This window comes from Methanobrevibacter sp. TMH8 (assembly GCF_020148105.1).
In the GTDB taxonomy this organism is placed as follows: Archaea; Methanobacteriota; Methanobacteria; order Methanobacteriales; family Methanobacteriaceae; genus Methanobinarius.
On record NZ_JAHLZE010000022.1, the window covers coordinates 1 to 57,671 of the forward strand.

Consider the following 57,671-nt stretch of genomic DNA (forward strand, 5'->3'; position numbering starts at 1 on the left):
AATTTACTTCGTTTAACTTCAATTAAACGAAGTTAATTTTTTGGAGTGAATATATTTACTCTTCTTAATGTAAAGAGTTTTTTCAAAATTAATTGTGTATAAAGGGAATGTTTTATTAGATTTTTTTTAGTTATGATGTATCTTTTATATAATGATGAAAAAGTTATCAATAAAATTATTATATTATTTTTTTGAGTAGCTTTTTCATGATTATATAAGATTAGATAGAGCTATTATACAATGATATTTGGGTAAATGCTCTTTTTTAATGTAAAATTATAATAGGTATGATAACTTTTATGGAGAGCTATTATAATTTATGCATTAATTCTGGTTTTATTAATCAAAAAATTTGTAAATGTGATTATTAAAAAGGATAAATGAGATCTTATTAAGAATTTTTCATGATATTATCACCCCTTTTTAAATTCTTTTTTAGGGACTATTTTATTCTTTTTTATTCACATTTTAGAATTTAAAATATATATTTAATCCCATTAAAATGGGGAGGTGAATAAAATTTTAAAAAACAAAAAGATAATAATTCACATGTTAATTATAGCAAGTATTATTTTATCAGCTGTAATTAGTTTGCAAACTGGATTTGCAGCTACTACAAACATTAATAACACAACCAGTGGTGGAATAAGTGGTGCATTAAGTATTTCAAGCTCTGGTGACATAATAGAACTTGACGAAGGAATATACAAAGGTAATAACAATACTAATATAACGATTAACAAAAACATCACAATTCAAGGAAAAACCAAAGACAAAGTCATACTCGATGCACAAGGACTATCAAGAATATTCAGGGTAAATAGTAATCAAAATATTACTTTTATAAATATAACATTTATCAATGGTAGAAATTCATTGGGAGGAGCTATTTACGGAGGACCCTCAAGTAACGCTCTAATATTAACATTTGTTGATTGTGCATTCACAAACAATTCAGCAACTAACACAACTGCTATAGATGGTAATGGTGGTGTAATTTGTACTGATACAAATTCCACAATAATTCTGATTGGATGTGAATTTAATAATAATAGTGCTACAAAAGATGGTGGTGTAATTTACACCTACTATGGTAATGTGGATATATTTGATTCTAATTTCATTAATAACACTGCAAATAGGGGTGGTGCAATTTTTATATTAGGTGGTAATACTACTGTTATTGAATCAAATTTTTCATATAATACTGCAACTGATTCTGCTGGTGCACTTGCTGTTCTTTACAATAAAGCGATTATAATTGACTCTAATTTTACTAACAATACTGCAACAAGTCGTGGCGGTGCAGTCATCTTAAGTGGTAGTTCTAGGTCTATTATTAAAGATAGTAATTTCATTAATAACACTGCGGGATCTACTGGTGGTGTGTTATATATTGGCACTAGTCATCATGTTATTGTATCTAGCTCTAATTTTATTAACAATAATGCTGGTGCTGGTGGTGCGATATTTAATGATTGTGGTGATAATTTCACTGTAAATAATTCAAATTTCACAGAGAATAAAGCTACTATTGGTGGTGCAATTTATCAAAATTATGGTAATGATATGAATGTGTTTGATTCTATTTTCACTAATAATATTGCAAATAATTCCATAATTTTTATTTCTGAGGGTAGTAATGGAACTATTACTGGTAGTAATGTTTCAAATAATGCTGGTAATGGGATTATTATTAATGGAGGTAACTTTACTATAACTGATAATGTTATTAATGATAATGATGGTGATGGTATAATTAATAAGGGTAATGTTACTGTTGAGAATAATAATGTTTCTGGTAATTTTGGAGGAGATATTGTTAATGCTGGTGATATTAATGGTTTAGGAAGTGTTAATAATATTCAGTTAGATTTAGCTATTAATATTAGTGTTTTATATAATAAAGTTACTATAATGGTCAAAGCTACTGATAAATGGGGTAATGTTATTGTTGGAAGACTTATTAGTTTCTATGTTAATGGAAAATTAGTAGGATCTTCAATAACCAATAGTGAAGGTATTGCTGAGTTTGTCTATACTGCTTCAGCTTCAGGAACATACAATATTCTCTCCACAATGAATGAATCTGATGAATCTGATACTTTTATTACAAGAATCTATTCAGCAAATACCAGTACAATAGCTAAGGTAGTATTAGAAAAAGATACTGTTATAACAGTTTCTGCTCCAACTATTAATGAAGGTAAGAAAACTAACATAAAAGTAACCTTAAAAGACATAAATGGAAATATTCTCAAAGGCAAAAAAGTTTCATTGAAAATCAATGGAAAAACATACACTGCAACAACTAACAATAAAGGAATAGCTGTATTTAAGATAGTTGGTTTAAAAGGTGGAAAATATAATTTAATAGCTAAATTTGGAGGAGACAACAATTACAAATCTTCAACAACTAAAGTGGTGCAGAAAGTCAATGCTAAATCTAATTTAGGAATTGTATCAATTAAAGAATTATCTGTTAATAAAAGATTATCTACTTGTAAGGTCATAATAGCTAATAAAGGGAGTTTAAAATCTAAATCTACTGTTTTAGCTCTTTTCCATATGAGAAACGGAGTTAAAATCAAAACCAAATACATCAAAATCAAATCAATAGCTCCAGGAAAGAAAATATCAATAATCGTCAGCTACTTCCCAGACAGAGCAAATCACAGATACTGCATAGCCCACTTCCAAATCGATCCCAAAAACAAAAATAAAGAAATATTATTAGCTAACAACAAAAAATCAATTAGCCTAAAACACTAAAAAACAAAACAATTAAAGGATAAATTAACCCTTTATCCTTTTTTATTTATTTTTAATATTTTCAATATTTTTATTATTTTCATAATTATTCTTTTTATTTTTTATTATTTTTAATTCCAAAACTTTTAATTTTCTATTTTAATAGAATTTGAATTAGGAAGTATTATTTCCATTGTTGATTTGAATTCTGTAACAGTTCCAACTACTTTAACTTTATTATTCTCAAAACTTTTCAAATCAATTCCTGCTTCTTGAAACTCAGCTATTGTAGATTCAAATATCATTATAGTTATTCGACCTGTTCCATCATTTAGTGTCATGAAATAGCTTTTTCCAGTAGAAGATTTTTTTACACTTTCAATTACTCCATTAATAGTTACATCTTCGTCTATCATGCCTCTATCAATATCTTTTACTAATGCTTCTTTAGGTGATATATCTCCTGCAAATATAATCATTCCAACTAGTCCTATAAGTGTTGTTATTAAAGCTATTTTGAATATTTTTCCATCTGTAATTTCCATTTAAAGACCTTTTTTCTTAATCATTTTTTATTTTTATTTATTATTCTTATTTTTGTTCTTATTGTTCTTATTATCTAATGTTTTAGTTTTTATATATATTTTTATATATAAATTTTCCTTATTTTTCAATATAAAATTTATTTTAGTCTTTAAAATTGTTTTAAGATGATTATATTATGTTGATTATGTAAAATTATCATATAATTCAATAATTGATTATTTACTTAAATATTGATTTATAAAAAAATAGTGTAAAAATAATTTATAAAAGTTATAAAAAGCTGAATTTGATAATTATAATTGATTATAATTGATTATAATTGGTTATAATTGATAATATTTGATAATAATTTTTAAAATAAATTATAAAATAAATAAAGATATTTAATTTAGTAAATGAAGAAAAAGTAAATTAATAAAAAAATAAATATAATAAATATATTATAGTTTAAAGGAAAAAACAGTTTTAACCTTTAAACATAGATTTCAAACGATCAACAGTGTCTATATCTCTTAGACCTTTGTCTTCTCGGATTCTTTTTACCACTGGGAAACGGAGTGAATATCCAGCTTCGTATTCTGGGCTTTTCACGATTTCACTATAAGCTATCTCAAGGATTATTCGTGGTTCAACTTCTATTTTAGTTCCTTTTGATACAATCTTATATTTGTTCATCAGTTCTGTTAATTCAGCTAATGTTTCGTCATCTAATCCAGTAGCTACATGTGCTACTGTTTTTAATTGTTCATTATCATCTTGTAGTGCTACTTTATAAGATCCAATAAAGTTAGCTCTTTTACCAACACCATAAGTACCACCGACTACAACAACATCAAGTGTTTCAGGTTCTGCTTTAAACTTCAACATCTTTTTCCCTCGGATGCCTGGTATGTATGGTTCTTTTGGATTTTTTATCATTATTCCTTCATGACCTTCAGCTATTGATTCATTGAACAAATCTTCAGCATCTTGAATATTTTCTGGTCTAGCTTTAAGCATTGTAGAGAGATTAATTTGCTCACTACTTGTATCAACAATTTCTTCAAGAGCTTTTCTTCTCATGGCTAATGGTTCATCAATCATTGGTTTTTTAAAGTAAAGAAGATCAAAAAGATAGAGTTTAAGTGGAACATCTTCTATAGCTTTTTCAATATTATATTTCCTTCTTACTCTTTGTAGCATATATTGGAATGAAATTGGCTTATTGTCTTTTGTAGCTATTATTTCTCCCTCTGCAATGAAATCTTCATCTGGAAATGCGTTTCTAATATAATTTATCATTTCTGGAATAGCTTTACTGATGTTTTCAAGCCGTCTGGTAAATAAATTTATTTCATCTCCTTTTTTATGGATTTGAGTTCTTATTCCATCATATTTTGTTTCACAAATCGCTTCACCCATTTCTTCTATACTTACTTCTATTCCATCTGAAAGTTGAGCTAACATTGGTTTTACAGGTTTGCCTGGTGAAAGGTTAAGTTTTTTAAGACCTTCTTCACCTTCTTCTTTAGCTACTCGAGCTACTAATCCTAAATCATTTGTTAGCATATGGGCACGATCAGCTATAGATTTTTCTACATCAAAAGCTTGTGAAATAGCATCTCTAACTATTCCTTCACCAACACCAATTCTAAGCTCTTCAATAATCGTCCTAGCTATATATTTAGCTTCAGTACCTGTTGCTGATGATAAAAGTTCCAAGACAATGGCGATTTTACGAGAAGTGGATCTGTCTCCAGATATTTTAGCTAACTTTCTAAGATTTGTAAAGACAAAATCAATTTCAAGGGGTTTTGAAAAGAAAGTTGTTTGGGCTTTTTTGTTGTATAATTTTTCAGCAGCCCCTCCTATATCTCCTTGTTCCCTTACCTGATCTTCTACATTACTTACTGATACTCCTACAACATTAGCTATTGCTTTCATAAGTAATTTATCTGCAAGACCTTGTTCTTCTTCACTCCAAGGAGGGAATACTGTACCAAGTGACATTAAAACAACTTCAGGAAGTGTTTCTTCATCTACTTCTTTAAAAAATTCAGCTAAGATAGCTGTTTTTTCTAATCTTTTGGTTGTTGCAGCTATTGCTTCGTATACATCAACTAGTTTTTGATATTTCATTGTATCATTCTTATTAAAGGTTTAATTAAAGGTTTAATTAATAATTTTTTAATAGCTTAAACATTTATACTAATAAAATATTGTTTTATTCAATATTTATTTATTTCCAAAATATCTATTTATTTCTAATATATCTGAAATTTATTTAAAAATAATAGGAATATTAGAAATATCAGAAATATTAAGAATATTAAGAATTGGGAATATGGGAATTATTAAAAATTATTAAAAAATATTAAAAATAATAAAGATACTAAAATATCTAAAATATCTAAAATATCTAAAATATTTAAAATATTTAAAATATCAGATTTATATGTTTATTATATACTAGTGTTGTTATTCTTTAAAATAAAAAGAAAAAATTAGTGGTCTTTTAGGTTTAGAACGTTTATTCTAGATTGTTTGTTCGGGTAAGGTTTATATAGGGGCATATATAAATTAAATCTGTTCATGTATTAAATATTTATAATAAAACAATGTATTAACATTTTTTAGAATAATATATGAGCATTTTTTAAAATTAAAAATTTATTAAGGTGAAGAAATGGAAGAAAAAAGCGTCGTTGACATAGAAGATCCCAATCTATTGGGTAATTTAAAAAATGTCAAGTTTAATTCTTGTTTTTCAAGCTTAGTCTTCATTTCTTTGAATTACCCAATTGAAACAGTTAAATAAATTTACAATTGTCTATTTAATTTTTCTATTCTATTTTATATAAGACTAATTTAGTTTATTTTAGATTTTTAGATTAATTAATGTAATTTTTTATATAAAAATCAATAATAAAACCAATATAAAGTCAATATAAGGTCAATATAAAGTTAATATAAAATCAATATAAAAATCATATGGGAATAATATAGAAATAATAAAATGTTTGTATAATTTATCTTTTTTTAGATCTAAATTATATAAATCTAAATTATATAATATTATTTTATATTATTAATTTATACTATTAGTTTATACTATTAGTTTATATTATTAGTTTATATTATTAATTAATTTGTAATATTGATTTATATCTATAGTAAATAGCTAATTTACATTGTTTTTTTAACTGTTATTTTCTATGTCTGATTCTTTAGTTTTGAATTAAAAGAGGTCGGACAATGAAAAAAATAACAAAATCAAATAAAAAAATAAAAAATGAACAAAGTGAGGCCGCAGTAAGAAGACTTATGCGAGCATCTAAATCTAACACAGAAGATGTATTAAAGAAATATAAAACTACCTCTTCTGGCTATGATAAAGCAATGGTCGAAAAGATGAGAAAAAGATATGGTGAAAATACCATATCACACCAAGAAGGAGATTCATTAATAAAAAGAATTTTTAAATCTTTTATAAATCCTTTTACTTTAATACTTATATCTTTGGCAATTATATCCTTCTTTACAGATTTTTTGATAGTTAGTCCAGCAGATAGAGATCTTACTGCAGTTATAATTGTACTTACAATGGTTGTAATTAGTGGAACATTAAGGTTTGTACAAGAAACAAGGTCTAATAATTCTGCAAAAGAACTTGCATCTATGGTTAAAATTACAACTGCAATTGAAAGAAAAGGTTGTGGAAAAATAGAGCTTCCTCTTGAAGAAGTTGTAGTTGGAGATATTATTCATTTAGCTGCAGGAGATATGATTCCTGCTGATGTAAGAATTATCTCCTCAAAAGATTTATTTCTAAGTCAATCATCATTAACTGGTGAAAGTGAACCTATTGAAAAATTGGTTGAAGATGATAACTTAGGAAAAGAGGGAAAAACATTATTTGACACTCAAAATTTAGCTTTCATGGGTAGTACTGTAGAAAGTGGTACTGCCAAATGTATTGTCATTGCAGTTGGTAATGAAACTAATTTTGGATCAATGGCACAAACCGTCACTGTTAAAAAAGATAAAACAAGTTTTGATAAAGGACTTAACTCTGTTTCATGGTTACTTATTCGTTTCATGGCAGTTATGGTTCCAGTTATATTTTTTATAAATGGATTTACTAAAGGGGACTGGTTAGAAGCACTTCTATTCGGAATCTCAATTGCTGTAGGGTTGACTCCTGAAATGTTACCAATGATAGTTACAACTAACCTTGCAAAAGGTGCTGTTAAGATGGCAAAAAATAATGTCATTGTAAAGAGCTTGAATACAATACAAAACTTTGGTGCGATGGATGTATTATGTACTGACAAAACAGGTACATTAACTCAAGATAAAGTTGTTTTAGAGCTTTATTTGGATATTCATGGTAATGAAGATGATAGAATATTAAGACATGCCTTTTTAAATAGCTATTATCAAACAGGTCTTAAAAATCTAATGGATGCTGCAATATTAGACCATGTTGGTGAGGAAGAAATAAGTCCACTAACAACAAAATATACTAAAGTCGATGAAATACCATTTGATTTTAATCGTAGACGTATGAGTGTTGTTATTAAGGATAAAAGTGAAAAAACTCAGATGATAACAAAAGGAGCAGTTGAAGAAATGTTAGATATTTCTTCAGTTGTTGAATATAAAGATAAAATAGAACCATTAACTGATGAAATAAGAAATGAAATTTTAGACACTGTAACAGAACTAAATAATAAAGGAATGAGAGTTATTGCTGTAGCTCAAAAAAATCACCCCTCTGAAGTAGGTATTTTCTCAGTTGCTGATGAATCTGAAATGTGTTTAATGGGATATCTCGCATTTTTAGATCCTCCTAAAGAAAGTGCAAAAGAAGCATTAGAAACTTTAAAAGATAATGGGGTAGATGTTAAGATTTTAAGTGGTGATAATGAAGCAGTGACTAGATCTATTTGTAATCAAGTAGGAATCGAACATGAAAATGTTATAAGTGGTGTTGACCTTGAAAAAATGAGTGATGAGGAAGTATCATTTGTAGCTACTAACAATAATATCTTTGCTAAGCTTTCACCAAATCAAAAAACAATGTTAGTGTCACATTTACGTGAACAAGATCATGTAGTTGGATTTTTAGGAGATGGAATAAATGATGCCGGAGCAATTAATGAATCTGATGTAGGAATTTCTGTTGATACTGCGGTTGATATATCTAAAGAATCAGCAGACATTATATTACTTCAAAAAGATCTAATGGTATTAGAACAAGGTGTTATTGAAGGTAGAAGGACTTTTGGAAATATAATAAAGTATATTAAGATGACTGCAAGTTCAAACTTTGGTAATATGTTTTCAGTATTGGTAGCTAGTATATTCTTACCATTCTTACCTATGCTTCCTTTACAAATATTAATGCTAAATCTAATATATGATATTTCTTGTGTTTCATTGCCTTGGGATAGAGTAGATGAAGAATATCTCAAAAAACCAAGAAAATGGGATGCATCATCAATAGGGAAATTCATGATATACATTGGACCAACAAGCTCAGTCTTTGATCTCACTACTTATGCATTGATGTTTTTCATCATTTGTCCAGCTGTTCTCGGTGGAAGCTATGGAACATTAGGTGTTAGTTCTGTTGCATTTATGGCATTATTTAATGCAGGATGGTTTGTAGAATCATTATGGTCTCAAACCCTTGTTATACATGCATTAAGAACTCCAAAACTACCATTTATAGAAAGTAGAGCATCATCAAAGGTAATATTAATCACATGTTTAGGTATTGCCGTAGGAACAATTTTACCATTTACAGGTGTTGGAGCAGTTTTAGGCATGCTTCCACTTCCATGGTTCTATTTCCCTTGGTTAATAGCTACAATGGTTGGATATATGGCTTTAGCTACTGTGATGAAAAAAGTATTTATTAAGAAGTTTGGAGAACTTCATTAAAATATTTATTTTTTATTTCTATTCTATTATTTCTTTTATTTTTTATTTTTATTCTATTATTTTTTATTTTCTTAATTTTTTTTTTTTTTTTTTTTAAATTGATTATTTATAATTTTAATTTCAAAATAAATTAAAATAATATAAAATAAGTCAAAATACATTAAAATAAATCTAAAATACATTTAAAAATAATAATTAGTAATTTTAGTATAAAAATTAATAAAAGATAGAAAAAAATTAATGAAATTTAATAAATTTAATAAATTTAATAAAAATTAGAAAAAATAATAAAATAAAATAGTAAAATATAATAAAAAAAGATAAATATTGTGATACTTGGTATTATAGTATTCTTTCAAATCTATCTCCACTTACTTTACAAATTGGACATTTATCTGGTGGTTTTGGTCTACTACATAAGTATCCACAGGCTTTACATCTCCATACTGGAAATTCTAAATCAATTACCTTACCATTAGAACCAGCACTCTCTGCCTGTTTTTCTGCTTGTTTAGCTTTAGATTCTAATTCTTTTAATCTTCGATCTGGTATGGAACCTAACTTTTGTTTTCCATCAAGAACATCTTGAGTAACATATAATGCACAGAAACATGCTCCATAATCATTTAAATCAGCATCTCTGTAATCACATGGACAGATCAAATCTAAATCTTCTTCTTTGGTTCCTGATGCAAGTCTACAAGGGCATGCTCCATATCCATATCTTTCAGTATTAACATCAATGTTTTCAAGTAGGTTTTCAACAAATTCCACATCTGGGTTGACATTATAACCTGCACTTTCAGCTTCTTTTTTAAATTTTTCGTAAGCTTCGCCCATGAAATCCCTCTTTAATGGATTAGTATTGATTTATTAATCCTTATTATTTTAAGTATTTTCTATTATTTATCTAATTAGATTGTATTCTCTTATTAAGATTTTATTATCCTAACTTTAGGATTATATAGCTTTATAAGATTGTATTCTCTTATTAAGATTGTATTATCCTAATTAGGATTATAGTTTTATAAGATTATATTTTCTTATTAAGATTGTATTATCCTAATTTAGACTTAATTTCTGCTTCTTCAAATCCAACAATTGCGTCTGAATCATTTATAACTATAGTTGGAAATGAAACATCTGGATTGAATTTTTTAACTGCTTCAACAACTTCTTCTCTTTCAGCACCTGATGTTAAATCAACATAAATGTAATCATACTCTACTTTAAGATCTTCGAGTAACATTCTTGTTTTTTTACACCAACCACAAGTACTAAGGGCAAATAAAACTACATTTCCCCTATTTTCACCATCAATATGTTCTAAATTCATAGTTTATTACCTTCTTTAAGTTATTTTTTCATTTAGTCTTTTTTCGACTTTGTTTTTAAATATTCAAATTAATATATTATAAAATTATTTGTTTTTCATACTATATTAAATTTTTTAATTTAAAATAATAATATTATAACAATTTTAAATAATTTTAAATAATATTTTAAACAATTTAAACAAAATTAAATAATATTAAACAATATTTTAAATAATTTTAAATAATGTTATAATCATTGTAATAATATTATAAAAGTATAAAATTAAAATAGTGTAGATAATTTTTATAAATAGGTAAAATAATCTTGATTTTATTTAAAAATCATCTTTAGCTATTCTTATAGCACAATATTCTCCACACATTGAGCACATATCTTCTTCTTCAACTGGATAGCTTTCTCTGTATTTTTTACATTTTTCACCATTGAATGCTAATTCAAATTGTTTTTCCCAGTCAAAATTCTTTCTTGCATTAGCCATTTCTTTTTCTTTTTCCATTGCAGAAGGCAATCCTTTAGCAACATCAGCAGCTTGTGCAGCTATTTTAGAGGCAATTACTCCTTCTCTAACATCATCAAGGTTTGGAATTGAAAGGTGTTCAGCTGGTGTAACATAACATAAGAAGTTAGCTCCTGATTGTGCAGCTATTGCTCCTCCAATTGCAGAGGTGATATGGTCATAACCTGGAGCTAAATCAGTTACAATTGGTCCAAGTACATAAAATGGAGCTCCATAACATAATGTCTTTTGTATTTCCATATTTGTAGCTATTTGATTCATAGGAACATGTCCAGGACCTTCTACCATTGATTGAACCGATTTATCTTGAGCCCTTTTTACAAGAGTTCCAAGATTTACTAATTCTTGTATTTGAGCAATATCAGTAGCATCTTGAAGGCATCCTGGTCGTAAACCGTCTCCTAAACTAAGTGTTATGTCGTATTCATAAGCTATTTCTAGAATATAATCGTAATTTTCAAAAAGAGGATTTTCTTTCTCGTTATGAAGGATCCATGAAGCTAAAAATGTTCCTCCTCTACTGACAATCCCCATTGTTCGTTTAGCTCTTTGTAATTTTTCAACAAGGTCTTTATTTATACCACAATGCAATGTCATGAAGTCTATACCTTCTTTAGCTTGATTTTCAATTGCTTTGAAGATATCTTCCTCTTCCATTTCAATAATTGATTTACCTTTACTCTGAGTAGCTACTCCTGCCTCATAAATTGGAACAGTTCCTATAGGAACATCTACTGCAGAAATTATCTCTTTTCTAAATTTGTTGAGATTTGGACCAGTACTTAAATCCATTACTGCATCAGCACCATATTCAACAGCTACTTTAGCTTTTTGAATTTCAAGAGGCAAATCTTCCATTTTTGATGAAGAACCAAGGTTAGCATTGATTTTTGTTTTCAAACCCTCTCCAATTCCACAAGGCTTTGTATCTCTATTTATATTTTTTGGTATCACAACTTTACCGTTAGCAATTAATCCAATAAGTTTTTCAGGAGATATATTTTCATTTTTAGCTACAATTTTAGCTTCTTCCGTTATATTGCCTTTTTTGGCTTCTTTCATTCGAGTCAATTTCATACCTCTAAGGTTATATTAAATATTTGATTGTTAATATTAAATAAAGATTTCATAAGATAGATTATTCTATCTACTTCATTATTTTTATTATTTATATTCTTTATTTTTTGCTCTCTTTACTATATTTCTTATTTGTTTTTATTATTTTTATTCTTTTTTCTTTATTATTTTCTTCAGTATTTTCATCACTATTTTCTTCATTATTATAAATTATTACAAAGAAAATAAATTATGGGATGATTAAAAATGTTTAATATTATAATATTATAATAATTTTAATATATTAGAAGTAATATAGTATAATTATGATTGAAAAATTATGTGCTAAGGACATAATGTTGAAAGACATTATAGTTTCATCTCCAACTGACTTAGTAGCTGCAGCTAAATTAAAAATGGTGAGGGCAAATATTGGTGCAGTTCCAATAGTTAATGGTAAACATCTTGTAGGACTTATAACTCATAGGGATGTTTTACTTGCTGGTAGTGAAGCTATGGGTCTAAAAGTTGAGGATTTAATGAGTAAAAATCTATCTACTGTTGGTGAAACAACCAGTATAAAAGAAATAAGTGAAATAATGTCTGAAACAGGATATCAAAGGATTCCTGTTGTAGATGGAGATATTTTGCTTGGTTTGATTACTCAAAGTTGTATAATTAGAGCTGTAGCCGATAATTTATAATTAATATTCTTTAAAAATTGTTATTTTTAGTTTTTAAGCTATATTTTTCTTTTGAATATTAATCAATAAAAATAAAAAATATTTTTTAAGCTATTACTTCTTATGAAAATTAATTAATAAAAATAAAAAATATTATACTAATGGATTTGGTGTTTTTGGATCTTTTTTAGGCTTCATTCCACCTATTTTTTCCACACGAAGTTCAAGGAATTCTTTTCCTTTTTCACTAGCTCCATAAATAGGGATTGATTCTCCTACTTTTTTAGTAGCTACTTTTTCTCCGATATTTCTGATAGGTTCTGATGCACAAGCAGTTACAACATCACAGCAATCAAATAGTTCTTGAGCTCCTTTTGTGTCAATACCCGTATTATGGACACTGAAAATGTAGATATTGATATTTTCTCCTTTATACTTATATTCTTTTTCTAATTCTCGGATTTTTTCTCCATCTTCAGGATTAGCTATTGTCACAGCTATATTTTTATATCCTTTAGATATAGCTAATTTGATTCCTTCAATTTGATCGATTTTAGCAGTTTTTTCATCAAGAACATTGTCTTTTCCTACTTTTTCTACAATTTCTGGTATTAATGTTGTTTTAGATAAACCAGAAACTCGACCTCCGATTCCTTGTGCCATTTCACTATCTGTTACAATTACTGTTCCACAACCTTCACAAACCATAATTACACAATCAATGATATTTTCATTTAAGAGGGTAGATATGGTTTCTGAAACTCCAAATGATAAAAAATCTTTCATTTTAACAACACGTTCTGGAGAACACATTCCAAAATCATTGATTCGGAATTCCATATTATTTTTTATAGCTTCTTTATCTAATTTTTCTATTCCTCTATGTTTGTGAAAAAGAGGACAATATTCAATCTTAGGTTCTTCTATATCTATAACTTTTCCATCTTTTATAGTTACTTTAGCTTTTCCCATTGCTTCTATAATATGTTCACCCATTTAAACACCTTTTTCAAAAATACCTTCGTCATGATTTTTAAACTTCTTATCACGTTTTATTAAATAATAATTCACAATTTTAGTAGCTACTAATCCACCAAAAATTCCTATTATAGCACCAGCAATTACATCAAATGGATAATGAACTCCTATATAAACTCGTGAAAATCCAATAAGGATTCCGAGAGGAATTAATAACCAAATTAATTTAATATATTTATTCCCAATTTTTAACTTCCAACTAAGGCCAAAAGCTATAGCTATTGCGAAAATATTTCCAGTATGTCCTGATGGAAATGAATATGGATCATTTTCATTTACAAGTAGATTTACTAAGTCTAATATAGCAAAAGGTCTAGGTTCATTTACTAAAACTTTAAGTATTCCTATTATGCTGGCTGTAATTATAATAGCTATGATTCCAGTAATAGCTAAGTATTTCACGGGCCTATTTTTTGCAATTATTCCATAAATAAATAAAGCAATACAAACAATTGCTAAAAATAAAACACTTCCAATATTAGTTATTTCTGGCATTAAAAAATTGAAAAAATTGTTATGTAAACTATTGTTTATGAAATAAAATATCGCTATGTTTATCTCTATTAATTGGTCATAAATCATAAATAAAACCAAACTTTAATTGATTTTTGATATTTTTAGCTATTTTATTTCATTATCATTTTGTATAACTGTTTATTAGCTATATATATCATTTTCATTTATATGTAAGTATTCTATTAATTATTTAGATATAATTATTTGACAATTATGTATTGAACTATCAATTACTTATATTTTAGTATTAGATGCTATAATTAAAACTAATTGTAATTAAACTAGATTTTAACTAAATTAGAATTTTTGTAATTAAAACTAATTATAACAAAATATGAAGCATTATAAAAATTTATAAAAATTTAAAAATTATATAAAAAAATTCTAAAATAAAAAATATTATAATAAAAATATGATAAAAAGTATTACAATTATTTTAAAAAAAATGAGGGCACTCAAATGAGGCCCCCATTTTTTGGGTTTTTCAACCACAGATCGATTTTAAAGGGTGTTTTTAAAATTTTTTTGAAAATCTGCGATTTTCAACTGAAAATTGTGCAGTAATTAAAAATTATAGCACAAAAAACCAATGTTTTTGTATTTTTCAGATTGTTTAACTTGCAGTATTTTTCGTCTGTTTTTTTCATCGGGAGAATGGTATACACTCTAAAATAACGAAGTTTGGTGATAAAGTCAATGAAATAGTTTTAAATTATATGAGGTAATAAGGAGGTTAGTGGCTAATTAATCTATCAATTAACTAGAACTATCCATTAATTTAATCTTTTTCTTGTCTTAATCTTAGAGGTATTGAACCATATCTCCTTCATCTGAACCCGGTTTAACTTTGTCCATAGCTTTGTTAAAGTATTTCATAGATACTTCTTCAGATTCAATATTGTTTCTTAAAGTTAACATAGCTGCTTCACGACATACTGCTTCAATATCAGCACCAACATAGCCATCAGTTTCTTTAGCTAATTTTTTAAGATTGACATCTTTAGCTAATGGCATATCTTTTGTATGTACTTTAAAGATTGCTAAACGTCCTTCTTCATTTGGATTGTCGACTTTAATATGTCTGTCAAACCTACCAGGTCTCATTAATCCAGGATCAATAATATCTGGTCTGTTTGTAGCTGCTATAATAGCTACATCTTGTAACTCTTCCATACCATCAATTTCAGTAAGTAACTGGTTAACCACCCTTTGAGTTACACCAGAATCACCACTGGAATCTCCTCTAGTACTAGCTATGGAATCAATCTCATCAAAGAATACAACTGTAGGTGCAGTTTGTCTTGCTTTTCTGAAAACTTCTCTTACACCTTTTTCAGATTCTCCTACCCATTTGGATAATAATTCTGGTCCTTTAACTGCTATAAAGTTTGCTTCACTTTCGTTAGCTACTGCTTTAGCTAGTAAAGTTTTACCAGTACCTGGAGATCCATATAGCATTGTTCCTTTAGGTGGTTTAACTCCAAATTTCTTAAAATTATCAGGATACTTTAATGGCCATTCAACTGCTTCTTGTAATTCTTGTTTAGCATTATCAAGTCCTCCAATATCATCCCAACCGATATCGGGAATTTGGACTAGAACTTCTCTAAGTGCAGATGGTTGAATTTCTTTAAGTGCCTTTTTAAAGTCATCCTTAGTAACAATGATCTTTTTAAGAGTTTCTTTTGGTATTTCTTCATCACCTTTTATTTCAGGTAATATTCTTCTTACAACTCTCATAGCTGCTTCTTTACATAAAGATTCTAAATCCGCTCCTACAAATCCATGTGTAGTATCAGCTATATCAGTTAAGTCGACATCTTCGTCTAATGGCATTCCACGTGTGTGAATTTCCATTACTTCTTTCCGTTCCTCACTGTCTGGGACACCTATTTCAATTTCTCTGTCAAACCTTCCAGGTCGACGAAGAGCTTGGTCAAGTGCATCTGGTCTATTTGTAGCGCCTATAACTACAACTTGGCCTCTGGATTTAAGCCCATCCATCAAAGTAAGTAACTGAGCTACAGTTCTTCTTTCGACTTCACCTTGTGTTTCTTCTCTTTTCGGAGCTATTGCATCTAGTTCATCTATAAATATAATAGATGGTGCATTTTCTTCAGCTTCTTCAAAGAATTCTCGAAGGTTCTCTTCAGATCCTCCGACATATTTACTCATTATCTCTGGTCCATTGATTAAGATAAAATGAGCATCACTTTCACTAGCTACTGCTTTAGCAAGTAAAGTTTTACCTGTACCTGGTGGACCATGCATTAAAACTCCTTTTGGAGGAGCTATTCCTAATTTTTCAAATAATTCTGGCCTTTTAAGAGGAATTTCAATCATTTCTCTTACTTTCTTAACTTCTTCTTTAAGACCACCGATGTCTTCGTAACTAACATCAATCACGTTTTTGACTCCTTCTACTTTAGAAAGGTCAACTGGTTCTGTTTGAACTTCTACAGTTGTATTTGGCCCTATTCTAACAATTCCTGAAGGGCTTGTAGAAACAACAGCTAATTTTATTTCACCAAGCGGAGCAACGTCCATCATTTCTCTGAACATGTCGTCAATTAAGCTTCCACCCATATTTGATTGGGGCATACGTTGTTGGCGAACACCTGTGACAACAATATCTCCTTGACTCATAACTTGATTTGCAAAAGCTCCTCGAACATCTCCTCTAATACTTATTTGATGTTCTACAGGTGCTAAAACAACTTTTTTAGCATCTTTAATTTCAGCTTTTCTTATTTTTATTTCTTCACCAATAGAGGCTCCAGCATTTTTTCTTAGAATACCATCGATTCTAATAACACCTAAACCAATATCAGTTTGTGATGATACTGCTTTTGCAGCTGTAATTTTATTTGCTTCTATCTCGATAATATCTCCATCGAGAAGATCTAATTTTTCCATGCATGCAGGATCAATTTTTGCGATCCCTCTGCCTACGTCACTTTGAGCAATTGCTTCAGCGACTTTAAGATTTATTTCGTTTCTTTCCATTCTTAAAAACTCCCTTTATAGTAATTAAAAATAAATGATATTTAAAATAATTTAAAAACCTTCTATGGATTTTTAAATATTTATAATAGTTTAATATTTGTAATAATAAACTACACATTAAAGTGCAATATTGTAATTATAATTTATAAATTCTATATTTTTATTCATACCTATAACTTTTTTTTAGTTCTGAATTTAAATATTGTCTAATGTAAAATTAATAATTTGTAAAATAATAGTTTTATAATGTATTTAGCAAAAAATAATATATTTTTCTAACTGTCATCAATATTTTTCACTAAAAATCTTTTAGTAAGTTTTTGTTACTATAATATAAATTGTCTTTAATAGTATATAAATGTTTGGTTTTTGAAATTTTTTTTAAATTTTATTCTCTTTTAAATAGCTTTAATTTAGATATATATTTTTATTTATTATATATTCAATGAAAAATAAGCTAATTTTTATTTTTTTATTTTTTTAAAAATAATTTATATATTTTTTAATAAATATATGTTAAAATATCATTTATTTTATATTTAAATTATGAATTGATGATATATATGAAAAAAGAACAAATACTGGGGGAGATAATAGATTTAAAATCAGTATTGTTTGTATAATCACAAACAATATAAATATGCTTAAGTTTATATTTAATAATATTGAGAAAATATTAATTTTATAATTTTATAATTTTATAATTTTATAATTTTATAATTTTAAGAATTTTAAATAATTCAATAATTTAATAATTCAATAATTAATAATTTAAATAAATTAGATAATTTTAAAAAATTAATAAATTAATATAGAATAAAATTTAGATAAATTAGATTTATAAATATAATTAGATAAGTTTGATTAAGTTAAATATATAATATAATTATATTAAGTTTAAGTTAGATTAGACATGTTTAGAATATTATTATATTGAATTTTTATCTGATTATTCCACCGAATCCTTTTAAAAGTTTTTCAACAGAGAGTACTGTTAATTTGTCGAAGGATTGGATTTCAAAAGTTAAACTAACAGAATTATCATCAATTTGATGACCAGTATATACATCAGTAACTTTAACATCAATTATATCATATATAACATCTTTTATAGCATTTTTGATAATTTCTTTATCAGAACTTTTTGGAAATATACAGCTAATAGAATGAGTTTTAATAGATTCATTATCTAACTTCCAATTAAGAAGATCTTCATCGTCTAAAATTCGGATGTTAGCTATTTTTAGTGTTTTTTCATTTTTTCCAGTTTGTAATGTAACAAAATCGGGGTTAAGATCTTTCAAAACTCCTATATGGACTTCTTCAGAATATATATGTTGAAGAGCAATTTTTTTCCCAATTGAATTCTTTAAAAAACTTATTTCATGGCTTTGGGAATCAATAGCTTTATCACTTCTACCAAGAGCACATTTAATATCATCCATATTTTTTGTAGCTTCAATAGCTATCTTAACAAAGTTTTCCTCATCATGGTTTGCTAAAACTTCTTTTAATTCTATTACAGAATCAGAAAAAGCTTGCCTTACTTTTTCACCATTTTCATTTTCTATCTGTATTGAGTAAGTAAGAAATGGATTTTGAGAGACTATTCGTGAAATCATATCTACCATAAGGTTATATATTGGACTTGCAAACTTTCTAGTATCTTTGATATTTATTCCAAGTTTTTTAATAGCTGACGCTGTTGAAATATATGAAAAATGAGTTAGTACTTGAACAACAGCCATCATATTATCATGTTCTTCTGGAGTAGATTCGATAACTCTTACTTTGTGATTTTTTAAAAATTCCACCACTTTTGGATACCATTTACCCTCGATTTTTTGTTTTTCTCGAACTGGAGTTAAAACTACAACTTGTCCATTTAAATTTGTGGTTCTTGGACCGAAAACAGGGTGAGTTGGTATAAATTCAACATCTTTGTCTAAAAGTTCATCCATTAATTTACTTGGTTCCATTTTAACAGAAGTAACATCAAGAAGTAATGATCCTGGTTTCATTGATTTAGCTATTTCTTTAATAACTTTATTTGTACTAGCTATGGGAACAGCTACTATAACAATATCTGAGGAAGATGCAGTCTTTTTATTATCACTGGAATAGCTAACTTCAAGCTCTTGACTAACAGTATTTCCAATAGTTTGATCTCTTCCAGTTATTGTTATATCATAACCTTCTTTTTTTAGAAGACTTGTTAATGTCTTACCAAGTCCTCTTGTTCCTCCAATGATTCCAATTTTCATTTTATCTAATTTATGGTTGATTTTAGTGTTATATATTAATATCATAAAAATTTCAAACAATAATATGATTTATGATATATGCTCTTATTTTACTATAACTAAACATTAATTGAATATTAATTAAATATTATTAAAATAATTATTATTAAAATAGATATTAAATTAAATATTATTAAAATAAATATTATAAAAATAGTAATTTTCTAAATCTGAATTATTCTAATAATAATTTTCGAATTCTTCAGGATTTATGCGTTTATAAGCTTTTTCAGCAATAAATCCTCCTATAAATCCTAATATTCCAGCTAATATACAAGTTACTATAAATCCAAGTACAAAATTCATAGGGTCAAATTGTATATTTTCAGCTATATATGTGGGAATATTTGGGGTTAAGATCATTCCTCCAAAGAAATTTAAAATCGCAAATAACAATGCAGCTATAACTCCTATTATGAAGCTTTTACTTTCTTTTTTAACCATGTAAGTTGATATGAATCCTATGAAAGCTATTACAAATATATTATCAAATAGGATGGTCAATAATCCTCCAAGAATTAAACTGATAATTATTGAACTAGTTTCTCCGAATTCCATTTATAATTGCTCCTTAACATGATATTACTAAAACTTAGCTTTTTTATATTTCTTTCAATTAAACATATTTGACTAATTTTATATTATTTATATTAATATTTATATTATTATTCAATTATATTATTATCAAGTATGTTTTTATAAGATATTAATTTTTCCTTTCTAAATTCTTTATAAAATAATAAAATTATAATATATAAAATAAATTTGAAATAAAAATATTAAAATAAATTTGAAATAGAATAGTAAAATAAAGTAGTTAAAATGGAATTTAAATATTAAATTTAAATATAGAATATTAAATATAAAATTAAGATGTAAAAATAAAATTATATTAGATATGTAGTCAATAATTACTATTATATATTTGTAGATTGGATTTAATATTAAAATATATTATAATTGAGATTGAATTTAATATTAGATTTAATATGGATTAATAAGATTAGTTAATTATGTGTTTATTCATTACTTGAATATTAAGTTTAAGTAAAAAATACTTATTATTTGTAGTCTATGCAATAAAACAAAAAAATTAAGAGTTATTTGGTGAATTGATGAAAATTACTTTTCAAGATACAAAACAAGGAATCATGGAAATAGTTCCAGAAACTCTCGATGATTTGTGGCATATTTCTCATATAATCGAAGAAGGAGATGTTCTTTCCTCTAAAACTACTCGTAGAATACAAGATACTACTGGAGATAAGCTTCGAAGTGATAGGGGAGTGAAAAAAACTTTCTTTTTAGGTATTAAAGTAGATTCTGTTAGTTTTCACATGTTCACTGGGAAACTTCGTGCTACTGGATCAATTGTTTCTGGTCCTGAGGATATTGTTCCTCTTGGATCTCATCATACTCTTGAAGTGAAATTAAATATTCCTCTAAGGATAAAAAAAGAACGATGGTCTAGATATGTCTTGAATAGGATAAAACAAGCTGTTGCAGCTTCAAAAAAACTTTCAGCTATTATAGTTTCCATTGAAGATGATGTAGCTGACCTTGGTTTGGTTCGTCAATTTGGAATTGAATATTATGGTCCTATTATAGGAAATATCTCTGGAAAAAGAATCATTGATAAAAATAGGCAGAAAAATGTCGATGAATTTTATCAAAAAGTAGCTGAAGCACTGTTAAAATTTGATGATCTCCAAAATATAGTTATTGCAGGTCCGGGATTTACTAAAAATAGTTTTCATGATTATTTAGAAGATAAACACAAAAATTTAGCTAAAATTTCCATTCTTGAAAGTACTGGTGCTGGTGGAAGAGTTGGAATTCAGGAAATACTAAAAAAAGGTGTTGTTGAAAAACTAAGCTCTGAAAATAGAATAGCTAAAGAAATATCTACTATTAATAATGTTCTTGGTGAAATAGCTAAAGGCAGTAATATGGTTGTTTATGGAAAAGAAGAAACCATTGCTGGGGCAAATGCAGGAGCTATTGAAAAATTATTAATTTTAGATAAATTAGTAAGAATTAGGAATATTGAAAAAGTTATGAACTTAGTTGAAAATATGGGTGGAAAACTCATGGTTATTAGTAGTGAACATGATGGTGGAAAACAGCTAGAATCTTTAGGAGGTTTAGCTGCAATTTTAAGATACCCTATAAAATAATCTTTTATTTTAGTTTTATTTTCATTTCTATTTTTTAGTAATATCTTTTAGTTCTATTTTTAGTTATATTTTTTAATTCTATTTTTTAGTAATATCTTTTAGTTCTATTTTTAGTTATATTTTTTAATTCTATTTTTTAGTAATATCTTTTAGTTCTATTTTTAGTTATATTTTTTAATTCTATTTTTTAGTTTTTAGTTTTATTTTTAGTTTTTCCTTTTTTAATCTAGTTTTTTAACTATTTTTCATTTTTGAACTGTTCAAGATTATTTATTTTGTTTTCAAATTAAATCTTCTTATTTTTTTCTTATATATGATTATTTTTGCAATTGTTTATTCAATTATTTAAGTAATTATTTACCAAATTATTTGTTATATTATAATTATTCGGATTTTTTACAAAAGATTATATATTAGTAAAATCTTATTTTAAATTTGAATCAATTATAAGTTATAATATATAATTATAAATTGTGAATATGATGATTTAATAATTACATTAAATATTATGTTTTAATGTTGATTAGATATGTTATTAGATATGTTATTATAATATCATTTTTATAATATCATTTTTTCATCATAAAATTTTTCATCATAAAATAATTATATATTTATTTTAATAATGGATAATAATTATTAAATAAAAGATTGTAGGGATTAATCAAATGAATTATCAGTATATACTAATACCATTTATAGCATCCTTAGTTCTAACATTTGTTTTAACAATTGTGTTTAGATTTTTAGGAGAAAAAGGATTTTTAGGAAACCTCTACACAAATGTTCGTGGAGGTACACCTCGTGCTTTAGGAATAGTTCCTTTTATATTACTTAGCCTATTTTTTCCCACTGGATTTAATAATTTGATTCTTATAATTGGTATGTTTGCATTATTTGATGATTTAGTTGGAAGGCGAAAAATTAGAAATCTTTCTATTGAATGGGGGCAATTATCTCGTGGAATTGGAATGATAATGGTCATGATTATAGGTTTTCCTCTTGTAGGATATTCATCTATTTTAATTGCACTTTTTGTTCAACCAATTAATATTTCAGATATGCAACCCGGATCTACTTCTATGGTTGTAATTATAATGAGTACATTTACAATTTTAGCTATGATATTGTTAAATGTCGGTTCAATTGTATCAATACCAGGTTATTACGCAATTTATGCACCTTTACTCTTATTGCTTGTTTGTATTGGCTATTCTCCATTAGATTTCTCTGGAAAAATAATGTTGGGGGAAGTCGGAAATCATTCCTTTGCAGTAGCTCTTGGGCTCTGTTTCTACATGTTAGGAGGATTTTTGGCAACTTTGATACTATTTATTGCTACAACAGTTCTAATTGCTCTTATCAGAAAAAATAATTTAAAATTATTCTTTTCAAGAAAACTAAATCTAAAAAATCCAACATTTGGAGATTATTTTATGGATATTCTAACCGGTGGAGGTTTAGGGGATGCTTTCAGAAGAGTAATATTGAAGAAAAAACAATATACAGTTACAAACTCATTTTTAATTGCATTAGGATTTAGACGTCTTTTATACAATCCATTTGCTCATAGAACTCAATTTACTCATAACAAATATCAAGTTGAGAGTGAACTAGTTAGGAAATAATTAGTAGTAAAATAATTAGTAAATTAGTAATAAAATAATTAGTAATATAGTACTATTACTTTTATTCAGTTTTTTATTTTTTATATATTCAATTTTATATCATAATTTCAACTTTGATATCAATAAATTATCAATAAATTTATTAGTTTTTATTTACAAAACAATAATGATATAAATTTAAGGAAGTATTGTTTTATAAGATTTTTATTATTAAAATGATTTTTTATTGTGTTTATTGTGCAAAATAATTATTTAAAAGTCATTATACAAGATTTATTGGAGGAAATTTAATGAAAGATGTTTTTGAAGCTATAAATAGTCGTAGAAGTGTTAGATCATATAAAAAAGAACAATTGAAAGATGAAGAACTTGAAAAGATATTAAATGCTGGAATTATGGCTCCTACTGCAAGAGGTGAACAACCTTGGCATTTTACTGTTGTTCAAAATAAAGAACTTCTTAATGAGATAAATGAAATTTCTTTAAAAAACATGGCTAACTCTGGAGATAAATTTTTAGAAGCTATAGGTAAAAGTGGTAGAAACATACTTCACAATGCTCCTACTGTTCTTTTTGTTTCAGGTAGGGAAGATGGAGACTATATCTGGACTGATTGTAGTGCAGCTATTGAAAATATGTTACTTGCAGCAGAAGGACTTGATATTGGATCTTGTTGGATAGGTTTAGTTAGAGCATATTTCAAAGATCCTAATTGCAAAACTAAACTTGAACTTCCAGAAGGTTATATTCCATTATATGGTGTAACTTTAGGATATAAAGCTGAAAATAATCAAGGTAACTCAAATAGAAATAAAGATGTTATCAATTGGGTTAAATAAATTCTAAAATAGATTAACATGAAAGCATTACTTGTTATCACTGGAAGAGGGATGGGAGGAGATGCAGCTATTGCATTGAATATAGCTCGTGCACTTGAAGAAAAAGGAGTTCAATGTGAACTTGCTCTTGATCATAATGCTCCAGGAATTCTATTTAAAAATAATGGTTATTCTTGGCATAAAATTTCAGTTCCTCAAGCAGGAGGCCATGCAGCTACTAGATCAGCTACAGCTAAAGCAGGGCTTCGAACTTTAAAAGCAGCACTTGAAACAAGAAAGTTGATAAAAAAACTCAAAGTTGATGTTGTTGTTGGAATTATTGGTGGTGGAGCAGTTGTTGGATGTATAGCTGCTAAATTAGCTAGAATTCCTGCTGTTGGGGTTGTTAGTACTCCTACTGATACTAAAGTTTGTACTAAGTTAAATACTTCCATAGTTTTTCCAGAAGTTAAATTGTATAGAGAAGAAACTTTGCCAGAAAATGTAAAAAAATCTTTTTTCCCATTAGATCCAGAAATTACAAAAGGAAATAGAGATATTGCATTGGAAAAAATAAAAGAAATAGATAAAAAAGGTCTTTTTGATAAAAATAAACAAAGTATTTTATTTTCCTCTGGTTCATCTTTGTTTGAAACTATGGTAAGGGGATTAGCTAATGCAACTACTCCTGAATATAATTTAAATAAAAACTATAATTTGTTTCTTGTAGGTATTCCTCTAGAAGAAGAATATCTAGATTTGATTGATCAAAATAAAATAATCAATTTAGGTTATATTGATTGGATAAAAGATCTTTATGATTTGATTGACTTAGCTGTTTTAACTGATGATGGTATGATGGTTCAAGAAGCTCTTGGATGTGAACTTCCAGTAATAGCTCTTACTCGTGTTAAATATGGCCGATATCATAATATGGCAGGAATTTTCCCAGGAGCTGTAATTGAAGCTAATATTGAAGATTTAAACAGCAAAATTGAAGAATCTTTAATTAATTTAGATGAAATTAAAGCTAAATCTAAAGATTATAGTAAAGAAATCCTTTTAGCTAGTGAAAATATAGCTAATATTATTATTTATGAAGCTAATAAAAAGAAAAAATAATGGATTTAGCTTCTTTATTTATTTTTCATTTATTCTTTATTTATTCTTTACTTATTATTTATTTATTCTTTAATTATTCTTTATTTATTTTCAGATTACTTATTTTTTAACTCTTCTTCATAACAGGGGATACAGAGCTTTTTATCTTTATATTCATTTTTATCTTTATATTCTTTTATTCTATGTTCTGCAGTTAGTTCTCCACAGTTATCACAGATTATTGACTTGTAAATATTTGCTTTTTCAATTGGTGCAATTTCAACTTCTTTAATAGAAAATATTTCCTCATTAGGCATATTTATAATATAATCACAGACTTCTTTTGTAATTATTTTCAGTTGCTCTTTTTCCTGTGAACTTATAGTATTATTTCTTTCCTTTTCTTTAAGTTCACCAAATTTTGGGTTTATTTTCATTGGATTAAATGAGTTTTTCATAGCTAATCTAATAGCTTTATCTTTATCTCTTGCAATGATAGTATAAACTCCTTTTCCATAATCATTAAAGATCAAATTTCCTTTTCCAAAGGTACAACTTAAAACAACTTGGATAGAGTCTACTGCACAACTATCATTTTCAACAATAGCTAATATTTCTTCATCTTCTGATGGATCAATGTTCAATTCTTCAACAGCTATTTTTGCAGCTTTATAACCGATAGCTGAACCAGGACATACATGCCCATGAAACTCTGTAACTTCATCAAAGGTTTTAATCATATTTTTATCCTCTTATTGGATTTTTTATAATTATCTGTTTATAATTCTCTGGTATAATTTTCAGTTTTTATGTATAGTATTTTTTATGTATGCTATATTTAATATTGATAGTATTAATTATTTTAAATTCTAAATATATTTCATAATTTGGAAGAAAACATCAGTAGAAGGATGTACTTCAACAAATTCATCGAAATTTGATATATTTTCTCCAGTTCTCATTAAATATGAAATATAAGCTATATCACTTATGGATGAAGGAGAAATTGCTGTTATTGATTCTAATAAATTTGTTTGAGAATCAAATGAAGCTTTTGTAATTCCTGTATCTTTTGTTAAAACTTTCCAAAATCCTCCAGGACCTGCTGAACCTGGTGATGAAATATCTATTGTTTCTTTATTTTCATTAATAATTTTATCATTATCTTTATTTTTATTACCATCTTTATTTTTATCGAAATTTGTCTTATTTGCAAAACTAACATCCATTTCTAATTGGATTGACTGTGGAATAGTATTATATTCTATTTTATTAAGATAACCTGCCATATTTCTTGCAGCTAAAATTCCTTCCATTCTAGCTACAGGAGTTAGATTTATTCCTCCAGTAACATCTCCAGCTGCATAAATATTCTGGTTACTTGTTTGCATTAAATCATTTACTTTAATAGCTCCTCTATTATCAAAATCATCATCTTGAAGAATTTTTCTAGCTATTTCAGAATTAGGGCTTCTACCAGTAGCTATAAAGGTGTTTCCTTTAAATTCTTTAGTTTCTCCATTATTTTCAACTATTATTTTATTTTTCTGAATTTCTTTAGTATCTGTGTTTTCATAGATATTTACATTTTTAAGTAGGTTTTTTACAATATAATCTTTAATTTCAGGATCCAATTCACTTAAAAAATTTGATCTAGCTATTATATTAACTTCACTTCCAAAAGAAGAATATATATTTGAAATTTCAGCAGCTATTACACTTCCGCCCATTATATTAAGTTTTTCAGGAACTTTTTTGAGCTTTAAAATATCTTCATTTGTTAAACCATATTTTTTACCCGGAATATTTGGAATAAAAGGGTTTCCTCCAGTGGCTATCAATAAATTTTCCCATTCCCATGTTTCTCCACCAACTGAAACTTCATTTTCTGTCAATTGAGCTTTACCATAAATAATTTCATTATTTAGAGATGTATTTTCTTCATAATCAATTTCATGTATTACTTTTTGTGTTTTGATTATTTTATTTACAATTTCTTCATAGGAAATTTCAATATCTCCAGAAATAAGACCTAACTTTTCATACTGCCTTTTATTATTTAAAAACCTAGCTATATCATTTAATGCACATATAACCATGCATCCCTTATTTAGACAAGTTCCACCAAGGTCATTTTTTTCTATAAGTAGAGTTTCTTCACCTAGTTTTCCAAGTTCTATCCCAGCTAGTCTTCCTGCAGGTCCAGCTCCTATTATAATATTTTTCATCAAATTTACCCCTTTATTTTTATTTCATTTTTTATATAATTATAATTAATTTTAATATTATAATATAATTTTAATATGATTATAAATAATAAAAAGCATATTAATATTTGATTATTTATAAAAATTTTTTATTTTTATAGAATTTTTATAGATTTAAAAATCTTGATTTTTTATTATTTATCAATATGATTACATAATTTTATATAATTTGAATTTCAATATTTAATTAATATAAATTATTATAATTATTATCATGATTTTGTTTTAGATAAATTGTAGATAACTTATTATATAATATCTATTTGATATATTGTATAATATTTATTAGATTTTATAGTATTTACAATTAATTATCTATTATTATATGATATTATCTAATTAATACTAAATTGAAGTATTAATAATTATAATTATAAATGATTATCATGTTATTATGAATATTAATTAGGAGAGATGACTATGTGTATTGCAGCACCAGCCCAAATTGTAGAAATCAGAGAAGAAGAAAAAATTGGTTTTGTTGATTTTGGCGGAGTTAAACAACAAGTAAAATTAGATCTTGTTGATAATATTGAAGAAGGAAAATATGTTCTTGTCCATGCAGGTTATGCTATAGAAGTTTTAGACGATCAGGCAGCTAAAGAATCTTTAGAGGCATGGGATCAACTCTTAGAAGTTCTTGATGAAGAAGATAAAGAACTTCAAGCATTAGCTGATAAATAAATTAATTTTTATTAATTTTTATTTATTTTTATTATTTCAATTATTTTTAATATTTTTTATTTTTTTTATTTTTTTGATATTTTAATGTATTTTAACATTTTAATATATTTTATATTACTTTATTCTATCGTATTTTATCTTATTTTATACAATTTTATTCTACTTTATTCTATTTTAGTTATTTTTATCTATTTTATCTATATTATTTATTTATTTATTTTATTTTACTTATATTAATCAATAAATCGATTAATTTCTTTTAAATTTCATAAAAATTCCATAAATATTCTTATTATTAATTTTAAAATTGTTAGGGTTGTTAATCGCATATTTTAAAAGGATTTAAATAAAATAAAATACATAATAATATATAATTAAATTTTATGAGCTTTTAAAGAAGGAATTTTCATGGCTAAATATAGATGTAAAGTATGTAATTATTTCTATGATGAATCAAGAGAAGAGAAAAATTTTGATGGGCTTGATAATAATTGGATATGTCCAGTTTGTAATGCTTCGAAAGAAATGTTTATAAAAATTGAAGGAATTAATGAAATAGCTGAAAAATCATCTGAAAATGTAGATCGGAATAATAATGAGGAAACTAAAGAGATTGATGAAAATAATAAGAATAATAAGAATAATGAGAGTAATGAGATTAATAAGAATAATGAGAATGTTGAAAATGATGTAAGTAGTGAAGATTACAAAACAGTTTCTGATGTTCTTGTTGAGCAAATGGTGGCTTGGGGAATTAAATATGTTTTTGGGCTTCCTGGAACTTCTTCTCTAGGTGTTGTAGATTCTGTACGGAAAAATAAGGATATTGAATATTTTCAAGTTCGTCATGAACAAACTGCAGCTATGATGGCTTCTGCTTATGGGAAACTCACTGGAAATATAGCTGCTTGTCTTACAATAGCTGGTCCTGGTGCTACTAACTTAACTACTGGTCTTTATGATGCAAAGCTTGATAAATCTCCAGTACTTGCTATCACTGGTTATGTTAAGAGGGAACTTATTGGAACAAAAGCATTTCAAGAAATAAATCAACAAGAATTCTTTGAACCTTTTTCTGTTTTTAATAAAACCATAACTCATCCTGATGAAACCACTCGTCTTACTACTTTGGCTATACGTCATGCATTACTTGAAAAAGGTGTTTCTCATATTTCAATATCTGCTGATATTCAAAAAGAAAGATGTGATGATAAAATATTAGATATTGATGGTAGAATAGCTACATTGTCTTATAGTGCACCAATAACTGTAATTGATGAAGCTGTCAAACTAATAAATGCTGCTAAACGTCCTGTTATTGTTGCAGGCTGGGGAACTCTTGAAAATAAAGAAGATATAAAAGAACTATCTGAGAAAATTTCAGCTCCTATAACTACTAGTTTTAAAGGAAAAGGAGTCATTGATGATGATTACGATCTTTATGTTGGTAGTCATGGAAATATTGGAACTTTAGCTTCTGGTAATCTTACAAATAGTTCTGATCTACTTATTATTATTGGTTGTTCTTGTTCAAATAATACTAACCTTCCAAATCGCCCAGCTATACAGATTGATGTTGATCCATTGGTAATAGGTAAAAAATATCCTATTGATCTTAGTATTATTGGAAATAGTGGAGAGATAATTCCTAAAATAATAGAAAAAGTAGAAAAATCAGATAAAAAAGAGTATTTAGAAGAAATTAAGCATTTAAAACAACAGTGGAATCGTATATTAGAAAAAGAAGAAGATCCAAGTAAATTTCCACTTAAATATCCTTTTATAATGAAAGAATTATCAGACTATGCTGATGATGATGCTATAATAGCTATTGATGTAGGTGAAAATGGATGGAGAGTTGGAAGAAATTTCCCAATGAAAAACACTCAAGAACTTATTATGTCTGGTTATTTAGCTACTATGGGTTATGGACTTCCTGCAGCGCTTGCAAGTCAAATAGTTAATCCAGAAAAACAGGTTATTTGTATAACTGGTGATGGTGGATTTGCAATGGTTATGGGTGACTTCTTAACAGCTGTTAAATATAAATTGCCAGTTAAAGTATTTGTATTTAATAATCATGAGCTTGGAATGATTATGACTGAACAAAAAAATGAAAATTATCCTAATTGGAATACTCATCTTCATAATTGTGATTTTGCAGAATTTGCAAGAAGTTGTGGTGCTGTTGGTCTAAATGCAGGAAGTTATCAAGATCTTAAAATGGCTATTGAAAATGCATTTGCAGTAGATGGTCCAGTTATTGTAGATATTGAAACTGATCCAAATAGTTTTGATTAATAAGAGATAATATTTATTGAAATCAAAATTAAATATTATAAATAAAAAATAGATAAAAAATAAAGAATAAAAAGTAGGAATAAAAATAAGAATTATAAATAAAAATTAAAGTAAAATTATTTATATTACAAAATCTTATTTATTTTATAATATTATTTTATTTAATTTGAAAAAACTTGTTTAATATATAAAATATACTTGTTTATTGGAAATTGCAATATGAAAGTTATCTGTTCTAGTGAAGAATCATTGTATCGGCCTGAAGCTTATAGATGGCGAGAAAGAATGAAATGGATGAAACCTGCTGGTGAAGTTGTTGTGGTTCTTCCATGTAGTATGAAAAAACCTTATTCTAATTCACAATCTCATCAAAAATTCCGTAGAGTTACAAAAGGTTATCAGGAAGTAATTGTTACTTCTCCTTTTGGAATATGTCCTCGTGAAATGGAGAATACCTTTCCAATTCAATCTTACGATGTATCAGTATCTGGAGATTGGAGCTTTGAAGAGAAAAAATTAGCTGGTGAATTACTTCAAGAATATATTGGAGAAAAAGCAGTTGTAGCTAATGTTTCTGGGGGATATGAAGAAGTTTGTCGTGAATATCTTGATGATTGTGTTTATACCACAGTTGATGGAAGACCAACTTCTAATGATTCTCTTTATAATCTTAGAATGGAATTGAAAAAATATAATAAAGTTAAAGGTCGCCAAAGGACTTTGAATGAACTTCAAGGAATAGCTAAATATCAATTCGGTCTAGATGGAGATAAGTTTATATCTGATGATACTATGGCTAAAGGAATGTATCATAGAAGAATATTTACAAAAAGTAAACAAATAGCCCTTCTCAATCGTGATACTGGTTTTTACTCTCTTCGTCTCTTTGGAGGGGAGATATTGAAAGATATTGGTATTAATATTGTTGAAATTGATTTTGATTTAAAAACAAATACTTTATTTGCTCCGGGTGTTATAAAAGCTGATAATCAAATTATTCCTAATGATGAAGTTGTAGTAGTTAGAAATGATGAAGTTGTTGGTGTTGGAAAAGCTGTTTTAACTGGAGAAGAAATGGAAAATATGGGTAATGGTGTAGCTGTTCGTATTAAAGATAGAAAAAAATAGCTAATTATTATTAATTTACCTCTATTACTAATATCATCATCACTATTAGTACTAATCTTATATTTATTATAATGATTGTTATTTTTTATTCTTATAATTCTTTTTATTAAGATTTATTGAACACTTTATCTTTATTATCCTTATATCAATATTATTATAATATTATAATCATAATTTTTATTTTAGATAGATTATATTTTATCAATATCGAATTTTCTATCTTAAAATGATCATTTATATTATTTAGATTATCATTTTATTATTCTAAATCATGTTAATTATTATTTTAATAAATTTATATTAGACTCAAATAGCTATCTATAAATATAACTAAAACAAATGTTGATATGATATTTTTGTTTAGTGCAAAAATAATAAAATTATTATATTTTATTTCAATATTTTATAACAATAATTTATTAGAACAAATATTTTATTAAAAATAAATAATATAATGAATAAATTATATGTATAAAATAATTATAATATTATTATAAATAATTATAAATTAACTATAAATTAACTATAAATTATTATAATATAGTTAATTATAAATTTAATGTAAATTTTAAATTATAATATAATAAATATAAATAAAATATATGAATATATGATAATATCATAATATATGATAATTATTAATGAATCCTTTTGTGAGTATAATTTAATTAATAAAATTGAGGAATAACATGTCAGAAGATTTAATGAATAATGTAAAAGAGGCTGTTTCTAAAGTCAACGATCCACATATGGGTGTAAGTATTGTGGAAATGGGGATTGTACAGGATATCACTATTGATGGTACAACTGCAAAAATTGTCATTAAGCCTACAAACCCAGGATGCATGAGTGTAGCTCGTATGGCCGCTGATGCTAAAGCTCAAGCTTTATCTGTTGATGGAATTGAAAATGCTGAAATAACTGTTGAAGGCCATGCAATGGCAGATTCCATTAATGAAATGATAAATAAAAAACCAGCTAATTAGATTAGATATTAATTAGATTAAGTATTACTTAGATTAATTAAGTAATTAGTTTTTTAATAAGAATAAATTTCAGTAATTATATTAAGAATTTAAGAGTTTTTTAATTATTTAAAGCTATTTTAGCTTTATTTTTATATATAATTTAGTTTCATAGTTTTAATTTTTTACTATGGCTCTATTTTTATATTTTATGACTTTATAATTTCTATAATTTTTATAATTTTTAATTAAATTTTATAAATTTTATAATAATATTGCAACTTTATTAAATAATTTTATATTAAATTATAATTTTATAATTAAATTTTAATATTTATAATTAAATTATATTTTTGTAATCAAATTATAATTTTGTAAATATAACTTCGTAAATCGAAAAGGTTATATAGTATAAAGTTTAAATGTTGATTCTAGCTTTAATTTTATTGATGTATTTTGATAAGAATTAGAGGCCAGTGGCTCAGCTTGGTTAGCGCGCACGGCTGATAACCGTGAGGTCCTGGGTTCGAATCCCAGCTGGCCTATTTTTTATTTTTAATTTTAATTTTTTTTTTATTATCTAGCATTGTTATTTTCATTAGCTTTTATTTTTAGTCTATTTTAATTTTGATGTTTGTTTCGGATTTTTTGATGTTTGTTTATTGGATTATTATATTTAATTATTGATTATTTTTTTCATTTTATTGTTTATATTATCGATGATTTTATTAATTATGAAGATAAATAACTTCTTAGATGAATATTTATTTTTAGGTGTAAAATGTGGGAATCAGTAAAGTATAAATTTGAAAAATATCCTGCAAGAATGAGTGTAGCGGGCAAAATGGTAGACTTAGGCCTAAGAGTAGGAAAAGATCGTAAAATTTATTGTGACGATCTTAAAATAAGTGATTTAGCCTTAGCTAAAGTAGCTAATGTTGATAGGAAAGCTATTAAATCAACTGTGGATTTTATTTTGGATGATGAAGATTTAACTAATATTTTTCAAAATATCCTCCCGGCCGGAACTCTTCTTAAAAATATAGCAAAAAGTCTGAATCTTGGAGTTATAGAAATAGAAGTAGGAGATGAAAACATTGGAATTCTTGCAGCTGCAAGTGATTTAATTTCAAAAGAAGGGATAAGTATAAGGCAAGCATATGCTTCAGATATCCAACTTGAAGAAACTCCAACATTAACGATAATTACAGAAGATAATATATCTGGAGATCTTATAAAAGATTTTTTAAAAATACAAGGTGTTGTAAGAGTCTCATTATACTGATTATGTGGATATATAATAAGATCTAAAAATTAAATCTAAAAAATAATATAAAAATTATTATAGAAATTATGATAATAATACTAAAATCGAATTTAAAAGCTAAAATCTTCGATGAGTTCTTTATGAACTTTTTTTAATCTATTCACTGATTCTTCTAAATTATTTATATCTGAATTTTCCCATTTTCTAACTATAAATTCAATGTCCACTTCATCAATGCCATTGATTAGATTATCAGCATGAGAAACTATTTTTTCTTCTATGGTCATAGGTATATAGTTTTTTTCAGGAAGTCCCATTCTCATAGCTTCTTCTTTGGATATTCCAGAGCCAATATGTTTTTCTATGATATTAGCTACTTTTTTAGGAAAACCATGCTCAATAGCTAAATTTGCTCCGATAATTCCATGATTAATTGAATTTGTTTTAGATCTACCAATATCATGGAGTAATGCAGCTTCTTCTATTAATTTTTTATCAACATCAAAATTTTTAGATATTTCTATAGCTTTTTGACAAACAGCTATTGAGTGTTCAATAACCCAATCTGGACAACCTTCTTTTTTTAAAAGTTCTATAATCATTGAAATCACTATTAGCATCGATTTGAATTAATTTAGTTGATATTATAAGTCAAATACAATTTTAATAAAATTTAAATATAAATTAAATTAATTTAAATCAAAAAATTCAATTTTTAAGTATAAAATAATAACAAAAGAATATAAAAATAGAAAATAGAAAATAAAATGGATATAAAAGTAGTATATATGAATTAAAATACGAAAATAAAAAGTTTTATTTAATTATTTTGCATTTTTAGAACTGACAGAAGAATAAGTTTCTTCATAGTTTGCAATTTCTTCTTTTATTCTTGCAATTATGCCACCATTTTCTTGGAATGTAATTTCATTTCCACATTCAGGACATAAAAAACCAATTTCTGATGCTTGATCAAACGAAAGTCTTACATGTTCATCAGGACAAACAAAAAACATGTTATTTTCTTCTACTTCTAAAACTTTTTTCAAATTAACTATCATATTAGCTGATTTTTCTTCAAGTTGGTTGTTCACACCATTTGAATCAAATTTCCAAGAATAAGTATACCACTGTGTTTCAGGATCTTTACTTCTTTTGTAACTAGCTAATCCGGAATCATAAAGTTTGTATAAAATCTTTCTAACTATATTCAGCTTAATTTCAGTTTTTTCAGCTATTTCTTCATCAGTATTAGTTCCATTTATTAAACATTCAACAACAGGTAAATTTTCTTCATCTTGGATTACATCATTTAATAATTCTTGGACTAATGGATCATTTATCATTTACTCAACCCTCTATATAAAATATTTCCTTAAACCGTATAATTTTAATTTATTTAGAAACTAAATAAATATAATAATGTAACAGTATGTTAAATAGATTTAAATTGATTTTCAATCAATTAAAAATAACCACACACTAACAATATCTAATAATAATCATAGTTTGTTTTTTATATAATATAAAATTAATCATTGTAATAATTTTTTAGAATTTTAATACTATTATTCTAATTTTCAAGCTTTTTAATAGTATTAATAAGTTATCAGTGAATAATCAATGAAAAACATTCGATTTGCGCATTGTTTTAGAAAAGTATTAATTAAAATTAAGATATAGTAATTTTTATAAAAAATAAACAAAAATTAAATATGAAATCTAAATTTTTATAGTGTAATCATTATTTCACTTATATATGTTTTTTATATTATATTCATATTATAATATATAAATATATTTAAATATGAATTAAATGTAATATAAGATTTATATTGGATTATAATTTAATACTAAATAACAATCTATTATATGTATCTAATAGTATATATTTATTTCTATATTTTCATATTTTTTTTATTATAACTTTTTTATATTTTATTTATCAATAAATATTAATATATTTTTTCATCCTTAATTTTTCTAATAATAACTGCCGGGGTATGAACTATCGAATCAAGAGTTTCAACACTAACATCGTTAATATCTGTATTTAAAACATTTTTAACACTATGAATTGTTTCCATATTTGTAGATAATGATTTTTGATAGTCTTCAGCTATATTTGCTATTTTTATACTTTTTTCAATACTAAGTTTACATGAGCTTCCAAGTGGGGTCGATCCTACATTTTCTGATATTTGCCCTAAAAGATAAGCATAAAAACCTTTATTTGAATCTATTCCTTCAATAGCTATGGGGAGACCTGTAAAATATTTTTTTCCTCGTTTATAAGTAGCATCGGTGTCTATTATTAAAACTTTTCCAAAAAACCCATTTCTAACTTCAATTTCTTTAGCTATTTCATTAACTACTTTTTGAGGATTTTCAGGAAGAAGTGATACATAGGTTCCTGGAGCATTACTTAAATCAACTCCTGCTTCTGAAGCTGGTTTTAAAGCATGTTTCCATCCATATAATTTTAAAATCACTTCTTTGTGTCTTTTTGATTCAGGAGGGAGTTTTCTTAAGTTTTTAATAGTTCTTTTTTTTATTCCAAATAATGGTCCAAGAATATAACCCCATATATATTTACTCCAAATAATAGCTAAAAATTTAGCAGATATGCCAGGTTCAAAGTTTGCTTCATCAATTAATCTTCCTTGTGAAATAGCTATTGGAGTTTCAGCAATTACTAAATAATCACTCTCTTCCATGAGTTCAATAGCAGGATTTATAATACTTTCAAGACTATCATTGGCTTTAATATACCCAGTTTCAATAGGAATAATAATATATTCTTTATTTTTAACATATTTGTATTCTATTCCTTTGGATGTTTTAGCTATTTTATAATTTAGAGCTTTTTCTCCTAAATTGTTTTTTTTCATATATTCTCACATAATGCATATTTTTTGTAAATAAGGTTTAAAAAATTTAAAAACAGTTTAAAAACGCTTTAAAAAAACTTTAAATAATTATCAAAGATATAAAATATATAGGATATAAATAAATCATATTTATAATAATTAACATGATATTTAAATTAAAAATATTTAGATTAAAATAAATTAAAATAAAAATAAATCAATAAAAATATCAAATAATATATTAAATAACATATCAAATAGAGATATTAACAATATTAATAACATATCAAAAATATCTCAAATAACATATGGGATATTATATTAAATATATTAAATATAATAATTCATAATTTATTGTTTTAGGAATATATTTTAAATTTTATTTAATGTATCTCCACGTAAGCCTCTTCGAATGGTTTCAAGAGAAGTTATGTCATCTGATGAAATATTTCCAAGATTAACTTCTTTTCCAAGCTTTAGAATAAAATAAACCTGCTGATCTTTGTTAGGTGCTTCCCAAATTATATTTTCTTCAGGAATATGTTTTTTAAGGTAGTCTACTTCTTCTTCTTTAGCTATTCCATTTTTATCAAAGATACCTATGTTTTTTCCACCTTCTCTAGCTTCAATAATTACTTTGTCAGACCCTGCTTTTAATTCTGCATTTACTAACTCTATTCTTCTATCTAGGCTAATTTTTGCATCTACCACAGGATCTTTTTTTCCAACTTCAGATAAAACATAGAATCCTTCTTTTTTAGCTCTTTTTATAAATTCTAATTTTTCATCTTCTTTCATATCAGTTGAACCATCAGAAATTTCAATAGCTTCAAAACCAATATCTTTAGCTTCTTTAAAAAATTCATCAATTTTTTTGTTGTTATAAGCTATTTCAAATAAAGTTCCACCAGTATATGGAATAATATCAAATGATTTATACATTTCTACTTTTCTTTTGATTATTTCTTTATCATGAACAATGATTGTTCCCCAACCAAATTTCAATAGATCAACATAATCTCCAGCTATCTCCATTAAACATTTTGCAGTTTCATATCCAAGACCTTTATCTAGAACCATGGTTAGTCCTTTATTTCGTGGTTTTTCTGTTCTTTTTGGAAGTAAAAATTCGAAACATTTCATATAATCACTTTTTAAACATGATGATTAGTTTTATTTTATTTAATTTTATTTAATTATTTTAATTAGTTATTTTATTTATTAGAGTCATTTCTTATTATTTTTATTATTTTTATCATTTTTATCATTCATTGTTAGTTTGTTTTTTATACTAATTATTATTTTTTATTTAAACATTTTCTATTTTATTCTAGTAATTAATTAGATTTTTAGTAATAAAAATATGATTTTTTTGATTAAAACAAGTTATAAATATATCTAAAATCAATATAATATTATTAATATTGTGTTATAATTAATATTCTTTTATAATATCTATTGTAATATAATATTTATATAATAATTTACTATAATATTCAATATTAGTATAAATTATCGAGTATTATAATATATAATAATCAAATTATATTTGGAAAAAATATATATAAATTAAATATGTATAAAATAATATATAAATATAGATTATACATTATAATTTATAATTAATTGAATATGAGGTGTTTTTATGGAAAAATCAATAACATACTTTGAAAAACCTGGAAAAGAAAATACAGATAATTTAATTGAAATTGTTAAGGAAAGATTAGTAGATTCTGATATTAAATATGTAGCTATTGCTTCAGTTTCTGGATCAACTGCTCTTAAATTAGGAGATGCTCTTGATTCAATTGGAATTGGGGATAAAATAAATATTATAAATGTGACTCATCATGCTGGATTCAAAGAGAAAAATAAACTTGAAATTAATGGTTCAATAATAGAAAAATTAGAAGATAAGGGAATTGTAACTTTTGCTGGTTCTCATGCATTGAGTGGTGTTGGAAGAGGAATTTCAAATAAATTTGGAGGTGTTACTCCTGTTGAAATTATAGCTGAAACACTTAGAATGTTTTCACAAGGGATTAAAGTTTGTGGAGAAATAACTATAATGTTAGCTGATGCAGGTCTCATTCCTGTTGATGAAGAAATTTTAGCTATTGGTGGTAGGGCAAATGGTTCAGATTCTGCAGCTATTATAACTCCAGCAAACATGACTAATGTTTTTGACATGAGAATCCATGAAATATTAGCTATGCCTAGAGATTAAGCTATATTTCACTGTATTTTCTTTATAAATTAGTTGTAAATTATATGTAAGATATTTAACTATCAATAATTTTTATATATTATTTGATAATCCATATAACAAATATTTTAAATTTTTTTAGAATAATAGATAATTTCTTAAATTTTATTATTATAATATAAAAATAGTTTTTGAAGTAAATTAGTTGTTTCTAATAAATTCTACTTTTTTTGTAAAGATAATAATTTAAGTTAAATTATTTATTAACTTTATCTCAAGATTTGATTAAAAATATCTTAAAATTATGCTGTGATTTTTGATAAAATTTTAAATTATCTCTTAAATGTTAATCTAACATCTTAATTTCTGAGAAGCATATCGTTGCATTTAAATATAACTTATAACAAAACAATTAGTATAATATTAATTGTATCCTAATTTTTTTAAATTGTGTACAATTCATTAATTATAATTATAATTATAATTTACGTGGGGTTAGTAAGTGAAATTTTTAAATGACGCAATTAAAGATTCTGAAAAAAGAATGGAAAAACAAATTCCAACAAGAATTTCTTCAGACCTTGATGATGAACTTATCGAGATGATGGAGCAAAGCCGTGCTAAAATTTTTGTAGTTGGTGCTGGTGGCGCTGGAAATAATACTGTTTCAAGATTAAATGAGATTGGTATTGAGGGTGCAGAAACAATTACTGTTAATACAGATGCTCAAGATTTATTCTACAGTCAAGCTAGTAAAAAACTCCTTCTCGGTAAAAAAACTTGTCATGGTTTAGGGGCTGGTGGAGAACCAGATGTTGGAGAAGAATGTGCTGAAGAAAGTGAAGATGATATAAGGGATGAACTCGAAGGGTCTGATATGGTGTTTGTTACCTGTGGACTTGGTGGAGGAACTGGAACTGGTTCTGCTCCTGTTATATCAAAATTAGCTAAAAAAGCAGGCGCTTTAACTGTGGCTGTAGCTACTATGCCTTTTTCAGCTGAAGGTATTAAAAGAAGAGAAAACGCAGAATTAGGATTGGAAAAACTTAAAAATACTGCAGACACTGTTATTATTATTCCTAATGATAAGTTACTAGAAGTAGCTCCGAATCTTCCTTTGAATAAAGCATTCATGGTTTCTGATGAAATTTTAGGAAGAGCTGTAAAAGGGATTACAGAATTGATTACTAAGAAAAGTTTGGTTAACCTTGATTTTGCTGATATTAGAACTATCATGCAAGGATCTGGAATGGCAATGATTGGTATGGGTGAATCTGAATCTGGTGACAGGGCATTAGAATCTGTACATGAAGCTTTAAATAGCCCACTACTTGATTTAGATATTTCAGATGCTAGGGGTGCATTAATTAATATATCTGGTAGCTCAGACTTAACATTACATGAATCCGAAAAAATTGTTCAGATTGTGGCTGATAAATTAGATCCAGAAGCTAATGTTATTTGGGGTGTACAAATTGATGAAGACCTCCAAAATATGATTAGAACAACAATTGTTGTTTCTGGTGTCAAAGCTCATGATGAATTTTCAGAAAGAGGAATTGAAAGAATCGACGTAGCTGATATGGAGTCTATGTCTTCTGAAGTAGAATCTGATCCTTTAGATGACTTCATTGATGGTTCATTCTAATATTGAGTTTTATTAATAATTCAATATTTTTTTATTCTTTTTTTATCAGTTTTTTTCTTATTTACTAGTGTATATTACTAGTGTATATTACTATTATTGTTTTTTATTATTTTTATTTTATTATTATTTTATTTTTATTTATTAATTATTTTATTTTTTGTATTTTCTATTTCATGCTTTAATTTTTATATTCAATTTTGAAATTTTAGATTTTATATTATTATAATTCATTATAAAGCAAAGGTTTATAAATACAAAATTATAATTATAATATTATTATAAATATCTATGATTAATTATAGGTGTAATGATTATAATTAATAAAATATTACAATTTTTAATAAATTTAGAATATTTAAAATATTTAGATATTTAAAATATAACTAATAAGTTTAGAATTATTAAATTTTGTATTATTATAATGATTATAGCTTTATAAGCTTTTTCATTAATATTAAATTCACAAACTTATTTTCGAGTTAAATGGGAGATTTCAATGAGTTTTGGAGAATCTATGAATCGTTTTTTTAGAGAATGTAAAAGAGTATTAAAAGTAGCTAAAAAACCATCTGGTGAAGAATATGTTAATTTTTCAAAAATTACTGCAATTGGAATAGCTATTATCGGTGTCATTGGTTTTATAATAGTTTTAATTGCTCAAATTGCTGGTTTATAATTAGTTAATTTAATATTTATAGTGTTTCTACTATTTCTAGTATTTATAGTATTTCTAGAGTTTAGTAGTATTTTTAAGGGTTATAATTATATTTAATAACTTTTTATAGCTTTTATAGTTTTTATAAATTTTATAAAATTAACTATAACTTAATATTGAGAATTTAATCCATATTCTTTAAAAATAACTTGAAAATAGATGTATTTTATATATTTTATATGTATTAATATACATTAGTATATTTATTCATACATTATTGTATTTTTATATTTTTCATACTAATTTTGAAAACTTTAAATACTTGAAAAATATAAATATAAAATTAATATAAATAATATAAATCTAATTTTAATATTAATTATAATATTTTATAATAGTTTATAATAATTTATAATAATTTAAAATAAGTTATTATTAGTATAATTACAAATAAATGTAAAATAATTAGTAATATTGAATTTAATATTATTAAATCAAATGGTTTTTAATATTATATTGTTTGTATTGGAATTGGGATAAACGCTGATTAAATACGCTTGTTAATCATTAAATATATTAATTTCATTATAGTTTGATGTTAATTCTCTTATTATATTGATAATTGATTGACATTAGTTATTTGATGATATTGATTATTTGATTAATATGGATTTAATTATATTCAAGTGTTTAATTTGTCCTGATTTTAAATTTAATTTAATCTTTAAGAGATAAATGATGAAATTTTAATTTGAATAGGTGTATTTTAAAATGGAAGATCACAAAAATTCCATATATGCTCTTAAGACAGCAACTGGTCAAGAGAGAAATGTGGCTAGGATGTTAGCTAGAAAATCAAAAGACAGCGGTATTGGTATCGGAGCAATTCTTGTACCAGAATCCTTGAAAGGTTATATATTAGTAGAATCTTCAACTAAGATAGATATGCAAAACCCAGCGTTTAAAATACCTCATTTAAGAGGAATCGTTGAGGGCAAATCTCGTAGTGCTATAGATGCTAATATTGTTACATTTGAAGAAGTTAAAAAATTCCTTAATCCAGAACCTATTATATCTTCTATCCAAAAAGGAAGTATCGTAGAACTTATATCTGGGCCTTTCAAAGGAGAAAGAGCTAAAGTGGTTCGTATAGATGAATCTCGTGAAGAAGTTGTTCTTGAGTTAATAGAAGCTGCAGTTCCAATTCCTGTAACTGTTAAAGGAGATCAAATTAGAATTATACAAAAGGAGGCTGACTAATGGCTAAAGATACTGTTGAAATTCTTATCGAAGGGGGAAGTGCAACTCCGGGACCACCTTTAGGTCCAGCTATCGGCCCTTTCGGAATTAATATGATGCAAGTTGTTGAGCAAATTAATAACAAAAGCGCTGATTTTGAAGGAATGAAAGTACCAGTAAAAATTATCATTGATAGTGATACTAAAGATTTTGAAATTGAAATAGGTACTCCTCCAACCACTGCTCTTATTATGGATGAACTCAAAATTGAAAAAGCTTCTCAAGACCCAGGTTTAGATAAAGTAGCTGATTTATCAGTAGAACAAGCTTTAAAAATAGCTAGGATGAAATATGATTCTCTTTTAGCTAATGATTATAAACATGGTGCAAAAGAAGTTATGGGTACTTGTGTAAGTATGGGAATTACTGTAGATGGTAAAGACCCAAGAGAAACCCAAAAAGCTGTTGATGCTGGAGAATACGACGATATTCTTGTACAATAAGTATCAATATCTTAAAATTTCAAATAAATTTAAACAGAATTTTATTATATAATTTATTATATAATAGTTATTGAATTATATAAAATCGAATTATATAGAATTATTAAATAATTATATGTATATGATGTTGCATTTTGATGTAATTGATACATTTGAATTCATACAATTTAAATCAAATTTTTAGTATTTAATTATATTTAAAATATTCTTATAATCTAAATTAAATGCTTAATTGATTTCAGTTGATCATGAAACCTGAAAATATCCAATGAACTCAAAGTTCATGGAGGATTTATATGACACAAGAGATTATGGAAGCGGTGAAGAAGGCGAAAGAAGAATCAAAGCCGAGAAACTTCACACAATCTATTGATGTTATTATTAACATCAAAGATTTGGACGTCAAAAAACCAGAAAATCGGTTTGATGAAGAAGTTGCTCTCCCTAATGGACGTGGTAAAGACGTTAATATAGGATTTATCGCGGACGGGGAATTAGCAGTTCAAGCTAAAAATGCTGGTATTGATCTTGTTGTGACTAAAGCAGACTTAGAAGAAATTGGTAAAAATAGGAAGCAAGCTAAGAAATTAGCTAATGCTCATGATTTCTTCGTAGCTCAGGCTGATATGATGCCACTTGTTGGTAGATTCTTAGGACCAGTTTTAGGTCCAAGGAAAAAAATGCCTAAACCAGTACCTGCCAGTGCTAAAGCAGAGCCTTTAATCGAAAGATTACAGAGTACTGTAAAAGTAGGTGTTAAAGACCAGCCAAGTATTCAAGCTTTAGTTGGAACTCAGGATATGAGTGACGAGCAAATAGCTGAAAATATAGATGCAGTTCTCGCAGTCTTAGACCGCAATTTAGAAAAAGGTAGAAGCCAAATAAAATCCATGTTTGTTAAAACAACAATGGGTTCAGTAGTGAGGGTGATTTAAAATGGCTCACGTTGCTGAATGGAAAAAAGAAGAGGTTAAAGAACTTAAAAGTTTGATTGATTCTCACGAAGTAGTTGGTATAGTTAATTTGCTTAACATACCTGCAAAACAACTTCAAAAGATGAGACAATCCTTACAAGGCAAAGCTATTATTAGAATGTCTAAAAAGAACTTGATGGACTTAGCCTTTGAAGACTGTAATAAAAAGAAAGAAAATATTGTAGATCTTTCTAATCATATGGATGGTCAACCTGCAATTGTATTCACTGATATGAATCCTTTCAAGTTGTTCAAAATATTAGAAAACAGTAAAACAGCAGCTCCTGCTAAAGAAGGAAATGTTCCTGATTCTGATATTATTGTACCTCAAGGAGATACTGGTTTTGAACCAGGTCCATTACTTGGTGAATTACAACAAGTGGGAATACCTGCTAAAATTGATAAAGGAAAAATAGTAGTTTCTAAAGACCATGTTATTGTTAAAGCTGGTGAACCAGTTTCAAAACAAGTAGCTGGTATGTTAACTAGACTTGATATTCAGCCTATGGAAGTAGGTATTGATTTACGAGCAGCTTATGAAGATGAAGCTGTTTATACTTCTGATTTATTAACTATTGATGATGAAAAAACATTGGCGGATATTCAAGGTGCATTTGCAAAAGCATTTAATCTTTCTGTTAATGCAGGAATACCTACTAAAGAAACTATCGTTGCAATTATCCAAAACGCAAATACTAAGTCATTTAACTTAGCTATGGCTGGATCTATTCTTACTTCTGAAACAACTGAGCCTTTAATAGCTCTTGCAAATGCTAAAATGTTAGCTTTAGCTAGTGCAGTTGCAGGAACTGAAGGTGCACTTGATGATGAACTTGTTGAAAAATTATCTAATGTTTCAGCAACTACAGCTCCTGTAGCTGAAGAGACACAAGATGATACACAAGAAGAAGAGGAAGAAGAAGAGGAAGAAGCTGAAGAAGAAAACGCAGCTGCAGGCCTCGGAGCTCTATTTGGATAGTACTACAAAATTATCAAAATAAAATTTATAAGTTTTTAATTTATTCAACCAATGGTGTTAAACTTTACAAAGTTTATTTAAATGTTAGATTCAAAAAAAATGAAGTTGGATTTAAACATAAAATTAAATAATTTAAATATAATTAAATATTAAGGTGAAAACATGGAATATATATACGCAGCAATGATTTTGCACAGCGCAGATAAAGATATTAATGAAGAAAATGTTAAAAGTATAATCGAAGCAGCAGGAATTGAAGCAGATGATGCTAGAATCAAAGCTTTAATTGCAGCTTTAGAAGATGTAGATATTGAAGAAGCTATGGCAACTACTGCTATGGCAGCAGCTCCTGCAGCTGCAGCTGAAACAGCTCCTGCAGCTGCTGAAGAAGTTGCTGAAGAAGAAGAGGAAGAGGAAGAAGAAGCATCTGAAGAAGAAGCTGCAGCTGGATTAGGTGCTTTATTCGGATAATTCCGATAAGTACTTTTCTTATTTTTTTTCTTTTTTCTTTTTTATTTATTTTTTAATTTTTCATTATTTTTTTTGTTTTTTCATTATTTTTACATATTTTATTTACATATTTTATTTTTAATTTTTATCTATAATCCAATAATATCTATAATCACTAATTAAACATCTTCAAGTTTTTATTATAATTATTTTTTTCAAAATTTTATAGTTTAATTATTTTTATTATTGCCATTCATTTTATTTTCTAAATTTACTTTTAATGAATAATTTTATTAATATAAATAAACAAATAATTTTATTGTTGATTATTAACTTAATTAACTAATTATTATAAAGGATATAATTATTTTAATAAATCTAGATTTAAATTAAATTTAATTTTAATATAATTACTAATTATTCATAAAAACTTTTACAAATTGATACTATGACTGAAATATTAAAAGAACTAGGCTATACTAAGCAGAAGTGTGAAACATGTGGAAATGTTTTTTGGTCTATTCCAGAGAGGGCTACTTGTGGAGATGCTCCATGTGATGAATATGAATTTATAGGAAATCCTGCAACTGATTATGGATATGATCTTTTTGAAATTCAAAAAGCTTTTCGTGAATTTTTTGAAAATAGAGACCATACATCAATTCCACGTTATCCAGTTTTAGCTAAAAGATGGAGAGATGATGTATTTTTAGTTGGTGCTTCAATCTATGATTTTCAACCGTGGGTGACCTCTGGTTTGGTAGATCCTCCAGCTAATCCTTTGACAATTGCTCAACCTGCTATTCGTCTTAATGATGTTGATAATGTTGGAAGAACTGGTAGACACATGACTTGTTTTACAATGGGTGCACATCATGCTTTTAATCGTCCAGAAAATGAAATTTATTGGAAAGATGATACTGTAAAACTATGTCATGATTTTATAGGTAGCATAGGTATTAATCCAGAAGAAATCACCTTTATTGAATCTTGGTGGGAAGGTGGTGGAAATGCTGGACCTTGTTATGAAGTGTGTGTAAGAGGAGTTGAGTTAGCTACTCTTGTATTCATGCAATATAAGATCCTTCCAAATGGAGATAAAGAAGAAATTCCTCTTAAAACTGTAGATACTGGTTATGGATTAGAACGTTTTGCTTGGATTTCTCAGGGAACTCCTACTGCTTATGATGCTTGTTTTGCTCCGGTAATTAATAAATTGAAAGAGATAACTAATATTGATGTTGATGAAAAGATATTGGCTGAAAATGCTCAGATAGCTGGGATGATGGATATTGAAACATTTGCCGATATTAGATCACTTCGTGAAAAAGTAGCTAATAAACTTAATATATCTATTGAAGAACTTCTTAAATCAGCTGAACCAATGGAAGCTATTTATATTATAGCTGATCACACTAGGTGCCTTGCTTTCATGTTAGCTGATGGAATTATTCCTTCTAATGTTAAAGAAGGCTATCTTGCAAGACTTGTTCTTAGGAGAACTATACGATTTATGAAAGAACTTGAAATGAAAGAATCTCTTTCAGATATTATGGAAATTCAACTAGACTTTTTAACTAAATTTTATCCTGAAATTAAAGATACCCAAGAACATATCATGAATATTATTAATCTTGAAGAAGAAAGATATGCTAAAACTATTGAAAAAGGTAATAGGGTTGTTAAAAGAACTATTAAAAACTTAAAAAAACAGAACAAAGATATTATGCCTGTTGAAACTTTAATAGATCTTTATGATGCTCATGGAATGCCTCCTGAAACAGTTCAAGAAATAGCTAAAGAAAATTTTCCTCCAGAAGACTTTAGTGTTGTTATTCCAGATAATTTCTTTACTTTAGTAGCTAGCCAACATAGTGAGGAAAAAATACCTAGTGAAAGTAAATTGGAGTTAGATTATCCTCCAACTGATTTACTATTTTATGATGATTTTTATATATCTAAATTTGAAGCAGAAGTTATAGATGTTATAGAAAATGATACTTCTAAAAATAATAATGGAATTGATGAAAAAGAAAAAAATAGTGAAATAGCTATTATTTTAGATCAAACTGCTTTTTATCCCGAAGGAGGAGGTCAACCTTCTGATATTGGTTATTTAAATATTGAAGGAGAAAATTATAGAGTAAAACATACTGAAAAAGTAGGTGATGTTGTTTTACATAAAATTATTCCTGATAATGGAGATAATAAAGATTTTAAATACTTCAAAAACGATACTGACATTGTTGGTAAGTCTATTACTGGAATAATTGATTGGGATAGGAGAATAGCTCTTGCTAGAAATCATACAGCTACTCATTTAATAATAGCTGCATCAAAACGAGTTCTTGGAGATCATATTTGGCAAGCTGGAGCTCAAAAAGGTCTTAAACGCTCTCGTCTTGATTTATCTCATTATAAACGTATTAACCAAGATGAAGTAAATGAAATTGAGAGAATAGCTAATGAACTTGTTATGGAAAATATCTCTCTTGATATTAACTGGATGAATCGTGATGAAGCTGATAAAAAATACGGTTTTACTCTTTATCAAGGAGGTGTAGTTCCAGGATCTATCATACGTGTTATTAATATTCCAAATGTTGATGTGCAAGCATGTGCTGGTACTCATGTTCCTAATACTGGAGATATTGGACTTATAAAAATAAATAAAACTGAAAGAATCCAAGATGGTGTTGAAAGACTTGATTTTTCAGCAGGAATAGCTGCTGTTCAATCCATGCAAATCAATGATGAATATTTAAGAAATAGTAGTAATATCTTTAAAGTAACACCAGAACAGCTACCTAAAACTTGTGATAGATTCTTTAGTGAGTGGAAATCTCAAAAAAATGAAATTGGCAAACTTAAATCAGAAATAGCAGATCTTAAAATAAATAGCTTAACAGATAATTTAGATGTAATTAATAATTTGAAAGTTTTAAAACAGATTATTGAAGGAGATATTAAAGAACTTCAAAATATAGCTACTGATTTCACTGATAATGGGAAAGCTGATATAGCTATTATTGGTAATAATGATGGTAAGATTGTTGGTGCTGCATCTTCTTCAGCTATTGGTTCTGGAATTAAAATTAATGAGATTATTAAGGAGGCAGCTCAAGTACTTGGTGGAGGTGGAGGTGGAAGACCTACACTTGCTCAAGGAGCAGGGCCAAGAGCTGATAAAATAGAAGAAGCTTTACAATTAGCTTTAAAATTATTGGATAAATAAATTTTATAGTTTATGGGATGATTTTGTGAAATCAAGAAGTATTGAGGAAATTAATGAAAAAATAGCTAATGGTGAAGCTAATATTTTCACAGCTCAAGATTTAAAAGATTTAATTAGGGATGGGGTCACACCAAAATTTGAAGATATAGATGTTGTAACCTGTGGGACTTGTGGGATTATGTCAGGTACTGCAGCTGTTTTTCATTTAGATGTATTTGAACCAGGAACTTTTAAAAAGTGTAAAAATCTATATTTAAATGGAATTCCATCTTTTCCAGGTCCTTGCCCCAATGAATGGTTAGGTTCTGTTGATACTGTTGTATATGGGACTAGTCATAGTAAATATGACTCTGAGTATGGTGGAGGATTCTTATTTAGTGATATTATAAATGGGAAAGAGATTGATGTTGAATTAGAATCAACTGATGGTGAAAAATTCTCTTCTTCTATTACTATTGATGATATTACTCAAGCTCAAATGATTGGAACAAGAATGGCCTTTAAAAATTATACTGCATTTATAAATCCTTCTTCTGATTCTGTTTCATCAATATTTAATGCAATTCCGATGGAAGGAAATTTCAAATCTTTTTCTTTTTCTGGTTGTGGGGAAATTAATCCTCTTCAGAATGATCCTGAGAGAATTGCTATAAAAAAAGGATCTAATGTGCTTTTAAATGGTTCTATAGGGTTAGTTCTTGGAGAAGGTACTCGTAGTAGTGATATTAAACCAAATTTTATGTTAGCTGCTGATATGCTTCAAATGAGCTCTGAATTTATTGGAGGATTTAAAACTGCTGAAGGTCCTGAAGTTTTTGATTCTATTGCTATTCCAATTCCAGTTTTAAATGAAAAAATATTTTCTAACTTGATGGTGATGAATAAGGATATATCTCTTCCAATAGCTGATATTCATGGAAGACACCTACCTCTCTCGGAAACCAACTACAAAAATGTTTGGAATGGTTATGATGAGAGACCAACTTTCCATGAAGACAAATGTATTGATTGTGGTACCTGTTTAGTAGAAGAACGTTGTCCAACATTTGCTTATAGTAATAAAAAGGGAAATAAATATTTGGATTTAAAAAAATGTTTTGGATGTGGAATGTGTGCATATTCTTGTCTTGGTGGAGCATTTGAAATGAATACTGGCTCAGTTTCTGTTGATATTGAAAATAATATTTATGATATTCCAATTGCTTGTCGACAATCTGATGTAAAAAGAGCTGAAGCTTTGACTACTAAACTAAAGAATATGATTGAGAATAAAGAATTTGAATTATAATTTGATATTGATATTAATATTTTCATTTTTAATGTTTTTAAAGAGGAATTAAATGATACATAGTGTAATAATAGCTAGATATGGGGAATTAGGATTAAAAAGTCCTCGTGTTAGGGGCCGTTTTGAAAGAAAACTTTCTTCTAATATAAAAGCTTCTTTCAATTGTGAAATAGATATAAATCAGGCAAGAATATTTATTTTTCCAGAAAATTTTGATGAGGCATTAGATAAACTTCATAAAATATTTGGAATAGTTTCTTTTTCTCCAGCTGTTTCTACTTATAGTAATTTTGAGGATATTGAAAGAACTCTCAGTGAATACACGGATAAATTAATTGAAGAAGGACTTATAACTTCTGAAATTCCTTTCGCAATAAGATGTAGACGTGTTGGTACTCATGATTTTTCTTCTCAAGAAGCAGCTGCCTTTGGAGGTTCTGTTGTTGTTCGAAAATTAGGATGTCCAGTTGATTTAACTAATCCAAAACTTGAGATTTTTCTTGAAATTCGTGAAAATGAAACTTATATCTTTCATGAAAAAATTAAAGGTCCTGGAGGATTACCTCTTGGAACTCAAGGTAAGCTAATTTCACTTATTTCCAGTGGAATTGATTCTCCAGTAGCTACTTATCTTATGATGAAAAGAGGCTGTGAAATAATAGCACTGCACTTTGATAATGATCCATTCACTAAGGAAAAGGGAGAAGAAAAATTCAGAAAGATTATAGAACAATTAAAAATTTATTCGAGTGGTGTTTCTTTTACAACTCGAACAGTTAGTTATGGGAAATATCTAGAAAAATGTAAAGATGATGCTCCTGAAAAGATGACTTGTGTTCTTTGTAAATCTGGTATGTATAAGATAGCAGGAATGTTAGCTACTGATATGGGTGCATTAGGGGTTGTTGATGGAAGTAGTGTAGGTCAAGTTGCATCTCAAACTCTTCCAAATATTTTAGCTACAAGGGAAGATGTAAAAGTACCTATCCTCAGTCCTTTAATTGGGTTAGATAAAGTTGAAATAGAAAAAATAGCTAAGGAAATTGGAACTTATGATATTTCAAAAGAATATGATGGTGGTTGTAGTGCTGTACCACGATATCCTGAAACAAAAGCTGATATTGATAGAGTTAGACAAGCTAAGGAAGATATGAATCAGGAAGAAGAGTTAGCTAAAGTTTTTAAATCAATTTTTAATAATGTGGGGCAATAGACTATTAATATATGGTTAATTATTAGTTAATTCATTCATTAATTCATTATTTTAATGCTAATTATTTTATTTCAATGATTATTATAATATAATTTTTTATACTTATTTTATTTTTTATTTAGTTGACTTTTTTTATTTTAAAATTGTTTTTATATATTATTTTGCAGTGTTTTTAAAATTAAATATCCGAAAGATTTAATTGCTTTGAAATTATAGTATAAATGGGGGAATTGATTATTTTACTGGAATAATATTATATATTCTCTTTTTTACTATAAATACTTTTAAATTCTTTTTTTAAACAGTCAATATGCATTTTCAACTGTAAAATTTATTTAAAGAAAAAAATATAACAAATTCAAAAAACAAAGAATAAAAATAAAAAAATAAAAGGATTTCTACAAATCCAAAGATTGATTATAATATATTTATTAATAACTTGAATATTGAAGAAGAAGAGTATAAATAAAAAATAATCTTTAATGGACTATCATTTAAAATTTATTGGGGGATTATAATGGTAATAAAAGTTTCAGTAATTATACCTGTTTATAATGTTGGAGATTATTTAGAAAAATGTTTGGATAGTGTAATCAATCAAACACTAAGTGACATAGAAATTATTTGTGTCAATGATGGGTCTACTGACAATTCTCCTAAAATTTTAGATAGATATGCAAAATTAAATTCAAATATTAAAGTTATAAATAAAGAAAATGGTGGGGCGGGGAGTGCTAGAAATCTTGGAATACTTCATGCAAATGGGGAGTATGTTGGTTTTGTTGATGGTGATGATTGGATTTCTAAAGATATGTATGAGAAATTATACAAAAATGCCCAAAGATATGATAGTGACATGGCAATGTGTCCAATACAGGTAGTAAATGCAGACTATAATGCAAATCTTTCTTACTATACTCTTGAATTTTTTGATGAAAGCTTTAATGATAGATCTTTTAATCATTTTGATACAAAAAATTTCCTTTTTAAGATAACTGTTACTCAATCAAATAAAATTTATAGAAATTCACTTTTAAAAGAATTAAGAGGTGAGTTATTTCCAGAAAATCTAATTTTTGAAGATACTATTTTCTTTCATAAAGTTTATTTGAATTCAAAGAGAGTTTCTTTAGTTAGAAATTTTTTATATTATTATAGATTTAACAGAATAGGTTCAACAATAACTAGTAAAAATGAGAGGTATTTGGATGTTTTAGAAATACATAAACTTTTGATAGATGTATTTAAAGATTCTGGATTTTTCGATCTTTATAAGTTAGATTTATTCGCATATGTAATAAGTAGCTCTTTATCTCGTTATTTTATGCTAGAAGATGATTTAAGAGAAAAATTTTTTCCTTTATTGAAAAAATTATGTTCTAGATTTATTTTAACAGATGAAGAATTAACTGATCTTTATAAAGTTTCAAAATTGAAAAATATACAAAAATCTAAATATTATTCAGAGTTTGAATTTAGGATTGAATGTGAAGAGAAAAGAAAAAAATCCAATGTAAAATTTAAAAATTTAATAAATAAATATTCGGAAAATCTTGAAAAGCTAAAAAAAGAGAGAAAAAAAGTTAAATGTCTTAAAAATGATATTAAATATCTTAAAATTGATATTAAATACCTTAAAAGTAATAAAAATTGGATTAAATATAAAATAAAAACATTATTTAAAAAGTTACAAATCAATAGATAATTATTCTGAACTAACTGTGAATCTGTAATTATGATTAATTGTATATTCATAAATATGCTGAGTGATAATTTTTTTCATTAATTTGAATAATTTTTTGTAATTTTATAAAATATTAAATAATTAGTAATATAAGCTATTACTTAAAATTTTCATTACAAATATAATATTATTATAAAAATTTGCTAATTAGCTATAATTTAAATATTATTAAAATATTAAATACTTTAGATTATTTTATTGAAAATAAATTAATATTTTAACAAAATCAATGATTAAGAACTTTTATTCAAAGATAATATATTTTATGATTTATAGGAATAAAAAGTAAAAAATTTTTAAAAATTTTTAATAATAAATTTATATAATAGATACATCAAATAAATTAATATATCTAAAATTTAGATAATATTCTTAATATTTGAAATCTATTAAATATCCTTAGATAATGTAAGGATATAAGATAATAATAAAATTAAAATTATTGTTGAACTAAATTATGAGGTAAAATGATGAAGACAACTATTAGTGTAATTAAAGCAGATGTTGGAAGTATTGCTGGTCATTTAGTAGCACATCCAGCTTTAATGGAAACTTGTGATGAAGTTTTGGCAAAAGCAACCGAAGAAGGATTATTAGAAGATTATTTTATCACCCGATGTGGTGATGATATTGATATGATAATGACTCACAGAAATGGTGAAGAAAATGAAGAAGTTCATGAAACTGCTTTTAATGCATTTATGAAAGCTACTGAAGTAGCTAGAGAATTAAAATTATATGGTGCAGGCCAAGATTTATTGTCAGATACTTTTTCTGGAAACATCAAAGGTATGGGTCCAGGTGTAGCTGAAATGGAATTTAAAGAAAGACCAAGTGACCCAGTTATTGTTTTCTGTTGTGATAAAACCGAACCTGGTGCATTTAACTTACCTTTATATAGGTTATTTGCAGATCCATTTTGTACTGCAGGACTTACTATTGACCCAAGTATGCATGAAGGGTTCAAATTTGAAGTGTTTGATGTATTAGAACACAGAAAAGTTATAATGAGTTGTCCTGAAGAATCATATGACTTACTTGCTCTTTTAGGTTCTACTGGAAGATATGTTATTAAAAGAATCTTCAAGAAAAATGGAGAAATTGCTTCTAGTGTAAGTACAGAAAGATTAAACTTAATGGCTGGTTCTTACATCGGTAAAGATGATCCTGTAGCTATTGTAAGAGCTCAATCTGGATTTCCATCAGCTGGTGAAGTCGTTGAACCATTTGCATTCCCACATTTAGTAAGTGGATGGATGAGAGGTTCTCACAATGGTCCTTTGATGCCAACTGCTCAATATGAAGCAAACCCAATTAGATTTGATGGTCCTCCTAGAGTTATTGGATTAGGTTTCTCAATAGCTGATGCAAAATTAGGAATCGAAGTAGATTTATTCGATGATCCTGCATTCGATGAAGCTAGAAGAGAAGCTACAAAAGTAGCTAACTATATGAGAAGACATGGTCCATTCGAACCACACAGATTACCAAGTGAAGAAATGGAATACACCTCTTTGCCAGGTGTTCTTGAAAAATTAGAATCAAGATTTGAAAAGATGGATTAATTTCCATTTTTTATATTTCTATATTTTTTCTATTTTTCTATTTTTATTTTTTATTCTATTTTATTCAATTTATTCTAAGTTATTTTACTTTGCACTGTTTTATTCTATTTTATTCAATTTATTCTAAGTTATTTTACTTTTTACTATTTTATTCTATTTTTACTAAATTTTTTATTTATTAATTAATTTTTGTGCTAATTTTTCGTTTTTAACTCTTCATATTTTTCTATTTTTATATTTTTATTCTATTATATCTTAATTTATAAAGAATTTAATCTATTAAAGCTAATTATACTAAAATTATAATAATAATTAAAAATATAATATTAATAACTAATATAATATTTTTTAAGAATTAATGTTAGGTGGGGTTAGATGAATAGTATCAAAAGATCGAATATATTTAAATTGATAATTTCCTTTGTAATTGTGTTTGTAATTGGGATAATAGGCTCATTAGTTACTTATCCTCAAATAGCTACTTGGTATGCTTCTATTATTAAACCGTCATGGACACCAGCAGGTTGGGTTTTTCCAATAGTTTGGAATACTCTTTATATATTAATGAGTATAAGTTTATTCTTGGTTTTAAAAGAAAATCTTAGTGATAAAAAAGTAAAATTTGCTTTAGCTATATTTGGAATACAGTTGGCCTTGAATTTATTATGGTCTATAGTATTTTTTGGATTTCACTCTATAATTGGAGGTTTAGGAGTTATCTTAATGCTTTGGATATTTATACTAATGAATATCTTTGTTTTTTATAAAATATCTAAATGGGCAGGTATTCTATTGGTTCCTTATATTATTTGGGTTACTATAGCTACATATTTGAATTATAGTATTTATTTACTAAATTTTTAAATTTGGGTTCCATAAGTTTAATTATTTTAAGAATGTAATTATTAAGGATATAATTATTAAGAACATAACTTTAAAAATTAAATGATTTTTGACTGAAAAATGGTGTAAAAGAAGAAAATATAGAAAAAAAATTATGAACCAGTATTTTTTTTGTTAGAATTTATATTATTTTTATTTTAGTATATTAATCAAGGATTTTAAGAAATTTTTATTTTAATCTTTAAATCTTCACAAAAACTTCTTAAAATCTAAAAAAGATCAATGTTATTGTATTATTTATATAATATCATGAATAATTCTTAAAGTATCAACCAACCCATGACTATAACTAATACATTCAAATGATGTTATTTCATCTCCTTTTTCTAAATAATATTTACAATCTTCTCGATAATCTTCTGCTCTAGATATAACTTCTTTTTCTTTTTTTGAAAAATCAATCCCTTCAATTTCTTCAAGATTAGCTTCTAATTTATCAATATCTTTTAATATCTTTTCTTTCCATTCAAGATTATCTATCATATATTTGCTTCCTAATTATTATCTTAGTTATTTTTGTATCAATCGATGCCGTGATTTAGTTTTATAGCATCTAAAAGTCCATGAGCATAAGTTATACAACCAAAAGAAGTTATTTCATCCTTTTTTTCGAGATAATATTTGCAGTCTTGTTGATAACTTTTTGCTCTTTCAATTATTTCTTCTTCTTCAACTGTAAATTCAATAGAGTTGATTTTTTTGAAACTTTCATCTAATTTTTCAATATCAACTAAAATTCTATCTTCACAATCCATATTCATTCCTTCTATAAATGCCTTCTTTCATGACTTGTTAGTTTCCAAACATGATAAATTCTCTGAACTACTGTGATATATGCAAGTATAACCATTAATAATACTGCCCAATTCATTAACATGTTATTATTGAAGATTACAGCTATAAAAGCTCCTATAACAAGAATAATTAGTCTTGTAGCTCTTTCAGCTATTCCAACATTACATGGAATTCCTTTTGATTCTGCACTTGCGCGAACATAGCTAACTGTAATAGCCGAATGAATAGCTAATGCTCCAATTAACCAAGTGGTATATCCTCCCCACATTAATCCAATTATTATAATTGCATCTGAAAATCTATCCATTGTTGAGTCAAGAAATGCTCCAAAATCAGAACTTCTATTATGATATCTAGCTATAGCTCCATCAAGAACATCAAATATTCCACTGAATAAAATGAATAATCCTCCTATTAGAAGATTTCCAGTTCCAAAAAATAATGCAGATATCACTGCAATAAATGGTGAAATAAGAGTTATTATATTGGGATTTATATTCATTTGCTTTGCAATTGGTTCAAGAATTTTTTTTAAAAGGGGTCGAAATCTTTCTAACATAGCTATATTATATGAAAATAAGTGTTTATATAACTTTATAATTTTTATAATATTTTTTTGAATATTTAATATATCAGATATTTTATTTTTTTTATTTTTTTATTTTTAATTTTTCATATTAACTATTTTCAGTAGGTTTTACATAGATTGTATAGAAATTATATAATTATATATAAAAGTTATATAAAATATTTATAATTGATTATATAAAATTTATAATTGATTAAATTCTTTAAGTTCTTAGTAAATATTAAAATTATTTTAATGTTTTATTATAGTCAAATAATATTTAATATTTTTTGGAAAGTTATTTATCTTAATATTTATAATATAAATTCAAGAAATAAATAAATAAACTATTAACATTATAAAAAAAATAAAATTAATGATATAAAAAATACATTTATATAAATTTTATAAAAATATCATATATTAATGAAAACGTAATAAATATTTAAAAATAGGAAGAATCTTTAAAAATAGGAAGATATCAAGAATAAGATTATATTTTTATATTTAAATTTCAGGCGATTTAATGAAAATAGCTAAAATGAACCCAGAAAAACTTGATATGGACATAATCAACGAGGCTACAGAAATTTTAAGTTCTGGAGGAGTAATAATCTATCCTACAGACACTCTTTATGCTTTAGGTGCTAATATTTTCAATGAAAAAGCTGTTGAAAAAGTTTATAATTTAAAAGCTAGGGATTATTTTAAACCAATCTCAGTATGTGTTTCTTCTATCAAAGGTGCTAAATTAATAGCTGAAATACCTGTCAAACATGAAAATTTAGTTTTAAATCATTTACCTGGGCCATTTACAT

General features: G+C 26.4%; 47 protein-coding genes and 1 tRNA gene (1 of these 48 running past the window's edge). 29 read left to right on the top strand and 19 right to left on the bottom strand.

Annotation, left to right across the window (positions count from 1 at the left end):
- The first annotated feature begins 510 nt into the window (after window positions 1-510).
- The gene (locus KQY27_RS09345; protein WP_224425319.1) at window positions 511-2,772 is read left to right on the top strand and encodes an Ig-like domain repeat protein; all 2,262 of its coding nucleotides are present in this window, start codon (window positions 511-513) and stop codon (window positions 2,770-2,772) included.
- A 125-nt stretch (window positions 2,773-2,897) separates the two neighbouring features.
- Here KQY27_RS09345 and KQY27_RS04145 read toward each other — a convergent pair whose 3' ends face one another.
- Together KQY27_RS04145 and KQY27_RS04150 are read right to left on the bottom strand one after the other, a co-directional pair.
- Window positions 2,898-3,296, bottom strand: coding sequence for an OB-fold nucleic acid binding domain-containing protein (locus KQY27_RS04145; protein WP_224425320.1), 399 nt, complete (start codon window positions 3,294-3,296; stop codon window positions 2,898-2,900).
- A gap of 466 nt (window positions 3,297-3,762) precedes the next feature.
- A complete protein-coding gene (locus KQY27_RS04150) occupies window positions 3,763-5,415 on the bottom strand; it encodes an ATP-dependent DNA ligase (RefSeq protein WP_224425321.1) in 1,653 nt (550 codons plus the stop codon).
- A 547-nt stretch (window positions 5,416-5,962) separates the two neighbouring features.
- Between KQY27_RS04150 and KQY27_RS09245 the strand changes: the two genes are divergently transcribed.
- The gene (locus tag KQY27_RS09245; RefSeq protein ID WP_255596619.1) at window positions 5,963-6,094 is read left to right on the top strand and encodes a hypothetical protein; all 132 of its coding nucleotides are present in this window, start codon (window positions 5,963-5,965) and stop codon (window positions 6,092-6,094) included.
- 437 nt (window positions 6,095-6,531) lie between these two features.
- Window positions 6,532-9,225, top strand: coding sequence for a magnesium-translocating P-type ATPase (gene mgtA, locus KQY27_RS04155; protein WP_224425322.1), 2,694 nt, complete (start codon window positions 6,532-6,534; stop codon window positions 9,223-9,225).
- A gap of 342 nt (window positions 9,226-9,567) precedes the next feature.
- On the opposite strand, the gene KQY27_RS04160 is transcribed toward mgtA, so the two are convergent.
- The 3 genes from KQY27_RS04160 to thiC form a co-directional block, all read right to left on the bottom strand.
- A complete protein-coding gene (locus KQY27_RS04160) occupies window positions 9,568-10,065 on the bottom strand; it encodes a ferredoxin-thioredoxin reductase catalytic domain-containing protein (RefSeq protein ID WP_224425323.1) in 498 nt (165 codons plus the stop codon).
- 217 nt (window positions 10,066-10,282) lie between these two features.
- The gene (locus KQY27_RS04165; RefSeq protein WP_224425324.1) at window positions 10,283-10,561 is read right to left on the bottom strand and encodes a glutaredoxin family protein; all 279 of its coding nucleotides are present in this window, start codon (window positions 10,559-10,561) and stop codon (window positions 10,283-10,285) included.
- Between the two features lie 315 nt (window positions 10,562-10,876).
- Window positions 10,877-12,151 carry a phosphomethylpyrimidine synthase gene (thiC, locus tag KQY27_RS04170; RefSeq protein WP_224425325.1) on the bottom strand — a complete coding sequence of 425 codons (1,275 nt, stop codon included), beginning with the start codon at window positions 12,149-12,151 and terminating at the stop codon, window positions 10,877-10,879.
- A 311-nt stretch (window positions 12,152-12,462) separates the two neighbouring features.
- Here thiC and KQY27_RS04175 point away from each other — a divergent pair, with 311 nt between their 5' ends.
- Window positions 12,463-12,840, top strand: a complete 378-nt coding sequence (locus KQY27_RS04175; RefSeq protein WP_224425326.1) for a CBS domain-containing protein — start codon at window positions 12,463-12,465, stop codon at window positions 12,838-12,840.
- Window positions 12,841-12,972: 132 nt separating this feature from the next.
- On the opposite strand, the gene KQY27_RS04180 is transcribed toward KQY27_RS04175, so the two are convergent.
- The 5 genes from KQY27_RS04180 to KQY27_RS04200 form a co-directional block, all read right to left on the bottom strand.
- Complete coding sequence (locus tag KQY27_RS04180) at window positions 12,973-13,815, bottom strand: methanogenesis marker 8 protein (RefSeq protein ID WP_224425327.1); 843 nt, start codon at window positions 13,813-13,815, stop codon at window positions 12,973-12,975.
- Window positions 13,816-14,352 carry a phosphatase PAP2 family protein gene (locus tag KQY27_RS04185; RefSeq protein ID WP_224425328.1) on the bottom strand — a complete coding sequence of 179 codons (537 nt, stop codon included), beginning with the start codon at window positions 14,350-14,352 and terminating at the stop codon, window positions 13,816-13,818.
- Window positions 14,353-15,174: 822 nt separating this feature from the next.
- A complete protein-coding gene (locus tag KQY27_RS04190) occupies window positions 15,175-17,379 on the bottom strand; it encodes a CDC48 family AAA ATPase (protein ID WP_224425329.1) in 2,205 nt (734 codons plus the stop codon).
- Between the two features lie 941 nt (window positions 17,380-18,320).
- Complete coding sequence (locus KQY27_RS04195) at window positions 18,321-19,643, bottom strand: prephenate dehydrogenase (RefSeq protein WP_255596620.1); 1,323 nt, start codon at window positions 19,641-19,643, stop codon at window positions 18,321-18,323.
- Between the two features lie 219 nt (window positions 19,644-19,862).
- Window positions 19,863-20,240: a hypothetical protein gene (locus KQY27_RS04200; protein ID WP_224425331.1), complete on the bottom strand. Its 378-nt coding sequence runs from the start codon at window positions 20,238-20,240 to the stop codon at window positions 19,863-19,865.
- 557 nt (window positions 20,241-20,797) lie between these two features.
- Here KQY27_RS04200 and KQY27_RS04205 point away from each other — a divergent pair.
- The 4 genes from KQY27_RS04205 (at window position 20,798) to KQY27_RS04220 (ending at window position 25,427) form a co-directional block, all read left to right on the top strand.
- A complete protein-coding gene (locus KQY27_RS04205) occupies window positions 20,798-21,859 on the top strand; it encodes an mRNA surveillance protein pelota (RefSeq protein ID WP_224425332.1) in 1,062 nt (353 codons plus the stop codon).
- 668 nt (window positions 21,860-22,527) lie between these two features.
- Window positions 22,528-23,487: a cell wall biosynthesis protein gene (locus KQY27_RS04210; RefSeq protein ID WP_224425333.1), complete on the top strand. Its 960-nt coding sequence runs from the start codon at window positions 22,528-22,530 to the stop codon at window positions 23,485-23,487.
- Window positions 23,488-23,777: 290 nt separating this feature from the next.
- Complete coding sequence (locus KQY27_RS04215) at window positions 23,778-24,326, top strand: nitroreductase family protein (protein WP_224425334.1); 549 nt, start codon at window positions 23,778-23,780, stop codon at window positions 24,324-24,326.
- Between the two features lie 18 nt (window positions 24,327-24,344).
- Window positions 24,345-25,427, top strand: coding sequence for a glycosyltransferase (locus KQY27_RS04220; RefSeq protein WP_224425335.1), 1,083 nt, complete (start codon window positions 24,345-24,347; stop codon window positions 25,425-25,427).
- 95 nt (window positions 25,428-25,522) lie between these two features.
- On the opposite strand, the gene KQY27_RS04225 is transcribed toward KQY27_RS04220, so the two are convergent.
- A complete protein-coding gene (locus tag KQY27_RS04225) occupies window positions 25,523-26,146 on the bottom strand; it encodes an FmdE family protein (RefSeq protein WP_224425336.1) in 624 nt (207 codons plus the stop codon).
- A 129-nt stretch (window positions 26,147-26,275) separates the two neighbouring features.
- Window positions 26,276-27,634, bottom strand: a complete 1,359-nt coding sequence (locus KQY27_RS04230) for an NAD(P)/FAD-dependent oxidoreductase (RefSeq protein WP_224425337.1) — start codon at window positions 27,632-27,634, stop codon at window positions 26,276-26,278.
- Window positions 27,635-28,093: 459 nt separating this feature from the next.
- Here KQY27_RS04230 and KQY27_RS04235 point away from each other — a divergent pair, with 459 nt between their 5' ends.
- The 6 genes from KQY27_RS04235 (at window position 28,094) to KQY27_RS04260 (ending at window position 34,036) form a co-directional block, all read left to right on the top strand.
- The gene (locus tag KQY27_RS04235; RefSeq protein ID WP_224425437.1) at window positions 28,094-28,357 is read left to right on the top strand and encodes a HypC/HybG/HupF family hydrogenase formation chaperone; all 264 of its coding nucleotides are present in this window, start codon (window positions 28,094-28,096) and stop codon (window positions 28,355-28,357) included.
- Window positions 28,358-28,765: 408 nt separating this feature from the next.
- Window positions 28,766-30,658: a thiamine pyrophosphate-dependent enzyme gene (locus KQY27_RS04240; protein ID WP_224425338.1), complete on the top strand. Its 1,893-nt coding sequence runs from the start codon at window positions 28,766-28,768 to the stop codon at window positions 30,656-30,658.
- Window positions 30,659-30,877: 219 nt separating this feature from the next.
- Window positions 30,878-31,786: a DUF5591 domain-containing protein gene (locus KQY27_RS04245; RefSeq protein WP_224425339.1), complete on the top strand. Its 909-nt coding sequence runs from the start codon at window positions 30,878-30,880 to the stop codon at window positions 31,784-31,786.
- A gap of 689 nt (window positions 31,787-32,475) precedes the next feature.
- The gene (locus KQY27_RS04250) at window positions 32,476-32,772 is read left to right on the top strand and encodes an iron-sulfur cluster assembly protein (protein WP_224425340.1); all 297 of its coding nucleotides are present in this window, start codon (window positions 32,476-32,478) and stop codon (window positions 32,770-32,772) included.
- Window positions 32,773-33,221: 449 nt separating this feature from the next.
- Window positions 33,222-33,296: transfer RNA gene (locus KQY27_RS04255), tRNA-Ile, on the top strand.
- A gap of 236 nt (window positions 33,297-33,532) precedes the next feature.
- Window positions 33,533-34,036 (top strand): amino acid-binding protein, encoded by a 504-nt coding sequence (locus KQY27_RS04260; RefSeq protein ID WP_224425341.1) that lies wholly within the window; start codon window positions 33,533-33,535, stop codon window positions 34,034-34,036.
- A gap of 92 nt (window positions 34,037-34,128) precedes the next feature.
- On the opposite strand, the gene KQY27_RS04265 is transcribed toward KQY27_RS04260, so the two are convergent.
- The 4 genes from KQY27_RS04265 to comA form a co-directional block, all read right to left on the bottom strand.
- Window positions 34,129-34,620: a TIGR00295 family protein gene (locus tag KQY27_RS04265; RefSeq protein WP_224425342.1), complete on the bottom strand. Its 492-nt coding sequence runs from the start codon at window positions 34,618-34,620 to the stop codon at window positions 34,129-34,131.
- Window positions 34,621-34,842: 222 nt separating this feature from the next.
- Entirely contained in the window at window positions 34,843-35,364 is a 522-nt protein-coding gene (tfe, locus tag KQY27_RS04270; RefSeq protein WP_224425343.1) for a transcription factor E, read from the bottom strand.
- Window positions 35,365-35,973: 609 nt separating this feature from the next.
- A complete protein-coding gene (locus KQY27_RS04275) occupies window positions 35,974-36,909 on the bottom strand; it encodes a coenzyme F420-0:L-glutamate ligase (protein WP_224425344.1) in 936 nt (311 codons plus the stop codon).
- A gap of 351 nt (window positions 36,910-37,260) precedes the next feature.
- Complete coding sequence (gene comA / locus KQY27_RS04280) at window positions 37,261-38,031, bottom strand: phosphosulfolactate synthase (protein WP_224425345.1); 771 nt, start codon at window positions 38,029-38,031, stop codon at window positions 37,261-37,263.
- Between the two features lie 502 nt (window positions 38,032-38,533).
- On the opposite strand from comA, the gene KQY27_RS04285 reads away from it, so the two are divergent.
- From KQY27_RS04285 to KQY27_RS04350, 14 genes are all read left to right on the top strand, one after another.
- Window positions 38,534-39,115, top strand: coding sequence for a pyruvate kinase alpha/beta domain-containing protein (locus KQY27_RS04285; protein WP_224425346.1), 582 nt, complete (start codon window positions 38,534-38,536; stop codon window positions 39,113-39,115).
- 481 nt (window positions 39,116-39,596) lie between these two features.
- Entirely contained in the window at window positions 39,597-40,742 is a 1,146-nt protein-coding gene (gene ftsZ / locus KQY27_RS04290; protein ID WP_342765739.1) for a cell division protein FtsZ, read from the top strand.
- A gap of 496 nt (window positions 40,743-41,238) precedes the next feature.
- Window positions 41,239-41,418, top strand: a complete 180-nt coding sequence (locus KQY27_RS04295) for a protein translocase SEC61 complex subunit gamma (protein WP_224425347.1) — start codon at window positions 41,239-41,241, stop codon at window positions 41,416-41,418.
- A gap of 750 nt (window positions 41,419-42,168) precedes the next feature.
- Window positions 42,169-42,657, top strand: a complete 489-nt coding sequence (locus KQY27_RS04300) for a transcription elongation factor Spt5 (RefSeq protein ID WP_224425348.1) — start codon at window positions 42,169-42,171, stop codon at window positions 42,655-42,657.
- Window positions 42,657-43,139 (top strand): 50S ribosomal protein L11, encoded by a 483-nt coding sequence (locus KQY27_RS04305; protein ID WP_224425349.1) that lies wholly within the window; start codon window positions 42,657-42,659, stop codon window positions 43,137-43,139. The genes KQY27_RS04300 and KQY27_RS04305 overlap by 1 nt, the downstream gene beginning before the upstream one ends.
- Before the next feature lie 296 nt (window positions 43,140-43,435).
- Complete coding sequence (locus KQY27_RS04310) at window positions 43,436-44,074, top strand: 50S ribosomal protein L1 (RefSeq protein ID WP_224425350.1); 639 nt, start codon at window positions 43,436-43,438, stop codon at window positions 44,072-44,074.
- Window position 44,075: 1 nt separating this feature from the next.
- Window positions 44,076-45,092, top strand: a complete 1,017-nt coding sequence (locus tag KQY27_RS04315) for a 50S ribosomal protein L10 (RefSeq protein ID WP_224425351.1) — start codon at window positions 44,076-44,078, stop codon at window positions 45,090-45,092.
- A gap of 162 nt (window positions 45,093-45,254) precedes the next feature.
- Window positions 45,255-45,563, top strand: a complete 309-nt coding sequence (rpl12p, locus tag KQY27_RS04320) for a 50S ribosomal protein P1 (protein ID WP_224425352.1) — start codon at window positions 45,255-45,257, stop codon at window positions 45,561-45,563.
- Between the two features lie 427 nt (window positions 45,564-45,990).
- Entirely contained in the window at window positions 45,991-48,777 is a 2,787-nt protein-coding gene (gene alaS, locus KQY27_RS04325) for an alanine--tRNA ligase (protein WP_224425353.1), read from the top strand.
- Window positions 48,778-48,802: 25 nt separating this feature from the next.
- Entirely contained in the window at window positions 48,803-50,065 is a 1,263-nt protein-coding gene (locus KQY27_RS04330) for a methanogenesis marker 16 metalloprotein (RefSeq protein ID WP_224425354.1), read from the top strand.
- Between the two features lie 52 nt (window positions 50,066-50,117).
- Window positions 50,118-51,278, top strand: coding sequence for a tRNA uracil 4-sulfurtransferase ThiI (thiI, locus tag KQY27_RS04335; protein ID WP_224425355.1), 1,161 nt, complete (start codon window positions 50,118-50,120; stop codon window positions 51,276-51,278).
- 517 nt (window positions 51,279-51,795) lie between these two features.
- Complete coding sequence (locus KQY27_RS04340; RefSeq protein ID WP_224425356.1) at window positions 51,796-52,983, top strand: glycosyltransferase; 1,188 nt, start codon at window positions 51,796-51,798, stop codon at window positions 52,981-52,983.
- A 509-nt stretch (window positions 52,984-53,492) separates the two neighbouring features.
- Window positions 53,493-54,587 carry a fructose-1,6-bisphosphate aldolase/phosphatase gene (fbp, locus tag KQY27_RS04345; RefSeq protein ID WP_224425357.1) on the top strand — a complete coding sequence of 365 codons (1,095 nt, stop codon included), beginning with the start codon at window positions 53,493-53,495 and terminating at the stop codon, window positions 54,585-54,587.
- Window positions 54,588-54,962: 375 nt separating this feature from the next.
- Window positions 54,963-55,451: a TspO/MBR family protein gene (locus tag KQY27_RS04350; RefSeq protein ID WP_224425358.1), complete on the top strand. Its 489-nt coding sequence runs from the start codon at window positions 54,963-54,965 to the stop codon at window positions 55,449-55,451.
- Between the two features lie 276 nt (window positions 55,452-55,727).
- On the opposite strand, the gene KQY27_RS04355 is transcribed toward KQY27_RS04350, so the two are convergent.
- The 3 genes from KQY27_RS04355 to pgsA are packed head-to-tail and all read right to left on the bottom strand — an operon-like array spanning window position 55,728 to window position 56,844.
- Window positions 55,728-55,970: a DUF357 domain-containing protein gene (locus KQY27_RS04355; protein WP_342765740.1), complete on the bottom strand. Its 243-nt coding sequence runs from the start codon at window positions 55,968-55,970 to the stop codon at window positions 55,728-55,730.
- Window positions 55,971-56,011: 41 nt separating this feature from the next.
- Window positions 56,012-56,245 carry a DUF357 domain-containing protein gene (locus KQY27_RS04360; RefSeq protein ID WP_224425360.1) on the bottom strand — a complete coding sequence of 78 codons (234 nt, stop codon included), beginning with the start codon at window positions 56,243-56,245 and terminating at the stop codon, window positions 56,012-56,014.
- An 11-nt stretch (window positions 56,246-56,256) separates the two neighbouring features.
- Entirely contained in the window at window positions 56,257-56,844 is a 588-nt protein-coding gene (pgsA, locus tag KQY27_RS04365) for an archaetidylinositol phosphate synthase (protein ID WP_224425361.1), read from the bottom strand.
- 535 nt (window positions 56,845-57,379) lie between these two features.
- Between pgsA and KQY27_RS04370 the strand changes: the two genes are divergently transcribed.
- Window positions 57,380-57,671, top strand: the start of a protein-coding gene (locus KQY27_RS04370; RefSeq protein WP_224425362.1) for an L-threonylcarbamoyladenylate synthase. 308 nt of this gene lie beyond the right edge of the window; the window shows 292 of its 600 coding nt (coding positions 1-292); the start codon lies at window positions 57,380-57,382; its stop codon lies beyond the right edge, outside the window.

Coding starts and splice junctions, on each gene's coding strand:
- mgtA (WP_224425322.1), top strand. CDS start 6,532: ATGAAAAAAATAACAAAATCAAATAAAAAAATAAAAAATGAACAAAGT.
- KQY27_RS04300 (WP_224425348.1), top strand. CDS start 42,169: ATGGAAGATCACAAAAATTCCATATATGCTCTTAAGACAGCAACTGGT.
- KQY27_RS04180 (WP_224425327.1), bottom strand. CDS start 13,815: ATGGGTGAACATATTATAGAAGCAATGGGAAAAGCTAAAGTAACTATA.
- KQY27_RS04285 (WP_224425346.1), top strand. CDS start 38,534: ATGGAAAAATCAATAACATACTTTGAAAAACCTGGAAAAGAAAATACA.
- KQY27_RS04205 (WP_224425332.1), top strand. CDS start 20,798: ATGAAAATTACTTTTCAAGATACAAAACAAGGAATCATGGAAATAGTT.
- KQY27_RS04240 (WP_224425338.1), top strand. CDS start 28,766: ATGGCTAAATATAGATGTAAAGTATGTAATTATTTCTATGATGAATCA.
- KQY27_RS04225 (WP_224425336.1), bottom strand. CDS start 26,146: ATGATTAAAACCTTTGATGAAGTTACAGAGTTTCATGGGCATGTATGT.
- pgsA (WP_224425361.1), bottom strand. CDS start 56,844: ATGTTAGAAAGATTTCGACCCCTTTTAAAAAAAATTCTTGAACCAATT.
- rpl12p (WP_224425352.1), top strand. CDS start 45,255: ATGGAATATATATACGCAGCAATGATTTTGCACAGCGCAGATAAAGAT.
- alaS (WP_224425353.1), top strand. CDS start 45,991: ATGACTGAAATATTAAAAGAACTAGGCTATACTAAGCAGAAGTGTGAA.
- KQY27_RS04340 (WP_224425356.1), top strand. CDS start 51,796: ATGGTAATAAAAGTTTCAGTAATTATACCTGTTTATAATGTTGGAGAT.
- KQY27_RS04260 (WP_224425341.1), top strand. CDS start 33,533: ATGTGGGAATCAGTAAAGTATAAATTTGAAAAATATCCTGCAAGAATG.
- comA (WP_224425345.1), bottom strand. CDS start 38,031: ATGAAATGTTTCGAATTTTTACTTCCAAAAAGAACAGAAAAACCACGA.
- KQY27_RS04305 (WP_224425349.1), top strand. CDS start 42,657: ATGGCTAAAGATACTGTTGAAATTCTTATCGAAGGGGGAAGTGCAACT.
- KQY27_RS04145 (WP_224425320.1), bottom strand. CDS start 3,296: ATGGAAATTACAGATGGAAAAATATTCAAAATAGCTTTAATAACAACA.
- KQY27_RS09245 (WP_255596619.1), top strand. CDS start 5,963: ATGGAAGAAAAAAGCGTCGTTGACATAGAAGATCCCAATCTATTGGGT.
- KQY27_RS04230 (WP_224425337.1), bottom strand. CDS start 27,634: ATGAAAAATATTATAATAGGAGCTGGACCTGCAGGAAGACTAGCTGGG.
- fbp (WP_224425357.1), top strand. CDS start 53,493: ATGAAGACAACTATTAGTGTAATTAAAGCAGATGTTGGAAGTATTGCT.
- KQY27_RS04175 (WP_224425326.1), top strand. CDS start 12,463: ATGATTGAAAAATTATGTGCTAAGGACATAATGTTGAAAGACATTATA.
- KQY27_RS04250 (WP_224425340.1), top strand. CDS start 32,476: ATGTCAGAAGATTTAATGAATAATGTAAAAGAGGCTGTTTCTAAAGTC.
- KQY27_RS04215 (WP_224425334.1), top strand. CDS start 23,778: ATGAAAGATGTTTTTGAAGCTATAAATAGTCGTAGAAGTGTTAGATCA.
- KQY27_RS04360 (WP_224425360.1), bottom strand. CDS start 56,245: ATGGATTGTGAAGATAGAATTTTAGTTGATATTGAAAAATTAGATGAA.
- KQY27_RS04195 (WP_255596620.1), bottom strand. CDS start 19,643: ATGAAAATTGGAATCATTGGAGGAACAAGAGGACTTGGTAAGACATTA.
- KQY27_RS04315 (WP_224425351.1), top strand. CDS start 44,076: ATGGCTCACGTTGCTGAATGGAAAAAAGAAGAGGTTAAAGAACTTAAA.
- KQY27_RS04235 (WP_224425437.1), top strand. CDS start 28,094: ATGTGTATTGCAGCACCAGCCCAAATTGTAGAAATCAGAGAAGAAGAA.
- tfe (WP_224425343.1), bottom strand. CDS start 35,364: ATGATAAATGATCCATTAGTCCAAGAATTATTAAATGATGTAATCCAA.
- KQY27_RS04350 (WP_224425358.1), top strand. CDS start 54,963: ATGAATAGTATCAAAAGATCGAATATATTTAAATTGATAATTTCCTTT.
- KQY27_RS04160 (WP_224425323.1), bottom strand. CDS start 10,065: ATGGGCGAAGCTTACGAAAAATTTAAAAAAGAAGCTGAAAGTGCAGGT.
- KQY27_RS04310 (WP_224425350.1), top strand. CDS start 43,436: ATGACACAAGAGATTATGGAAGCGGTGAAGAAGGCGAAAGAAGAATCA.
- KQY27_RS04245 (WP_224425339.1), top strand. CDS start 30,878: ATGAAAGTTATCTGTTCTAGTGAAGAATCATTGTATCGGCCTGAAGCT.
- KQY27_RS04185 (WP_224425328.1), bottom strand. CDS start 14,352: ATGCCAGAAATAACTAATATTGGAAGTGTTTTATTTTTAGCAATTGTT.
- KQY27_RS04275 (WP_224425344.1), bottom strand. CDS start 36,909: ATGAAAAAAAACAATTTAGGAGAAAAAGCTCTAAATTATAAAATAGCT.
- KQY27_RS04295 (WP_224425347.1), top strand. CDS start 41,239: ATGAGTTTTGGAGAATCTATGAATCGTTTTTTTAGAGAATGTAAAAGA.
- KQY27_RS04265 (WP_224425342.1), bottom strand. CDS start 34,620: ATGATTATAGAACTTTTAAAAAAAGAAGGTTGTCCAGATTGGGTTATT.
- KQY27_RS04200 (WP_224425331.1), bottom strand. CDS start 20,240: ATGGAATTCGGAGAAACTAGTTCAATAATTATCAGTTTAATTCTTGGA.
- KQY27_RS04150 (WP_224425321.1), bottom strand. CDS start 5,415: ATGAAATATCAAAAACTAGTTGATGTATACGAAGCAATAGCTGCAACA.
- KQY27_RS04190 (WP_224425329.1), bottom strand. CDS start 17,379: ATGGAAAGAAACGAAATAAATCTTAAAGTCGCTGAAGCAATTGCTCAA.
- KQY27_RS04210 (WP_224425333.1), top strand. CDS start 22,528: ATGAATTATCAGTATATACTAATACCATTTATAGCATCCTTAGTTCTA.
- KQY27_RS04165 (WP_224425324.1), bottom strand. CDS start 10,561: ATGAATTTAGAACATATTGATGGTGAAAATAGGGGAAATGTAGTTTTA.
- KQY27_RS04220 (WP_224425335.1), top strand. CDS start 24,345: ATGAAAGCATTACTTGTTATCACTGGAAGAGGGATGGGAGGAGATGCA.
- thiI (WP_224425355.1), top strand. CDS start 50,118: ATGATACATAGTGTAATAATAGCTAGATATGGGGAATTAGGATTAAAA.